Source organism: Brevundimonas sp. UBA4553 (genome assembly GCF_002387245.1).
GTDB lineage: Bacteria > Pseudomonadota > Alphaproteobacteria > Caulobacterales > Caulobacteraceae > Brevundimonas.
This window is the reverse complement of the sequence record NZ_DGLD01000017.1, coordinates 1-54,938: the sequence shown is the minus strand read 5'-3', so window position 1 is coordinate 54,938 and position 54,938 is coordinate 1. Positions and strand designations below refer to the sequence as shown.

Annotated in this window: 59 protein-coding genes (1 of these 59 running past the window's edge); 20 read left to right on the top strand and 39 right to left on the bottom strand. The window is 67.4% G+C overall.

Annotated elements, in window-relative coordinates; translation table 11 throughout:
* Positions 1-763, top strand: partial view of a 4-hydroxy-3-methylbut-2-enyl diphosphate reductase gene (gene ispH / locus B4A39_RS11440; RefSeq protein WP_292036634.1) — the 3' portion only. It extends 209 nt beyond the left edge of the window; 763 of the gene's 972 nt are visible here — the last part of the coding sequence; its start codon lies beyond the left edge, outside the window; the stop codon is at positions 761-763.
* A gap of 53 nt (positions 764-816) precedes the next feature.
* On the opposite strand, the gene B4A39_RS11435 is transcribed toward ispH, so the two are convergent.
* The 3 genes from B4A39_RS11435 to lspA form a co-directional block, all read right to left on the bottom strand.
* Positions 817-1,266, bottom strand: coding sequence for a PaaI family thioesterase (locus tag B4A39_RS11435; protein WP_292036633.1), 450 nt, complete (start codon positions 1,264-1,266; stop codon positions 817-819).
* Between the two features lie 86 nt (positions 1,267-1,352).
* A complete protein-coding gene (locus B4A39_RS11430; protein WP_292036632.1) occupies positions 1,353-1,919 on the bottom strand; it encodes a DUF3035 domain-containing protein in 567 nt (188 codons plus the stop codon).
* Positions 1,920-1,986: 67 nt separating this feature from the next.
* The gene (lspA, locus tag B4A39_RS11425; RefSeq protein WP_292036631.1) at positions 1,987-2,514 is read right to left on the bottom strand and encodes a signal peptidase II; all 528 of its coding nucleotides are present in this window, start codon (positions 2,512-2,514) and stop codon (positions 1,987-1,989) included.
* A gap of 105 nt (positions 2,515-2,619) precedes the next feature.
* Between lspA and B4A39_RS11420 the strand changes: the two genes are divergently transcribed.
* From B4A39_RS11420 to B4A39_RS11410, 3 genes are read left to right on the top strand one after another with little or no spacing between them, the layout of a single operon-like run.
* Complete coding sequence (locus B4A39_RS11420; RefSeq protein WP_292036629.1) at positions 2,620-3,489, top strand: TIGR01459 family HAD-type hydrolase; 870 nt, start codon at positions 2,620-2,622, stop codon at positions 3,487-3,489.
* A gap of 38 nt (positions 3,490-3,527) precedes the next feature.
* A complete protein-coding gene (locus tag B4A39_RS11415) occupies positions 3,528-3,989 on the top strand; it encodes a MaoC family dehydratase (protein ID WP_292036628.1) in 462 nt (153 codons plus the stop codon).
* Between the two features lie 9 nt (positions 3,990-3,998).
* The gene (locus B4A39_RS11410; protein ID WP_292036627.1) at positions 3,999-4,928 is read left to right on the top strand and encodes a bifunctional riboflavin kinase/FAD synthetase; all 930 of its coding nucleotides are present in this window, start codon (positions 3,999-4,001) and stop codon (positions 4,926-4,928) included.
* A 645-nt stretch (positions 4,929-5,573) separates the two neighbouring features.
* On the opposite strand, the gene B4A39_RS11405 is transcribed toward B4A39_RS11410, so the two are convergent.
* The 3 genes from B4A39_RS11405 to B4A39_RS11395 all read right to left on the bottom strand — a co-directional run bounded on the left by B4A39_RS11405 (position 5,574) and on the right by B4A39_RS11395 (position 8,650).
* Complete coding sequence (locus B4A39_RS11405; protein WP_292036626.1) at positions 5,574-6,746, bottom strand: carboxynorspermidine decarboxylase; 1,173 nt, start codon at positions 6,744-6,746, stop codon at positions 5,574-5,576.
* Positions 6,747-6,764: 18 nt separating this feature from the next.
* Entirely contained in the window at positions 6,765-7,970 is a 1,206-nt protein-coding gene (locus B4A39_RS11400; protein ID WP_292036625.1) for a saccharopine dehydrogenase family protein, read from the bottom strand.
* Between the two features lie 122 nt (positions 7,971-8,092).
* Positions 8,093-8,650: a DUF3828 domain-containing protein gene (locus B4A39_RS11395; RefSeq protein WP_292036624.1), complete on the bottom strand. Its 558-nt coding sequence runs from the start codon at positions 8,648-8,650 to the stop codon at positions 8,093-8,095.
* 242 nt (positions 8,651-8,892) lie between these two features.
* Here B4A39_RS11395 and ileS point away from each other — a divergent pair, with 242 nt between their 5' ends.
* A complete protein-coding gene (gene ileS / locus B4A39_RS11390; protein ID WP_292036623.1) occupies positions 8,893-11,820 on the top strand; it encodes an isoleucine--tRNA ligase in 2,928 nt (975 codons plus the stop codon).
* Positions 11,821-11,916: 96 nt separating this feature from the next.
* On the opposite strand, the gene B4A39_RS11385 is transcribed toward ileS, so the two are convergent.
* Positions 11,917-12,612 carry a 2OG-Fe(II) oxygenase gene (locus B4A39_RS11385; protein WP_292036622.1) on the bottom strand — a complete coding sequence of 232 codons (696 nt, stop codon included), beginning with the start codon at positions 12,610-12,612 and terminating at the stop codon, positions 11,917-11,919.
* A gap of 53 nt (positions 12,613-12,665) precedes the next feature.
* Positions 12,666-13,934, bottom strand: coding sequence for an EAL domain-containing protein (locus B4A39_RS11380; protein ID WP_292036621.1), 1,269 nt, complete (start codon positions 13,932-13,934; stop codon positions 12,666-12,668).
* A gap of 111 nt (positions 13,935-14,045) precedes the next feature.
* Between B4A39_RS11380 and B4A39_RS11375 the strand changes: the two genes are divergently transcribed.
* Both B4A39_RS11375 and B4A39_RS11370 read left to right on the top strand, forming a co-directional pair.
* Positions 14,046-14,816 carry an SDR family NAD(P)-dependent oxidoreductase gene (locus B4A39_RS11375; protein WP_292036620.1) on the top strand — a complete coding sequence of 257 codons (771 nt, stop codon included), beginning with the start codon at positions 14,046-14,048 and terminating at the stop codon, positions 14,814-14,816.
* A complete protein-coding gene (locus tag B4A39_RS11370; RefSeq protein ID WP_292036619.1) occupies positions 14,806-15,738 on the top strand; it encodes a lysophospholipid acyltransferase family protein in 933 nt (310 codons plus the stop codon). The genes B4A39_RS11375 and B4A39_RS11370 overlap by 11 nt, the downstream gene beginning before the upstream one ends.
* Here B4A39_RS11370 and B4A39_RS11365 read toward each other — a convergent pair.
* The 3 genes from B4A39_RS11365 to xseA form a co-directional block, all read right to left on the bottom strand.
* The gene (locus tag B4A39_RS11365) at positions 15,735-16,232 is read right to left on the bottom strand and encodes a response regulator (protein ID WP_292036618.1); all 498 of its coding nucleotides are present in this window, start codon (positions 16,230-16,232) and stop codon (positions 15,735-15,737) included. The genes B4A39_RS11370 and B4A39_RS11365 overlap by 4 nt on opposite strands.
* 59 nt (positions 16,233-16,291) lie before the next feature.
* The gene (locus tag B4A39_RS11360) at positions 16,292-16,501 is read right to left on the bottom strand and encodes a DUF2093 domain-containing protein (protein WP_292036617.1); all 210 of its coding nucleotides are present in this window, start codon (positions 16,499-16,501) and stop codon (positions 16,292-16,294) included.
* A gap of 98 nt (positions 16,502-16,599) precedes the next feature.
* Positions 16,600-18,081, bottom strand: coding sequence for an exodeoxyribonuclease VII large subunit (gene xseA, locus B4A39_RS11355; RefSeq protein ID WP_292036616.1), 1,482 nt, complete (start codon positions 18,079-18,081; stop codon positions 16,600-16,602).
* 65 nt (positions 18,082-18,146) lie between these two features.
* Between xseA and B4A39_RS11350 the strand changes: the two genes are divergently transcribed.
* The 3 genes from B4A39_RS11350 to purD are packed head-to-tail and all read left to right on the top strand — an operon-like array spanning position 18,147 to position 20,086.
* On the top strand, positions 18,147-18,308 hold the full coding sequence (locus tag B4A39_RS11350; RefSeq protein WP_292036615.1) for a hypothetical protein: 162 nt from the start codon (positions 18,147-18,149) through the stop codon (positions 18,306-18,308).
* Between the two features lie 13 nt (positions 18,309-18,321).
* Positions 18,322-18,759: a hypothetical protein gene (locus tag B4A39_RS11345; protein ID WP_292036614.1), complete on the top strand. Its 438-nt coding sequence runs from the start codon at positions 18,322-18,324 to the stop codon at positions 18,757-18,759.
* Between the two features lie 49 nt (positions 18,760-18,808).
* The gene (gene purD, locus B4A39_RS11340) at positions 18,809-20,086 is read left to right on the top strand and encodes a phosphoribosylamine--glycine ligase (protein ID WP_292036613.1); all 1,278 of its coding nucleotides are present in this window, start codon (positions 18,809-18,811) and stop codon (positions 20,084-20,086) included.
* Between the two features lie 15 nt (positions 20,087-20,101).
* On the opposite strand, the gene B4A39_RS11335 is transcribed toward purD, so the two are convergent.
* Complete coding sequence (locus tag B4A39_RS11335; protein WP_292036612.1) at positions 20,102-20,671, bottom strand: murein L,D-transpeptidase catalytic domain-containing protein; 570 nt, start codon at positions 20,669-20,671, stop codon at positions 20,102-20,104.
* A gap of 256 nt (positions 20,672-20,927) precedes the next feature.
* Between B4A39_RS11335 and B4A39_RS11330 the strand changes: the two genes are divergently transcribed.
* Entirely contained in the window at positions 20,928-22,244 is a 1,317-nt protein-coding gene (locus tag B4A39_RS11330; protein ID WP_292036611.1) for a metal-dependent hydrolase family protein, read from the top strand.
* Between the two features lie 109 nt (positions 22,245-22,353).
* On the opposite strand, the gene lpxK is transcribed toward B4A39_RS11330, so the two are convergent.
* From lpxK to B4A39_RS11310, 4 genes are read right to left on the bottom strand one after another with little or no spacing between them, the layout of a single operon-like run.
* Positions 22,354-23,391, bottom strand: coding sequence for a tetraacyldisaccharide 4'-kinase (lpxK, locus tag B4A39_RS11325; protein WP_292036610.1), 1,038 nt, complete (start codon positions 23,389-23,391; stop codon positions 22,354-22,356).
* On the bottom strand, positions 23,388-24,689 hold the full coding sequence (locus B4A39_RS11320) for a 3-deoxy-D-manno-octulosonic acid transferase (protein ID WP_292036609.1): 1,302 nt from the start codon (positions 24,687-24,689) through the stop codon (positions 23,388-23,390). Before B4A39_RS11320 ends, lpxK begins: the two co-directional genes overlap by 4 nt.
* Complete coding sequence (locus B4A39_RS11315; protein WP_292036608.1) at positions 24,686-25,378, bottom strand: lysophospholipid acyltransferase family protein; 693 nt, start codon at positions 25,376-25,378, stop codon at positions 24,686-24,688. Before B4A39_RS11315 ends, B4A39_RS11320 begins: the two co-directional genes overlap by 4 nt.
* Positions 25,375-27,240, bottom strand: a complete 1,866-nt coding sequence (locus tag B4A39_RS11310) for an ABC transporter ATP-binding protein (protein WP_292036607.1) — start codon at positions 27,238-27,240, stop codon at positions 25,375-25,377. Before B4A39_RS11310 ends, B4A39_RS11315 begins: the two co-directional genes overlap by 4 nt.
* Before the next feature lie 92 nt (positions 27,241-27,332).
* Between B4A39_RS11310 and B4A39_RS11305 the strand changes: the two genes are divergently transcribed.
* A complete protein-coding gene (locus B4A39_RS11305; RefSeq protein WP_292036606.1) occupies positions 27,333-27,998 on the top strand; it encodes a fused DSP-PTPase phosphatase/NAD kinase-like protein in 666 nt (221 codons plus the stop codon).
* A 3-nt stretch (positions 27,999-28,001) separates the two neighbouring features.
* On the opposite strand, the gene B4A39_RS11300 is transcribed toward B4A39_RS11305, so the two are convergent.
* From B4A39_RS11300 to B4A39_RS11255, 10 genes are all read right to left on the bottom strand, one after another.
* A complete protein-coding gene (locus B4A39_RS11300; protein WP_292036605.1) occupies positions 28,002-28,202 on the bottom strand; it encodes a hypothetical protein in 201 nt (66 codons plus the stop codon).
* Positions 28,199-28,387, bottom strand: a complete 189-nt coding sequence (locus tag B4A39_RS11295; protein WP_292036604.1) for a hypothetical protein — start codon at positions 28,385-28,387, stop codon at positions 28,199-28,201. The genes B4A39_RS11300 and B4A39_RS11295 overlap by 4 nt, the downstream gene beginning before the upstream one ends.
* A gap of 99 nt (positions 28,388-28,486) precedes the next feature.
* Complete coding sequence (locus B4A39_RS11290) at positions 28,487-28,738, bottom strand: DUF4170 domain-containing protein (RefSeq protein WP_292036602.1); 252 nt, start codon at positions 28,736-28,738, stop codon at positions 28,487-28,489.
* Positions 28,739-28,754: 16 nt separating this feature from the next.
* Complete coding sequence (locus B4A39_RS11285; protein WP_292036601.1) at positions 28,755-29,549, bottom strand: 3'(2'),5'-bisphosphate nucleotidase CysQ; 795 nt, start codon at positions 29,547-29,549, stop codon at positions 28,755-28,757.
* Positions 29,546-30,892, bottom strand: coding sequence for a TldD/PmbA family protein (locus tag B4A39_RS11280; RefSeq protein WP_292036600.1), 1,347 nt, complete (start codon positions 30,890-30,892; stop codon positions 29,546-29,548). The genes B4A39_RS11285 and B4A39_RS11280 overlap by 4 nt, the downstream gene beginning before the upstream one ends.
* Before the next feature lie 45 nt (positions 30,893-30,937).
* A complete protein-coding gene (locus B4A39_RS11275) occupies positions 30,938-31,333 on the bottom strand; it encodes an MAPEG family protein (protein WP_292036599.1) in 396 nt (131 codons plus the stop codon).
* 2 nt (positions 31,334-31,335) lie between these two features.
* Positions 31,336-33,171 (bottom strand): M14 family metallopeptidase, encoded by a 1,836-nt coding sequence (locus B4A39_RS11270; RefSeq protein ID WP_409449546.1) that lies wholly within the window; start codon positions 33,169-33,171, stop codon positions 31,336-31,338.
* Positions 33,172-33,211: 40 nt separating this feature from the next.
* On the bottom strand, positions 33,212-33,553 hold the full coding sequence (locus tag B4A39_RS11265) for a hypothetical protein (RefSeq protein WP_292036598.1): 342 nt from the start codon (positions 33,551-33,553) through the stop codon (positions 33,212-33,214).
* 101 nt (positions 33,554-33,654) lie between these two features.
* Positions 33,655-34,284 (bottom strand): hypothetical protein, encoded by a 630-nt coding sequence (locus tag B4A39_RS11260; protein ID WP_292036597.1) that lies wholly within the window; start codon positions 34,282-34,284, stop codon positions 33,655-33,657.
* 113 nt (positions 34,285-34,397) lie between these two features.
* Complete coding sequence (locus B4A39_RS11255; protein WP_292036596.1) at positions 34,398-34,892, bottom strand: DUF1579 domain-containing protein; 495 nt, start codon at positions 34,890-34,892, stop codon at positions 34,398-34,400.
* Positions 34,893-34,985: 93 nt separating this feature from the next.
* Between B4A39_RS11255 and B4A39_RS11250 the strand changes: the two genes are divergently transcribed.
* On the top strand, positions 34,986-35,966 hold the full coding sequence (locus B4A39_RS11250; RefSeq protein WP_292036595.1) for a helix-turn-helix transcriptional regulator: 981 nt from the start codon (positions 34,986-34,988) through the stop codon (positions 35,964-35,966).
* 1 nt (position 35,967) lies between these two features.
* Here B4A39_RS11250 and B4A39_RS11245 read toward each other — a convergent pair whose 3' ends face one another.
* The 9 genes from B4A39_RS11245 to folE form a co-directional block, all read right to left on the bottom strand.
* Positions 35,968-37,497: a UbiD family decarboxylase gene (locus B4A39_RS11245; protein WP_292036594.1), complete on the bottom strand. Its 1,530-nt coding sequence runs from the start codon at positions 37,495-37,497 to the stop codon at positions 35,968-35,970.
* A gap of 10 nt (positions 37,498-37,507) precedes the next feature.
* On the bottom strand, positions 37,508-38,146 hold the full coding sequence (locus B4A39_RS11240; protein WP_292036593.1) for a Pr6Pr family membrane protein: 639 nt from the start codon (positions 38,144-38,146) through the stop codon (positions 37,508-37,510).
* The gene (locus B4A39_RS11235; RefSeq protein WP_292036592.1) at positions 38,146-38,394 is read right to left on the bottom strand and encodes a helix-turn-helix domain-containing protein; all 249 of its coding nucleotides are present in this window, start codon (positions 38,392-38,394) and stop codon (positions 38,146-38,148) included. Before B4A39_RS11235 ends, B4A39_RS11240 begins: the two co-directional genes overlap by 1 nt.
* A gap of 40 nt (positions 38,395-38,434) precedes the next feature.
* Positions 38,435-39,289, bottom strand: a complete 855-nt coding sequence (locus tag B4A39_RS11230) for an aldo/keto reductase (protein WP_292036591.1) — start codon at positions 39,287-39,289, stop codon at positions 38,435-38,437.
* A 45-nt stretch (positions 39,290-39,334) separates the two neighbouring features.
* Positions 39,335-40,201: an alpha/beta fold hydrolase gene (locus B4A39_RS11225; protein ID WP_292036590.1), complete on the bottom strand. Its 867-nt coding sequence runs from the start codon at positions 40,199-40,201 to the stop codon at positions 39,335-39,337.
* A gap of 51 nt (positions 40,202-40,252) precedes the next feature.
* Entirely contained in the window at positions 40,253-41,047 is a 795-nt protein-coding gene (locus B4A39_RS11220; protein ID WP_292036589.1) for a hypothetical protein, read from the bottom strand.
* Positions 41,048-41,057: 10 nt separating this feature from the next.
* Positions 41,058-42,893, bottom strand: a complete 1,836-nt coding sequence (locus B4A39_RS11215; RefSeq protein WP_292036588.1) for a gamma-glutamyltransferase family protein — start codon at positions 42,891-42,893, stop codon at positions 41,058-41,060.
* Positions 42,894-43,030: 137 nt separating this feature from the next.
* A complete protein-coding gene (locus B4A39_RS11210) occupies positions 43,031-43,471 on the bottom strand; it encodes a biopolymer transporter ExbD (protein WP_292036587.1) in 441 nt (146 codons plus the stop codon).
* Positions 43,472-43,657: 186 nt separating this feature from the next.
* Positions 43,658-44,275, bottom strand: a complete 618-nt coding sequence (gene folE / locus B4A39_RS11205; RefSeq protein ID WP_292036586.1) for a GTP cyclohydrolase I FolE — start codon at positions 44,273-44,275, stop codon at positions 43,658-43,660.
* 132 nt (positions 44,276-44,407) lie between these two features.
* Here folE and cysS point away from each other — a divergent pair, with 132 nt between their 5' ends.
* Complete coding sequence (gene cysS, locus B4A39_RS11200; protein ID WP_292036585.1) at positions 44,408-45,859, top strand: cysteine--tRNA ligase; 1,452 nt, start codon at positions 44,408-44,410, stop codon at positions 45,857-45,859.
* A 180-nt stretch (positions 45,860-46,039) separates the two neighbouring features.
* On the opposite strand, the gene B4A39_RS11195 is transcribed toward cysS, so the two are convergent.
* The gene (locus B4A39_RS11195; RefSeq protein WP_292036584.1) at positions 46,040-47,326 is read right to left on the bottom strand and encodes a lytic murein transglycosylase; all 1,287 of its coding nucleotides are present in this window, start codon (positions 47,324-47,326) and stop codon (positions 46,040-46,042) included.
* Positions 47,327-47,694: 368 nt separating this feature from the next.
* Here B4A39_RS11195 and ykgO point away from each other — a divergent pair, with 368 nt between their 5' ends.
* From ykgO to B4A39_RS11170, 5 genes are all read left to right on the top strand, one after another.
* Positions 47,695-47,820, top strand: a complete 126-nt coding sequence (gene ykgO / locus B4A39_RS11190) for a type B 50S ribosomal protein L36 (RefSeq protein ID WP_006274063.1) — start codon at positions 47,695-47,697, stop codon at positions 47,818-47,820.
* Between the two features lie 221 nt (positions 47,821-48,041).
* Positions 48,042-48,320 (top strand): DUF2312 domain-containing protein, encoded by a 279-nt coding sequence (locus B4A39_RS11185; protein ID WP_105562911.1) that lies wholly within the window; start codon positions 48,042-48,044, stop codon positions 48,318-48,320.
* A 287-nt stretch (positions 48,321-48,607) separates the two neighbouring features.
* Positions 48,608-48,778 (top strand): hypothetical protein, encoded by a 171-nt coding sequence (locus B4A39_RS16465; protein WP_409449547.1) that lies wholly within the window; start codon positions 48,608-48,610, stop codon positions 48,776-48,778.
* A gap of 301 nt (positions 48,779-49,079) precedes the next feature.
* Entirely contained in the window at positions 49,080-50,042 is a 963-nt protein-coding gene (locus B4A39_RS11175; protein ID WP_292036581.1) for an HWE histidine kinase domain-containing protein, read from the top strand.
* A 96-nt stretch (positions 50,043-50,138) separates the two neighbouring features.
* Complete coding sequence (locus tag B4A39_RS11170; protein ID WP_292036580.1) at positions 50,139-50,354, top strand: hypothetical protein; 216 nt, start codon at positions 50,139-50,141, stop codon at positions 50,352-50,354.
* 46 nt (positions 50,355-50,400) lie between these two features.
* Here the strand turns inward: B4A39_RS11170 and B4A39_RS11165 are convergent, their stop codons facing one another.
* Entirely contained in the window at positions 50,401-50,598 is a 198-nt protein-coding gene (locus tag B4A39_RS11165) for a hypothetical protein (RefSeq protein WP_292036579.1), read from the bottom strand.
* 117 nt (positions 50,599-50,715) lie between these two features.
* On the opposite strand from B4A39_RS11165, the gene B4A39_RS11160 reads away from it, so the two are divergent.
* Positions 50,716-51,267: a DUF805 domain-containing protein gene (locus B4A39_RS11160; protein WP_292036578.1), complete on the top strand. Its 552-nt coding sequence runs from the start codon at positions 50,716-50,718 to the stop codon at positions 51,265-51,267.
* A gap of 7 nt (positions 51,268-51,274) precedes the next feature.
* Here the strand turns inward: B4A39_RS11160 and B4A39_RS11155 are convergent, their stop codons facing one another.
* A complete protein-coding gene (locus tag B4A39_RS11155; protein WP_292036576.1) occupies positions 51,275-52,732 on the bottom strand; it encodes a sigma-54-dependent transcriptional regulator in 1,458 nt (485 codons plus the stop codon).
* Positions 52,733-52,845: 113 nt separating this feature from the next.
* A complete protein-coding gene (locus tag B4A39_RS11150; RefSeq protein ID WP_292036575.1) occupies positions 52,846-54,636 on the bottom strand; it encodes a DUF4153 domain-containing protein in 1,791 nt (596 codons plus the stop codon).
* Between the last annotated feature and the right edge of the window lie 302 nt (positions 54,637-54,938).

Here is a 54,938-nt window from a genome sequence, read left to right as displayed (position 1 = left end):
CGTAAAGGATCTGGACGAATGCCCCGACGACCGCCCCGTGGTCTTTTCGGCCCACGGAGTGCCCAAGTCGGTGCCCGCCACGGCCCGCTCGCGTGAGATGCTGTTCCTCGATGCCACCTGCCCCCTGGTGTCCAAGGTCCATGTCGAGGCTGAACGCCATCATGCTGCGGGGCGACATATCATCCTGATCGGTCATGCCGGCCACCCGGAGGTCGTCGGCACCATGGGGCAACTGCCGCCGGGCGCCATCAGTCTGGTCGAGACGGTCGCCGATGCGGAGGTGTTCGAACGGCCGGGCGATCAGCCTCTCGCCTACGCCACCCAGACCACCCTGTCGGTCGACGATACGGCGGACATCCTGGCGGCCCTGAAACGGCGTTTTCCCGAACTGCCGGACCCGCACAAGGAAGACATCTGTTACGCCACGACCAATCGGCAGGAGGCGGTGAAGCGCCTGGGAGAGGGCTGCCAACTGGTGCTGGTGGTCGGTTCCAAGAACTCGTCCAACTCGGCGCGGCTGGTTGATGTGGCCCTGAAGGCCGGTGCGGGCGACGCCCGGCTGGTCGATGACGCCGGCGACGTGGACTGGTCGTGGTTCGACGGCGTGACGACGGTCGGCGTCACCGCCGGCGCCTCGGCGCCCGAACCGCTGATCGAGGCCCTGATCGACGCCATACGCGACCGATTCGACGCGACCGTGACCGAGGACGACGGCGCCCGAGAGACGGTCTCGTTCAAGCTGCCGCGCGTTCTGACGGCCTAGACGCTGGAGCGAATATCTGAGCTTGAATGCGAGGCATTCGAACCGATTTCGCTCTAGGCCCGCTCCATCACCAGGCAGGTCGAGGTGGCGGTGGCGTAGAGCGTGCCGTCCAGACCCCGCAAATCGGCCTCGGAAAAGGCGGCGCGGCGACCCGCCTGAACGACCCTGCCCTCGGCGCGGACCGGCGTTCCGGCCTTCAACGCCTTGTGGAAGACGGTCTTCAGCTCCAGCGTCGTATAGGCCTGTCCCGGCTTCAGCGCCGAGTGGACGGCGCAGCCGCAGGCCGAATCGAGCAGGGTCGCCATCCAGCCTCCGTGCACCGAACCGATCGGATTATAGACGGCCAGCGTCGGCTCGCCCTCGAAGGCCACGCGACCTTCGGCCAGTTCCGTCAGGCGAAATCCCACTGTCTCGGCGATGGGCGCGGCGGGCAGGCGACCGTCCAGCATCAGGCGAAGTTGATCCAGGCCTGACAGGGCGGCGAAATCGAGGGGGTCGGCCATCAGAGTTTCCGAGGGGCAAAAGAAAAGGACGCGCCCGGTGCGACCGGACGCGTCCTGAAATCGCAGGCGGCGAGGCCTGTGAGCGCTTACAGGCCCGGCAGCTTGAAGCCGCGGTCCTGACGCGGGGCGATGGTGATGCCCTGCTGGTTGCCGGTCAGGGCTTGCAGGCGGGCGTTTTCGCTCGCGGCGTCGATGGTGCGCGACCCTTCGGCCGTCTGGGTGACAGTGGGGGCCTGGCTGGCGGCGTCGTCCTTGCGCCAGAACAGGACGCGGTTGGCCCAGCTTTCTTCCTTGTGAGCCAGATCGCCGAACTCGTCGTCGACGACATAGCGGGCCAGGGGATCGGCGCGGTCGGCGCCGGCTTGGTTGACCAGGGCCTGTTCGCCGCCGGTGCGGGTCACGGCCTGACGCTGACCCAGCAGGATCTGACGGGCGGCGCTCTCCGGCGCCAGTTCCTGCGGGCGCGGCTGGCCGGGCGACGGCGGGGTCAGGCCGTACTCCGGCGGCACCACCAGGGGCGCGCTGGCGACGGTGACGAACTCGTCGGGCACGACCTTGGTCAGACCCACGCTCTGCTTCAGGCCTGAACAGGCGGTCAGGCTGAGGGCGGTGGTGGCGAAAAGGGCCAGGGTAAGGGCGCTACGAATACGCATAAGTTCAGCTCGGCTCCGGGAGACGCGCTCTGGGCGCTGGCTCGGGACGATAACGAAGAGGGGGTGATTACGACTTTTCGTTGGCCGCGCCAACCGTGGACCGTCGTTCCGACAGGAAGCTGTCGAGGATCAGCAGCGCCACCCCGACGGTGATGCCGGCGTCGGCGATGTTGAAAATCCAGGGAAACAGGCCCGTTCCCGAAAAGTCGAGGAAGTCCACGACCCCGCCGAAGCGGATGCGGTCGAAGACATTGCCCAGGGCGCCGCCCATGATCAGGCCGATGGCGCCGATCATCAGCTTGCGGTCCGAGCGGGTCGCCCACCAGGCCAGACCCGCCGCGACGAGGATGGAGAAGGCGCTGAGAATCCAGCGTCCGGCGCCGCCGCCGAACAGGCCGAAGCTGACGCCCGTGTTCAGCACATAGGTCAGGTTGAAGACCGGCGGCGCGACTTCGGCGATGCGATAGCCGTCGGGGATCTGCGAGATATGCGCCGCGTCGATGGCGCCCAGGACCATGGCCTTGGTCAGCTGGTCCAGCACGATGACGACGAGGGCGAGGCCGTAGGCGGCGTAGGCGAGGCGAGAAATTTTCATGTCCCAAGCCGGTTAGCAGGAAGACGGGCGAGGGCGAAGAGGGAAAGCGCGGCGGCCCGGCGCCTGCGGCCTTTCCCCCCGCGCGACGAAGGCTATAACCGATGCATGACCCTGCCTCACGCCTTGCCCCATCTGTCCGCTGTCGCCGACGACTACGACATCCTGCTGTGCGATGTGTGGGGCGTCATCCATAACGGGCGTGAGAGCTGGCCCGTGGCCTGCGAGGCGCTGACGAAGTTCAATGAAAAGGGCGGCCATGTCGTCCTGATCTCCAACTCGCCGCGGCCCTCGTCGGACGTGGTGGCGCAACTGGACGCCCTGGGCGTGCCGCGCAGCGCCTGGAAGGCCTTCGTCACCTCGGGCGACGCCACGCGTGCGGAACTGGCGCGCCGCGCGCCGGGGCCCGCCTGGATCATTGGCCCCGACCGCGACTTCGTCCTTTACGAGGGCCTGAACCTGACCAGCGCCCATAATGCGTCGGACGCCGCCTTCCTGTCGGTCACCGGTCTGTTCGATGACGCGACCGAGACGCCGGAGGACTATCGCCAGCGTCTGATTCCCGCTGTCGAGCGCGATCTGGAGCTGATCTGCGCCAACCCCGACCGCATCGTGCAGAAGGGCGACAGCATCATCTACTGCGGCGGCGCCATCGCTGACCTCTATGAGGAAATGGGCGGCCGGGTCGTCATGGCCGGCAAGCCCTTCGGACCCATCTACGAACTGGCCCTGCGCGAGTCGCAAGCGCTGATCGGGCGCCCGGTCGATCGTTCGCGGGTCCTGTGCATCGGCGACGGCGTGATCACGGACGTCCTGGGCGCCGCCGAGCAGGCGCTGGACTGCCTGTTCATCGCCCAGGGCATCCACGGCGATGCGGCCAAGGCGGCGGACGGGACGCTGGATCCGGCCCGCGCGGCGGATTTGCTCCGGGCCGAGACGACCTTCGCCCGCTACGCCGCGCTCGAACTGGCGTGGTGAGGCTCGCCATTTCGTCGCACCTGCCGTAAAGGCCGCACATGGTCGAATACGTCACACAGCATCCGTCGGGCGGTTACATCCTCGACGAACTCCACGTCGGCATGGCCGCAGAGAAGACGGTCCACGTCACCGAGGACCGGATCCGCCTGTTCGCCGAGGCTTCGGACGACTTCAATCCGGTGCATCTGGACGAGGAGTTTGCGTCCAAGACCGCCTATCGCGGCCGCATCGCCCACGGCCTGCTCAGCGCCGCCTTCGGCTCGGCCGTGGTCGGCACTATCCTGCCGGGCGCCGGGTCGATCTATATCTCGCAGACCCTGGCCTTCCACTTCCCGGTCCGCATCGGGGATTCGGTTCGCATCGTCATCACGGTGATCGAGATGGAAACCGACAGCGCCCGCGTCGAGCTGCGTTGCGAAGGCTTCGTCGGCGACAAGCTGGTCATGGACGGCGTGGCCGTCGTGCGCGTGCCGCGTCGCCGCAAACCTTCGGCTCGCTGAGTTTCCGAGGTGGTTGAGGTCATCCGCGGCTGGCGCGACCTGCCGGCCTCGCAGCGCGGGGCGGCGGTGGCCGTCGGCGCCTTTGACGGGGTGCATCGCGGCCATCAGGCGGTCATCGCCTCGGCTCGCGAGGCGGCCCAGCGTCTGGGCGCGCCCCTGGCCGTGGTCAGCTTCGACCCCCATCCGCGCCGCCTGTTCCAGCCCGAGGCCGCGCCCTTCCGCCTGATGACGGCGGACCAGATGGCCCGCGCCCTGGCGCCGCTGGGCGTCGACCGCCTGTATCTGATCCCCTTCGACCGCGAGATGGCGGGGATGACGGATGAAGAGTTCGCCCGTCGCGTCCTGTCCGAAGGTCTTGGCGTCGCCCACGCCGCCGTCGGCTTCGACTTCACCTTCGGCAAGGGCCGCTCCGGCTCGCCCGCCCTGCTGCGAACCTATGGCGAGAGCCTGGGCTTCACCGTTTCGGTCACCGACCGCATCGACGACGCCTCTGGCCTGAAGCTGTCATCCAGCGCCGTCCGCGAGGCCTTGAAGGCCGGCGACATGGACCGCGCCGCCGCCATCCTGGGCCGCCCCTTCGCCATCCAGGGCGAGGTGATCCACGGCGACAAGCGCGGCCGCACCATCGGCGTGCCGACCGCCAACGTGGCCATGGGCGACTACATGCGCCCGGCCTACGGGGTTTACGCCACGCGCACCCGCCTGCCGGACGGGCGGGTGATCAAGGGCGTCGCCAACCTGGGCGTCCGTCCCATGTTCGAGATCGAACAACCCCTGCTGGAAGTCTGGCTTCTGGACTTCAACGAGAGCCTCTACGGCCAGACCCTGGAAACCGAACTGGTCGCCTTCCTGCGCGGCGAGATGAAGTTCGACGGGCTGGAGGCGCTGAAGGTGCAGATCGAGGCGGACGCCGCCGCCGCCCGCGCCCTTCTGGCCTGAGGTCCCACCCCTTTTCCCGTCATTCCGGGGCGCGCAGCGAACCCGGAACCCAGGCGGTTGATACGCCTTCGCCCGCGCCACTTAGTCTGGCGTCTGGGCCCCGGATCGCCCCTTCGGGGCCGTCCGGGGTGACGGAGGACGGGAGGGGCGGCTAACGCCCCATTGTGGGCGTCAAGTTTGCTAAGCATAATCCAAGCAATGGATGGTCCGTCGAAAGCAGCGCGCATGCAAATTCGGCGCGAGTTTGGGAACCGGGTCGTCCCCGCACCTTCCGTGCTGCCGCGACATCGAAGGGCGGATTGCCTCTGGCCTCATGCCTGTTTCGCATGTCGAAAGTCGTGGAAACTAGCCGACGGTTCCACCGCCAAATGTCCTGAGTGCGGTGAAGCTCTGAGGTGGATGGGGCGAGCTTTCAAGGTTCCAAGGAAGTCTGACAGCGAACAGTGGGGAAAGGTCCATGCCCTCTGGTCGGCGGGCTTTCGCTTTTTCAACTCACCGACGCTGAAAGGCGCTGCTGAGCCGTTTCCTGAGCGCCTGCGAGACGTCGCCGATTTTGTACAACGAAATCCCGAACACCCATTTCGTGTGAAGAACTAAAGTCCGCTGCAAGACTTTGGGCGGTGTCTCGCAACGCCACCCATCCCCTCACGACAGCCGGTCGCGGAACTCCGTCCAGTCGAACTCGCGCACCATCCGCAGCTCGTCCGTGGCGCTGTTCCACAGGGCGATGGACGGCAGGGGGACGCCGTTGAAGGTGTTGGTCTTCACCATCGAATAGTGGGCCTGATCGAGGAAGGCGAGGCGCGTTCCGGGCACGGGGCGTTCGGCGAAGACGTAGTCGCCGATGATGTCGCCAGCCAGGCAGGACGGGCCGCCGAGGCGCACGGTGACGCCGTCCTCGGGCTCATGCAGCATGGCGGGGCGGTAGGGGGCCTCGATCACATCCGGCATGTGGCAGGTGGCCGACAGGTCGGTGATGGCGATGGGCATGCCGTTGTCGAAGACGTCGAGGATCTCGCCGATCAGGACGCCGGCGTCCAGGGCCACGGCCTCGCCCGGCTCCAGATAGGCGGTGACGCCGTAGCGCGCCTGAATGTCGTTCAGGAAGGCGACCAGGTCTTCGATCTGATAGTCGGCGCGGGTGACGTGGTGGCCGCCGCCCAGATTGATCCACTTCACGTCGCCCAATAGCGGCGCCAGCTTGGGCTCAACCGCCGCCCAGATGCGCGACAGGGGCTTGAAATCCTGCTCGCACAGGGCGTGGATGTGGATGCCGTCGATGCCGACCATCTTTTCCGGCGTCAGCTGCGACACGGGATAGCCCAGACGCGAGCAGGGTTGGGCCGGGTCGTATTTGGCGACCTCGCCCTCGGAATGCTCGGGGTTCAGCCGCAGGCCGATTTCGAAGGTGTGGCCCTCAGCCCGCGCCTTGGCGATCAGGTCGGCGAAGCGCGTCACCTGATCGGGCGAGTTGAAGATGACGTGGTCGGACAGGCGCAGGATCTCAGGCAGATCCTCGGCCTTGTAGGCGGGCGAATAGGTGGTCAGCTCGCCCTTGTAGAACTCACGCGCCAGCCGCGCTTCCCACAGACCGGAGGCGCAGACGCCGTCGAGGTATTCCCCGACGACGTCCGCAAGCGACCACATGGAAAAGGCCTTGAGGGCCAGCAGGACCCGGGCGTTGCCCCGGTCGCGCACGTCCTTCAGCACAGCCAGATTGCGCCGCACCGCCGCCTCGTCCACCACGAAGGCGGGCGAGGCGACACGGTTCAGGTCGAAGTGCGCAAAGGCGCCCGGATCACCGGCCTGGGTCTCCATGTGTCCTGATCCCTGGTCTTAGAAGGCCAGCGGAGCGTCCAGCTCCTCGACCGTCCAGGGCAGGCCATGCTTGTTCAGCATGTCCATGAAGGGATCGGGGTCCAGCTGCTCCATGTTGAAGACGCCGTCGCCCGACCACTTGCCGGTCAGCATCATGGCCGCGCCGATCATGGCCGGAACGCCCGTGGTGTAGCTGACGGCCTGGTTGCCGGTTTCGGCATAGGCTTCTTCGTGGTCGCAGATGTTCTTGACGTAGAAGGTCTTCTGAACGCCGTCCTTTTCGCCGGTGGCGATGGTGCCGATGTTCGTCTTGCCCTTGGTGATCGGACCCAGCGAGGCGGGTTCCGGCAGCAGAGCCTTCAGGAACTCGATCGGGATGATCTCGCGGCCCTGGAACATCATCGGCTCGATCGAGGTCATGCCGATGTTTTCCAGCACTTCCAGGTGCTTCAGGTAGCTGTCGCCGAAGGTCATCCAGAAGCGGATGCGTTTGATTTCCGGATAGAACTTGGCCAGCGACTCCAGTTCCTCATGGTACATGAGGTACATGTTCTTCTGACCCACGCCCTCGAAGTCGAAGGCCTGCTTGTGCGACAGGGCCGGACCCTCGACCCACTGGCCGTTTTCCCAGTGACGCGAGTTGGCGGTCACTTCGCGCAGGTTGATTTCCGGGTTGAAGTTGGTGGCGAAGGGCAGGCCCGTGTCGCCGCCGTTGCAGTCCAGGATGTCGAGCGTGTCGATCCGGTCCAGCAGGTGCTTCTTGGTGTAGGTGGCGAAGACCGAGGTCACGCCGGGGTCGAAGCCCGAGCCGAGCAGCGCCATCAGGCCGGCTTCCTTGAAGCGCTCCTGATAGGCCCACTGCCACTTGTATTCGAACTTGGCTTCGTCGCGCGGCTCATAGTTGGCCGTGTCGAGGTAGTTGACGCCGGCGGCCAGGCAGGCGTCCATGATCGACAGGTCCTGATAGGGCAGGGCCAGGTTGACCACCAGGGCCGGCTTGACCGACTGGATCAGGGCCGTCGTTGCGGCGACGTCGTCGGCGTCGATGGCCGCCGTGTCGATGCTCACGCCAAAGCGCGACTTCACGGATTCGGCGATGGCGTCGCACTTGGACTTCGTGCGGCTCGCCAGGGTGATATGCGAGAAGATGTCCGCATTCATCGCCATCTTGTGGACCGCGACGGAGCTGACGCCGCCTGCACCGATAACCAGCACCCTGCTCATGTGTGGCTTCTCCTGAAGTCTGAAACTGCTGTGGCGACACCGCCGCCGCTATAAAGGGCGGGGCTCTTAACACGATGATGACAGGATCGCTAACGGTCGCGTGCCGCAGGGGGTTGCCGGGGTCAGCCGCCGGCCTTCTCGGCGATCGCCATCAGGGTGTCGTGCAGGGACTTGCCCTTGGCGTCGATGATGTCGGCGATGCGCCACATGGGGCCTTCCTTGGCCAGTTTCAGGGTCTGCTGGTGCGTCTGGCCGTGGTTGGTGAAGGTCACCTCGGCCGTGGCCGCCTTGTCGCCGTCGGGCGTCATCTTCAGCGCAGTCAGGGCGAAGCCGTCGGCGTCCTGGCAGGCGCAGACGGGGTCGTAGTTCAGATAGGGAACCTCGTCGCGCGATTGGGCTTCGCGGAAATCGACGCCGATCAGGGCGTTCATGGTGCGCGAATACAGCGGATCGCGGCCGGGGCTGACCGTCGCCGCCGCGGGATCATCCGGTGTCGCCGAGAGCGGGGCGGCGTAGAGGGCGCGGGCGAAGGCCTCGGCGTCCGTCTCGCCTGCCGCATAGACGGCCGCGCGTCCGCTCAGCGGCGCCTCGGCCGGGGCAGGCGCCTTCTCCTCGGCGGGCGAACAGGCCGCCGCCGTCAGAGTCAGAATCGCCGCCGTCATGATCGCCTGAACGCGCATCTGATCGCCTCCTGTCTGTTCGCATCGACTATGGCGCAGGCGCCGCCCGGTCTGCTAGACCGTTTCAACCATGACCGTTCGCGTGATCCGTCCGATTTCGATTAGCCGCCCGGCGTAGCGCCAGGGCCGTAGAGCCCCGCGCACGTCGGGATCGAATATCGCCGATGCCGTTCAACGGCCTTCACGCTAGACTGCGTCCGCGCCGCCTCTTCGGCGCCCGCGCTAAAGACAAAGATTACCCCATGGCCGACGCCACCAACGACACCTCCGCCGATGCATCGGGCCGCGACTATCGCGACACCGTCTTCCTGCCCGAGACGCCCTTCCCCATGCGGGGCGGGCTGCCGAAGAAGGAGCCGGAGATCCTGGCCCAGTGGGGCGACCTCTATGGCCATCTGCGCGCCACGCGTCAGGCCCAGAAGGCGCCGCTCTACGTCCTGCATGACGGCCCGCCCTACGCCAACGGCGACATCCACATCGGCCACGCCCTTAACAAGACGCTGAAGGACTTCGTGGTCCGCTCGCGTTTCCTGCTGGGCTACGACGTCGACTACGTCCCCGGCTGGGACTGCCACGGGCTGCCGATCGAGTGGAAGATCGAAGAGCAGTTCCGCGCCAAGGGCCGTCGCAAGGACGAGGTGTCGAAGGAAGAGTTCCGCACCGCCTGCCGCGAATACGCCGGCAAGTACATCGACCTGCAACGCGACCAGTTCCTGCGTCTGGGCATCACCGGCGACTTCGCCAACCGCTACGCCACCATGGACTTCACGTCCGAGGCGGCCATCGTCGCCGAATTCCACAAGTTCAAGAACTCGGGCCAGCTCTATCGCGGCTCCAAGCCGGTGATGTGGTCGCCGGTCGAGCGCACGGCTTTGGCGGATGCAGAAGTCGAGTATCACGACCACGTCTCGCCCACGATCTGGGTCAAGTTCCCGGTGGTCGGCGCGACCGACAGCCATCCGGACGACCTGCTGTCCTTCCGCGCGGCCACGCCGTCCGTGGTGATCTGGACGACCACGCCCTGGACCATCCCGGCCAACCGCGCCATCAGCTACGGCCCCGAAATCGCCTATGGCCTGTATGAGGTCACCGCCCTGGAAGAGGGCCTGGACTACGAGCCCTGGGCCAAGCCGGGCGACCGCTTCATCATCGCCGACAAGCTGGCTGAGGACGTTTTCAAGGCGGCCAAGATCAGCGGCTTCACCCGCATCGACGCCATCAACCCGTCGGGCCTGGAATGCGCCCACCCGCTGGCGGCGCTGGACAGCGGCTATGGCTTCTCCGTGCCCCTGCTGGCCGGCGATCACGTCACGGACGACGCAGGGACCGGCTTCGTCCACACCGCGCCCGGCCACGGCGCGGACGACTACAATGTCTGGCTGGCCCACGGCCACCGCGAGGTGCCGGACACGGTCGATCCCGACGGTGCCTATTACGAGCACGTCCCCCTGTTCGCCGGCCTCAAGGTGCTGGAGACCGAGGGCAAGAAGACCGGCAAGTTCGGTCCCGCCAACGGCGCGGTGATGGACAAGCTGATCGAGGCCGGCAACCTGCTGGCGCGCGGCCGGATGGAGCACTCCTATCCGCACTCCTGGCGCTCCAAGGCGCCCATCATCTTCCGCAACACGCCCCAGTGGTTCATCCGCATGGATGAGACGCTGGAGGACGACAACACCCTGCGCGATCGCGCCCTGACCGCTATCGACGCCACCGCCTTCCATCCGGCGGCGGGCAAGAACCGCATCCGTTCGATGGTCGAGGGCCGTCCCGACTGGCTGATCAGCCGTCAGCGCGCCTGGGGCACGCCCCTGGCCATGTTCGTGGACAAGCAGACCGGCCAGCCCCTGCACGACCCCGAGGTCGACGCTCGCATCGTCAAGGCCGTGGCCGAGGGCGGCGCCGACGTCTGGTTCTCGGCTCCTGACGCCGACTTCCTGGGCGCGCACGATCCTGAGCGCTTCGAGAAGGTCACCGACATCCTCGACGTCTGGTTCGACTCCGGCTCGACCCACGCCTTCACGCTCGATCCGCGCACGGCCGAGCATGGCTATGCTGGCGACCGCCCGTCGCATTGGCCCGCCGACCTCTATCTGGAAGGCTCGGACCAGCACCGCGGCTGGTTCCAGTCGTCGCTGCTGGAGGGCTGCGGCACGCGTGGTCGCGCCCCGTTCAAGGCCGTCCTGACCCACGGCTTCACCCTGGACGAGAACGGGGAGAAGATGTCGAAGTCGCGGGGCAATACGACCGACCCCCTGACCATCATCAAGGAGTCGGGCGCCGACATCCTGCGTCTGTGGGTCGCTCTGGTCGACTATTCGGACGACCAGCGCATCGGCAAGCAGATCCTGCAAACTACCGTCGACGCCTATCGCAAGCTGCGCAACACGGTCCGCTATCTGCTGGGCGCGCTGAACGGCTTCGACGAGGCCGAACGCCTGCCCTATGACCAGATGCCGCCGTTGGAGCAGTTCATACTGCACCGTCTGCACGAACTGGATGGTCAGGTGCGCCAGGCCTACGAAGAATACCGCTTCCAGGACGTGGTGCGGCCGGTGCTGGAGTTCTGCTCGGGCGACCTGTCGGCCCTCTATTTCGACGTGCGCAAGGACAGCCTCTATTGCGACCGTACCGACAGCGTCCGCCGTCGCGCCGTGCGCACGGTGATGGACGAGGTCTTCAGCCGCCTGACCGCCTGGCTGGCCCCACTGACCCCCTTCACCATGGAGGAGGCCTGGACCACGCGCTTCCCGGAAACGGGCACCAACTGCGCCCGCATCATCCCGGAAACGCCCGACCAGTGGCGCAACCCCGCCGAGGCCGAGCGTTGGGCCGGGGTCAACACGGTGCTGGAAGTGGTCAACGAGGCGCTGGAAGCGGCGCGTCGCGACAAGCTGATCGGCGGCGCCCTGGACGCCTGGCCGGTGGTTAAGGCCCCGGCTGAGCTGCTGGCCCCGTTCGAGGGTCTGGACGCCGCCGAGGTCTTCCGCACCTCGGGCGCTGAGCTTGTGGCCGGGGGCGAGGCCGTCACCGTCGAGGTCAAGCTGGCCGACTATCCCAAGTGCGCCCGCTCGTGGCGCCGGGTGCCGGACGTCGGCTCCGACGCCGACTTCCCCGACCTGTCGGCCCGCGACGCCGACGCCGTCCGCTGGCTGGACGCGCAGAAGGCTTAAAGGTTAGGCCCCTTCGCTCCGGCGGAGGGGCCTTTTCTTGAGCGATACCTCTAACACTCGTTCATCCCCGTCTCCGCGGGGATGAGCGGATTTATCCTAGCTCGCATCATGAAAAATCAGCCCCAGCGTCATGCGCTGGCCCGCACGCACCGCGCTGACCCCGTGGCGCATCTGCACACGATAGTCGCCGCGCGTCCCGGCGACAGGGCGTTCGCGCACGGCGAAGATCACGGCCTCGCCCTGTTTCAGCGGCACGACATGGGCCTGTGACTGCGACCGGGGCTTCTGCTCGACCAGGACGAACTCGCCGCCCTCGAACTTGCCCGGATCGCTGAGCAGGATCGCCGCCTGCAGCGGGAACACCAGATCGCCGTAGAGGTCCTGATGCAGCCGGTTGTAGTCGCCGGGGCCGTAACTCAGCATCAGCGAGGTCGGCCGCGTCTGGCCCGCCGCTCGGCATTGGGCGGTCAACTCGTCCAGACTGTCGGGAAAGCCCGGCCGCTCCAGCCGCGCCGCCCAGCCGTTGGCGATGGGGGCCAGACCTTCATAGAGGCGCGCCCGCAGCCGGGGCAGGGGATCGGGCAGAGGGTTGGCGAAATACTGATACTCGCCCTGACCAAAGCCATGGCGTTGCATGACGATGCGGCTGCGGAACCGCTCGGGCTCGTCGTAGAGGGCTTGAAGGGTTTCGCAGGTCGCGGGCGTCAGCAGGGGACCGACCACGGCCCAGCCCTGGGCGTTCAGGTCATCAGAGATGCGGGTCCAGTCCAAGGGAGAAGCGGCGTCGGTCATGTCCGCTATAGACGCCGGTCGCGACGATCCGTCTGGCGGCTTTCGGCTGCGGCCTAGAACCGGCGGCGCTGCTCGGCGGACTTCAGCGTCGAGCGGACGAACTCGACCGGGGGGTCGGTCTCGGCCAGGACGGCTTCCTTGATGGCGCGCGGCTCGCCGAACAGGTGGCCCTGGCCCATGCCGACGTCCAGTTCCAGGATGTCGACGACCTGTTTCTCGCTCTCGACCTTCTCGGCGATCAGTTCGAGGCCGTAGCGGCGGGTCAGGGGGGCGAAGTCGGCGGCCTGGATGTCGGGCTGGGTCGGCAGGGGCGTGGCGCCGTCCAGATCCAGCAGTTGCTCGATCAGCAGGTCGGCGGCCACCTTGATGAAGCGGACGTCCGAGCGTTGCAGGTCGGCGAAGTCCAGGTCCAGCGTCTGCACCTTGTCGATGGAGAAGCGGAAGCCCAGGTCGGCCAGCTTGGCCATGTTGCGCGCTTCGGACGCACCGCGCGCCTCGAACGTCGCCTGACCCAGTTCGAAAATCAGGGCGTCCTTCAGGTCGCGGTTCTGGCTGAGGAAGTCGAGGAACTGCGGGAAGAAGGTCTCGTCGCCCAGCGAGGCCAGGGAGATGTTGCAGAAGACCCCGACCTTGCGGTCCTGACGCGCCAGACGGCGCACGATCTGGGCGCAGCGGAACAGCAGCAGGTTGTCGATGGCGGGCAGCAGGCCCTCGCCCTCGGCCACCGACAGGTACTCCGCCGGCATCATGACCCGGTTCGACGGGTCGCGCAGGCGGGTGAAGCTCTCGTAGAAGACGGTCCGGCGCTGCGGCAGGGTCACAACCGGCTGCAGATAGAGGTCGATGCGGTTTTCCGTCAGGGCGTCGTGGACGGTCTTGAGCAGGGTGTTCGACTGCACCTGACGACGACCTTCATAGGTGTCGGCGGTGATCGGCGAGGTCGCCAGTCGCTCGTCGATCGAATCGCTCATCTGCTGGACCAGGCCCTCCAGCATCCGCACCTCGCCGGTCAGGGCCTCGGTCTTGGACAGGGCGCCGCTCTCGATGGCCTCGGCCAGTTCGGTCAGGGCGCCTTGCGTCGACTCCATCGCATCGGCCAGCAGGCGGTGCGCCTCGCGGACCTTGGCGATCTCCTTGCGCAGGGCGCGTCGATCCAGAACCCCCGCGACGACGGCGTGCAGGGCGACTAGGACGCCCAAGGCGCCCAGCACGCCGGTCGCGCCGGCGCCTGCGCCCATACCGGCGCGCCAGATCGCCGCCCCGATGGTCAGGGACAGGAACAGGTAGCCGAAGAACAGAAATCCGCCCGTAATCTTGCGCATGGGACCGGTGTTGAGCCGCCTTTCCCGTATGGAATCGGCCAAGTATCAGGGTAACTAGAGGTAACGGCTAGGGTTCGGACACAGAAATCCGACCAAATGGGAGGTTTAGGCGTGGAATTGTTCGATCTGAGCGGCAAGGTCGCGGTCATCACCGGCTCATCCAAGGGCATCGGCAAGGCCATCGCGGAGCGTCTGGCCGAACACGGCGCCCGCGTCGTCATCTCCTCGCGCAAGGCCGGACCCTGCGAGGAGGTCGCCGCCGCCATCAATGAGAAGCACGGCGCGGGTCGCGCCATCGCCATCCCCGCCAACATCGCCTCCAAGGAAGACCTGCAGCGTCTGACGGACGAGACCAACGCCGCCTTCGGCCAGATCGACATCCTGGTCTGCAACGCCGCGACCAATCCCTATGCCGGGCCGATGGCGGGCATCGCCGACGACCAGTTCGAGAAGATCCTTCAGAACAACGTCATCTCCAACCACTGGCTGATCCAGATGGTCGCGCCGCAGATGCTGGAGCGCAAGGACGGGGCGATCCTGATCATCTCCTCGATCGGGGGCCTGCGCGGCAACGCCCTGATCGGCGCCTACAACATCTCCAAGGCCGCCGACATGCAGCTGGCGCGCAACCTGGCGGTGGAATACGGCCCATCGAACGTGCGCGTGAACTGCATCGCGCCGGGCCTGGTCCAGACCGACTTCGCCAAATACCTGTGGGAGAACCCGGAGTTGCTGAAGACGGTGACGGAGCCGGCTCCGCTGAAAAGGATCGGCCAGCCTGATGAAATCGCGGGCACGGCGGTCTATCTGTGCAGCCCTGCCTCGGCCTATGTGACCGGTCAGACTCTTGTGGTGGACGGCGGACTGACGATTGCCTGGTGAAGACGAAAACAAGGTCGGACTCTGGCAGGACCTGAACTGGCGACTGCAGGCGGCCGCCTTCTCTGGTCTGTTCGCCGTTCTGCGGGCGCTGGGCGTCGAGCGGGCGTCCGGTTTCGGCGGCACGTTGCTGCGGACGCTGGGCCCCCTGACCGGCACGCACAAGACGGTCACGCGCAACCTGCGCATCGCCTTCCCCGACATGGACCCTGCCGAGCGCGACCGTCTGGCGATCGACCAGTGGGAGCAGACCGGCCGCACCTTCGCCGAACTGGCCGTGATGGATCGCCTGACGCCCGAGAGCGGACGCATCGACGTCGTCGGCCTGGAGCGACTGCACGCCATCCGCGACAGCGGCAGGCCCGTGGTTCTGGTCTCGGGCCATCTGGCCAATTTCGAGGTCATGGCGGCGGTCATCATGGCGGCCGGCGTGCCGTGCCAGGTGACCTATCGCGCGGCCAACAACCCCTATGTCGACGCCCTGATCCGTCAGAGCCGCGAGCGTTACGGCATCAAGCTGTTCGCGCCCAAGGGCGACGGCACGCGCGAGCTGATGGCGGGCATGAAGCGCGGCGAGTCCATCGCCCTGCTGGTCGACCAGAAATACAGCCAGGGGCCGGAGGTCGAGTTCTTCGGCCAGCCGGTCAACGCCTCGCCGGGTGCTGCAAGGCTGGCGCTGAAGTTCGGCACGGTGATGCAGCCGCTGTCGGTGACGCGCCTGCCGGGCGTGCGCTTCCGGGTGACGGCGCATGAGCCGATCGCCGTGCCTGACACGGGCGACAAGGCCGCCGACGTCCTGGCCGGGATCCAGGCCGTCAACCGCTTCGTCGAGGAGCGGGTGAAGGAGCATCCGGTGGACTGGTTCTGGGTCCACAAGCGCTGGCCGCCCAAGGTCTATGATGCGCTGAGGGCCGGCGAGGTCTAGTCGATCACCGCATCACCGGCGCGTCGGAACGGTCCGGCGTAGTCGTCCGGCGAGGAGCGACGACGATCAGGGCCGAAATAGCCGCCGCTTCGGATAAAGACGCGCGGCCGCATGATCACGGATTCGATGCGCGAAAGCAGCGCATGGGCGTTCACCGGCTTGGTCACGAATTCGGTGACGCCGGCGTCGCGGGCTTCGGTGACCCGGCGACGCTCCGAATGGCCCGTCATCATGATGATCGGCAGATAGGGATTGGGACTGTCCTCCGCCGTGCGGATCAACTGGGTGAAGGTCACGCCGTCCACCGGCAGCATCCGGAAATCCACGATGGCCATGTCGGCCGGAGACGCCCTCAGCGCTTCAAGCGCGGCGGCCCCGTCATCCACTTCGCGGACCCGTCCCACGCCTACGGACTTGAGCATGGCGGATACGATGGCCCTCATATTCGGGTTGTCGTCGGCCAGAAGGATGTCGAGCGATTGCAGGGCGGGCATGGCGAACAGGACGCGATAACAGGCGCGACGGCGCGCCGAGGCGGAACGGGATACCGACGTCAGGCGTCGCGGGCGGCGGCCATGAATTCGAGCGAACTGGCGTAGGCTTCCTGGCGTTCGACCGACCAGTAGCGCAGAGCCGCCAAGGGAATCGGCACGCCGCTGACGGCGCAGGTCACATAGGCGCCGGGCCGCAGAACGGCGAACTCGCCGTCGCCGTAGTGCAGCGTGGCGGGGGTCGGGGATACGGGGGCCGCAGACGTCGTCATGACGCGATGAATGACATGGCTCGCGCCGAGAGACGAGGGGCGAATCGCTGTCATCTCAAAGAAGACGAAGTCGTGACGGAGAAGGCGCGCTCCTGTTCCTAGAACAGGTCGCCCTGTCCAGCTGTCGGGGGCTTCGGACGGGGTGCGGGTTTGGGCGCGGGCGAGGCCATGGGCCGGGGCGCGGCGCCGTCTCCGTCGATGGTCGCGCCCCTGGCTCCGTCGCCGAAGACGATTCGCACCGTCTGGCCCGGTGACAGGGCCGCAGCCGAGGCGATCATCGCCCCGCCCTCGTCCTCGATGCGGGCGAAACCAGGCTTGGGCCGTTTGGGGTCCAGCGTGCCCAGCGCCCGCGACAGGGCGGCCAGCCGGGTCTCGTCGCGGTCCAGTCGCCGCTTCATCGCCGGGCCGAAGCGGTCGGCATAGGCGGCCAGGCGGTCGCCACGCCGTTCGATGGCGCGATCCAGCAAGCCCTTGGAGAGGCGCCCGCCGACAACGGCCAACTGGCGCTCATGCACGGCGACGTTGCGGTGCAGGCCGGAACCCAGGCGGCTGGCGGCATGGTCGAGGCGTTGCTGCGGCAGGGCCAGCAGGTCCTCGGGCCGGGCGGGCAGGCCGCGGGCGGCGGCGCGTAGACGGTTGCGGCGATCTTCCAGCAGACGCGAGCCCGACCGGGCCAGACGCGCCTCCAGATCGCTCAGGGCCCAGCGCAGGTCGGCCAGAACCGGGGTGGCGATCTCGGCGGCGCCGGTCGGGGTCGGAGCGCGCCGGTCGGAAACGAAGTCGATCAGGGTGGTGTCGGTCTCGTGCCCCACGGCCGAGATGATGGGAATGCGAGCCTCGGCCACGGTGCGGGCCAGGCCTTCGTCATTGAAGCACCACAGGTCCTCCACCGAGCCGCCGCCGCGCGCGACGATCAGCAGATCGGGACGCGGGATCGGTCCGTCAGGCGTCATCCGGTCGAAGCCGCGGATGGCGTTCGACACCTGACCGCAGGCGGCGTCGCCCTGAACCACCACCGGCCAGACGATGACCCGGCAGGGCCAGCGCTCGGCGATGCGGTGCAGGATGTCGCGGATCACGGCTCCGGTCGGGCTGGTGATCACGCCGATGGTCGCCGGGAAGGTCGGCAGGGGCTTCTTGCGCGATGCCTCGAACAAACCCTCGTCGCGCAGGCGCGCCTTCAGGCGTTCCAGTTGAGCCAACAGCGCGCCCGCGCCCGCCGGCTCCATGCTCTCGATGACGATCTGATAGGACGACCGGGCCGGATAGGACGTGATCTTGCCGGTGACGATGACTTCAAGGCCGCTTTCCGGCTGGGCGCCAAGGCCCTTGACCACGCCCTTCCAGATGACGCCGTCGATGGCCGCCTTGTCGTCCTTCAGCGTCAGATAGACGTGACCCGAGGCATGGCGGTTCACCTTGGAGATCTCGCCGCGCAGCCGCACATGGCCGAAGCGATCCTCCAGCGTCCGCTTCAGGGCGAAGCTGAGTTCCGAGATCGACAGGGGCGGATTGTTGTCGCGCGCGGCGGCCGGCGCCTCGGCGGGGCCTTCGAAAGCATAGTCGTCGTCGGAGATCATGCTGCGACCTTAGCCTGTGTTGTCGCAGGCGGGAACGGGGCGCGCGCGGCCTCGTTAGCTCCGCCATGGACCCCGCCGATCCCCCCGGAACCGATCCCGCCGATCGCGCGCCGCGAGAGCAGGAGCTGTCGCGGCGAAGCAATGCGCCGTCGGTCAGCCCCTGGCTGGTGATCGGCGTCATCCTGTTGCTGGGGGCGGTGATCTATGTCGCGTCCGCCCTGTTCTGAAGAAGGAAACATCATGAAGCTCTACGCCCTGACCGCCGCCTCCGCCGCTGTTCTGATGCTCGCCGCCTGCGGGGACAACCGCACCGATGACGTGGTTCAGGCCCCGGCCCCGGGCGCCCAGCCCGCGCAGGTGACCGAGACCCGCGCCGACGCCGCCACGGCGGATGCGGCCCTGGCCTTCGGCATGTCTCGCAAGCAACTGGAAGACGCCGATCTGCTGTCCGCCAGCAATACTGATCTGGGCGATGTCGAATCCCTGGTGCTCGACGCCTCCGGAACGCTGACCCATGTAGTGATCGAACTCGAAGGCCCCGGCGACGTGAAGGTGCAGGTGCCGGTCGATCAGGTTCGCGGCCTGGCGCGCAACAACGGCGCCGACAAGGACCTCACCACGGACCTGACGGCCGAGCAGTTGGCGGCCCTGCCGCGCTGGACGCCGCCCGCGCAGTAACCTTCTCTGCCGCTTGACCGCGGCGGCTGGGCCGGTCATTTCGCCAGGCATGAACATTCTGCTCGTCGGATCCGGAGGGCGTGAACACGCCCTGGCCTGGAAGATCGCCCAGTCGCCGCTGGTCACGCGGCTCGTCGTCGCGCCCGGCAACCCCGGCATGGCGAAACACGCCGAACTGCGGCCCGAGTTCAAGGCCACGGACGCCGAGGGGCTGGCCGCGCTGGCGCGCGAGATGAAGGCCGATCTGGTCGTGGTCGGGCCGGAGTCAGCGCTGGCCGAGGGCCTGGCCGACCGACTGAATGCAGCGGGTGTCCCCTGCTTCGGTCCGACGGCCAAGGCGGCGCAGCTGGAAACGTCAAAAGCCTTCTCCAAGGCCTTCCTGCAACGTCACGGCATCCCGACGGCGGGCTACGGCGTCTATGAGGACGTGGCCGAGGCCAAGGCGGCCCTGAACAACTATGCCGCCCCTTATGTCATCAAGGCCGACGGTCTGGCGGCCGGCAAGGGCGTGGCCATCAGCCCGGACAAGGCCGACGCCGAGGCCGAGATCGAGCGGATGCTGGGCGGGCGGTTTGGCTCGGCGGGGTCACGCGTCGTCATCGAGGAGTTCATGGACGGCGAGGAGGGCTCCCTCTTCGCCCTGTGCGACGGTCAGCGCGCCGTCCTGTTCGGCGGGGCGCAGGACCACAAGCGCGCCTTCGACGGCGACATGGGGCCGAACACCGGCGGCATGGGCGCCTATTCGCCGGCGCCGGTCTTCACCCCGGAACTGGTGCAGCAGGCCGATGAGCGCGTGGTCCAGCCGACCATCCGCATGATGGCCGCCGAGGGCGCGCCCTATCGCGGCGTTCTCTACGCCGGTCTGATGGCGACGAGCGAAGGCCCCAAGGTGGTCGAGTTCAACGCCCGCTTCGGCGACCCCGAATGCCAGGTGCTGATGATGCGCTTCGACGGCGACATCGTGCCCCTGTTGCTGGCCTGCGCGCGCGGCGATCTGACCAAGGCTCCGACGCCCCGCTTCAAGGACGGCGTGGTCATCACCGTGGTTCTGGCGGCCAAGGGCTATCCCGACAGCCCGCTGGAGGGCTCGGTCATTCGCGGGGCCGATCAGGACTTCGGTCCCCACGTCCAGGTCTTCCACGCGGGGACGAAAAAGCGCGACGACGGGACCCTGGTCGCGGCCGGCGGGCGCGTGCTGAACGTCTGCGCCCATGGCGCCGACATCGCCGAGGCGCGTGCGCGGGCCTATGAGGCGATTGCGAAGATCGACTGGCCGGGCGGCTTCCATCGCACCGACATCGGCTGGCGGGCGCTGGAGCCGCGTTAGGCTCCAGTCGGCCGATCAGGTCATGGCGAACAGCAGCCGGCCGTCGCCCATGCGCTCGCGCAGGGGGACCAGATCAGCGTGGGACACCGAGAAGCAGCCGTAGGACCGGCCCAGCTTGCCTTCGCGGGCCAGGAAGGCCGGGTCGGCGTAGTCGGCCCCGTGGATGATGATGGCGCGCTCTCGCGCCCGGTCGTTGGAATACTCCAGTCCGTCCAGCAGGACGTTCGGACCTTGCTGCGAGCCCCAGCTGGCGCCGGCGGTGGCGTAGGCCCCGATGGACGACATATGGCTATCCATCTGGTTCGAGAAGCGCTGGGCGAAGCCCGAATGCGCCGGGTCCGAGCCGCGACCGTGGCTGGTACGGTAGGCCGTGACCCAGCCGCCTTCCAGATCGACTTCGTAGAGGCGGTCCTCGCCCGAGAACTTCTGGAAATCGACCAGATACATCCGGTCGCGCTTCGAGATCTTGTGACCGTGGGTGTCGAGCGCGGCGCGGGCGCGCTCCATCAGGTCCTTGCGGACGACGCCGTGCGGATCGATGACCGGGCCGGTCGCCTGGGCCACGGAAACGGGCTGCGGCGTCACGGTCGGGACCGGAGCGATCGGAAGGCTGGCAGGCGCAGCGCCGGCGAGCTGAACGGTGGAAGCGGCGGAGGAACATCCCGCCAACAGGGCCGAACCGCCCAAGATCAAGCCACGTCTGGAAAGCCGCATGCGACGCCCCTCGCACGATTAAACAACTGAACCGGCTTGTTTCATAAAGCCCCGTAACGACGCAACCTGAGCCTTGGCGAAAGGCGACGAGCGTCTAAGGTGATCGCTGATGTTCTGGGAGGGACCGATGAAGAAACTGGCTCTGATTGTGACCGTAGCCGTTCTGGCCGCCACTTCGGCGCAGGCGCAGCAAGCCCCCGCGGTCGCTGCGATTTCGGCGGAACAGCCGACCACGTTCGTCCAAGTGGGGCGACTTCTGGCCGATCCGGCCAGCGGCCAGGTGCTTCGAGATAAAACTCTCGTGATCAGAGGGAACCAAGTCGTGGAAATCCGCGACGGCTTCGTCGGTGAGGGGCGGGTGGTCGATCTTCGCGGCGCCTTTGTCCTGCCCGGCCTGATCGACAGCCATGTTCATCTTACGGGGCAACAGAACCCCAACGGGCGGCTGGAGAGCGTCACGGAGTCGAACGCAACCCAGGCCATGGTCGGCGCCCGATACGCCCGCCGCACCCTCAACGCCGGCTTCACCACCGTCGCCGATCTGGGCGCCAGCAACGAGGCCATCTTCGCCCTGCGTGACGCGGTGCGGCGCGGCGACGTGCCGGGACCGCGGATCATCGCGGCCGGCTCGGCCGTGTCGGTGCACGGCGGCCACGGCGACATCAACGGTTATCGCGAGGACGTCATGCACGTCCTCTCGCCGGAAAGCGTCTGCTCGGGGGCCGAGGACTGCATGCGCGCCGTTCGGCTGCAGGTCCGCAGCGGGGCCGACATCATCAAGATCACCGCCACCGGCGGCGTCCTGTCGAATACGGCGGCGGGTCTCGCCCAGCAGTTCAGCGAAGACGAACTGGCCGCGATCGTCGCCTCGGCTCACCGCATGGGGCGCCAGGTCACGGCCCACGCCCACGGCGTCGACGGCATCAACGCCTTCCTGAAGGCGGGCGGCGATTCCATCGAGCACGGCACCTATCTGGACGACGAGTCCATGCGGCTGTTCAAGGCGCACAACGCCTGGCTGGTCCCCACCCTGATGGCCGGGGACTATGTGGCGCGGGTGGCCGCCAGCCCCGAAAACTTCTTCACGCCCGCCCAGACGGCCAAGGCGCTGGAGGCTGGTCCCAAGATGCTGGACATGGTGCGCCGCGCCCACCTTGGCGGGGTCCGCATCGCCTTTGGCACCGACTCCGGCGTTTCGGCCCATGGCGACAACGCCGGCGAGTTCGCCCTGCTGGTGCGCGCGGGGCTTACCCCGCTGGAGGCCATCCAGTCCGCCACCGTGGGCGCCGCCGAGCATCTGAAGATCGCCAACGAGGCCGGACGCTTGGCGCCGGGCATGCCCGCCGACCTGATCGCGGTCTCGGGCGACCCCCTGAGCGACGTGACGGAGTTGCAGCGCGTCCGCTTCGTGATGAAGGGCGGCCAGGTCTTCCGCGCCGACTAAATCCTTCTCCCCTTGCGGGAGAAGGTGGCCCGCGTAGCGGGTCGGACGAGGGGTTTCCGGCGATTGAATGAAGGGTGGCGTCCGCAAGTGTGGCGCGACCCCTCATCCGTCAGCCTTCGGCTGCCACCTTCTCCCGCAAGGGGAGAAGGGCCGAGGTCACAAAATCGGCGAAACTTGTCTCATCTGCGAACCGCGCCGCCACCGGCCAGGCGACGATCCGGGCCCGCCATTCCGGGGGCAGGCGAACCCAGTCCTTTTCGGTCGTGACCAGCCCGGCGTCGAACAGGGCCGCGCGTTCCTTCAGGAAGGCGAAGTCGCGCTCCGACAGTTCAGCGTGGTCGGGGAAGGGCACGAAGTCCTTCAGGTCGCAGCCGGCGGCGATCAGCGAGCGCTCGACCTTCCACGGCTTGGCGATGCCGGCGAAGCCGACCTGCGGGCCGGGAGGCGGGGCGGCGGCTGGCTCAAGGCGGGCGATGAAGACGGGCAGGGCGCCGAAGGCTTCGACCAGTTCGGGATCGGCCTCGACCAGATCGGCGGGCAGCAGGATGACGACCGCGTCGGCCCGCGCCAGCCCGGCGGCCAAGGGCTCGCGCATCGGGCCGGAGGGGAAGACCGAGCCGTCGCCAAAGGGCCATTCGTCGCCGCGCGTCTCGCCGTCCACGACGATCAGGCTGAGGGTTTTCTTCAGGGTCGGATTCTGGTGGGCGTCGTCCAACACCAAAGCTTCCGCCCCGCCGGCGACGGCGGCCTTGGCTCCGGCGACGCGGTCGCGGGCGATCCAGGCGGGGGCGTCGGCGGCCAGCATCAGGGGCTCGTCGCCCACATCAGCGGCGGTGTGGAGGGGTAAGTCAACCTGAACCGGCCCCTCCAGCGTCCCGCCATAGCCGCGCGACAGGGCGGCGGCGTTGACGCCCTGGGCGTGCAGCAGGCGCAGCACTTCGCGCGCGATCGGCGTCTTGCCCGACCCTCCGACCGTCAGATTGCCGATGGAGATGACCGGCGCGCCGGGGTCGACAGGCGCGGCCTTGGCGATGCGACGAGCGGTGACCCCGGTCCAGATCCATGAGGCGGGTTTCAGCAGCAGCCGCGCGACCGGGGCGTGGCGGCGGTCGCGGCTGTACCACCAGCGGGGCGTGTTCAGCTTCATCGACGGACTCGCGAGGGGGCGGCGGGCAGATGCGCCTGCAAGGCCAGCCACAGGCGATCCAGCCCGGCGGCGGCCTCGACCGCGGCGCGACGGGCGCGCTCGCCCATCTCGCGGGCGGCGTCGGGATCGGCCAGCAGGGGGGCGACCACGCCGGGCAGTTCGGTGGGCGACAGGACCGAGACCAGTCCGCCCGCCTGCTTCAGCATCCGCGTCACGGCGTTCCAGTTGCTGGCGTCGGGGCCGGTGACGATCGGCTTGGCCAGGCGCGCGGGCTCCAGCGGGTTGTGTCCGCCCACGGCGCCGCCGCCCAGGGCGGGCGCGAACGACCCGCCCATGACCACCACGTCGGCAAGGCGCAGGAACAGGCCTAGTTCGCCCAGGGTGTCGGCCAGATAGATGTCGGTGTCGTCGGTGATCGACTGTCGCTGGCTGCGCCGCGCGAAGCTGTAGCCGTCCTGTGTCAGCGACCGGGCGATCTCGTCGGCGCGGTCAGGGTGGCGCGGCACGACGATCAGGAAAAGGCGGTCGGCCAGATGGTCCAGCGCGCCGACGATGGCCATTTCCTCGTGCTCGTGGGTGCTGGCGGCGACAATGACGGGGCGGTCGTCGATCAGGGCCGACAGGCGGCCGAACTCGCCCTTGTCATAGGGCAGTGGCTCGCCCGACAGCTTCAGATTGACCTGACCGTCGACGCGGGCGCCGAGCGCCGTCAGCCGGTCGGCGCTGGCCTGATCCTGCGGCCAGACGTGGGCGAAGGTCGCCATGAGCGCCCGCGCCATGCCGGGCGCCTTCTTCCAGCCCTCGGCGGTCTTGTCGGTGATGCGGGCGCTGATCAGGGCCAGGGCCACCCCCCGCTTCTTCGCCGCCGTCAGCAGATTGGGCCACAGTTCGCTCTCGACGAAGACGCCGATGGTGGGGCGCCAGTGGTCGAGGAAGGCGGCGACGGCGCTCGGGCTGTCGACAGGCGCGAACTGGTGGATGACGCCCGCAGGCAATCGGCTGGCCAAAATCTGCGCCGAGGTCAGCGTCCCGGTGGTGACCAGAACCGTCACGTCGGGACGATCCTTCCGGATGCGCTCGGCCAGCGGCAGGATGGACAGGGCCTCGCCGACGCTGACGCCGTGAATCCAGATCAAGGGCCCGTCGGGACGCGCCACCCCGGCCAGACCCAGCCGTTCGTCGACGCGCTGCGGATCCTCCTTGCCCTGCTTGACCCGGGCGTCGAGCAGGCGCGGCGCCAGCGGCTCCATCAGACGCGTCGCCAGGCCATAGGCGATCAGGGCAGGGCTGAAGATCACGATCTAGACGCGCCCAGTCCGGTGAGGGCGTCGGCGCGCGCCTCGACCGCCGTCAGACGCGCGGTCCAGTCGGCGGCGACGTCGGCCATGTCTGCGCCCTCGGGATACCAGGCCTTGTCCCAGACCACAGCGCCCTTGCCGAACGGCAGGGGCAGGACGGCCCTGTCCCAACTCTTCAACCGGATCGCCGGTTGGCAGGAAATGCCGATGAACAGGACCGGCGCGCCTGAAATCTTGGCCATCAGTGGCAGGCCTTCCGCCATCTGGCGCGCGGGACCACGCGGGCCGTCGGGGGTCAGGGCCAGCCCGCCGACCTTCAACTGCTTCAGGCCGTCGCGCAGGGCCTGCGTGCCGCCCTTTGCCTGTTTGGCCTTGTCCTTGTTGCTGGAGGAGCCGCGCACGGCGGGGATGCCAAGACGGCTCACGGCCTTGGTGAAGAACTCGCCGTCGGGGCTCAGCGAGACCAGCCCCTTGATCGGCTGCGCCCGCTTCATCGGCCAGCAGGCCGGCGCCAGCGCCAGCCGCGAATGCCAGAAGGCGCACAGGACGCCGCCGCCCTCGGCCCAGACCGCCTCCGCGACCTGTTCGTTCTCATATTCCCAGCGGATGGTGGCGTAACAGAACCGCATCCATTCCGAGAGCAGCCAGGCCATGGAGCTCTGGATGATCGGGTTGCGCAGGGGCCTCATGCGCCGGTCTCATCGGGCAGGGGCGAGGCGGCGACGGGCGTCGGGCCGTCCAGCGACTGCTGCCGCGCCAGACGGGCGTAGAGTCCGCCCTTTTTGACGAGGGCGGCGTGCGTGCCCTGCTCGACCACGCGGCCGGCCTCGATGACATAGATGCGGTCGGCGCTTCGGACGGTCGACAGGCGATGGGCGATCATCAGGGTGGCGCGGCCGTGCATCAGCCGCTCCAGCGCCGCCTGCACCAGGGCCTCGCTCTCGGTGTCGAGCGCGCTCGTCGCCTCGTCCAGCAGCAGGATGGGGGCGTCCTTCAAGAAGGCGCGGGCGATGGCGATGCGCTGGCGCTGACCGCCGGACAGTCGCATCCCGGCCTCGCCGACGCGGGTGGCGTAGCCTTCGGGCAAGGCGGTGATGAAGTCGTGGGCGGCGGCGGAACGCGCGGCCTCGATGATGTCCTCGGCCGTCGCGCCCTTGCGGCCATAGGCGATGTTGGCGGCGATGGTGTCGTCGAACAGGAAGGGCTCCTGCGTCACCAGGGCGATGTGGTCGCGCAGGGACTGCAGCTTCAGTTCGCGGATGTCGCGGCCGTTGATGGTCACGGCGCCGGCGGTGACGTCGTAGAAGCGCGGCAGCAGCGACAGGATGGTGGACTTGCCGCCCCCCGACGGGCCGACCAGGGCGATGGTCTCGCCCGGCGCGACGTGCAGGCTCACGTCCGACAGGGTCGGGGCCACCCCTTCCTCGCTGGACGAATAGGCGAAGGAGACGTGGTCGAGGGCGACGGTGACCGGACCGGTCTGCAGTTCGACGGCCTCGGCCGCCTCGCGGATTTCCGGCTCGATATCCAGGGCGGTGAACAGGCGACGGGCGGCGGTCAGGCCTTCGCTGAGAACCGTGGTCAGATTGGTCACCTGGCGCAGGGCTTGTCCGGCCAGCAGGAGCATCCCGATGAAGGAGGCGAAGGCGCCGACCGTCATCTGGCCCTGGCTGGCGCTCCATCCGGCATAGGCCATGACGGCGGCGACGATGCTGTAGGCGACGATGTCGCTGGCGGGGCCGGCGAAGGCGCGGCTGTCGGAGCCCTTGATGATGTGGCGTTGGCGACGGGCGATGACCTCGCCGACGCGGGCTTCCTCCGACGCCTCGCGGTTCTCGATCTTGATGACGCGGACGCCGTCCAGATTTTCCATCAGGGCGCTGGACAGGGCCTCGGTCTCGACCATGGCCCCGCGCGCCGCCTTGCGCGACTTCTTGCCGAAGCGGCGGATGATCCAGCTGACCACGGGCACGCCCAGCAGGACGATCAGCGTCAGCGGCAGGTCGATGAAGCCCATGGCGACGATGACGCCCAGCAGCATCAGGGCGTTCTGGGTGTAGTTGACCACGCCCGAGGTGAAGGCTTCGCGCACCAGGTTGGCGTCGAACAGGACGGACGAGACGAAGGTCCCCGAATGCTGGCTGCGCAGGCGCGACAGGTCGGCCCGGATCATGCCCGAGAACAGCTGCCTCTGGATGTCGCCGACGATGCCGTGACCCAGCCGGTTCACCAGAGCGGCCTGCGCGGCCATGGCCAGCGACCGGACGATCGCCACCATGATGATGAACAGGGGAATGAGGATCAGCACCTTGTCCGACGGGATGGTGACCAGGCCCCAGACCCGAACCGGCCCTTCGTGTTTCGTGAACAGCAGGTCGATCGCCGGCTCGAGGAACTTCAGCAGCAGGGCCGTCAGCCCGCCGGAAACGGCGGCGCACAGCATCGAGGCGAAGAAGGCCGGCTTGTGCCGGGACAGGTAGTCGCGCCAGATCCGGCCCAGAAGCGGCCGCAGCGGTTCGCGGGTGTCGGAAGCGGGCGCAGGAACGGTCATTGGCTCTCGGTCGAACGGGACGGGCGTCAAGTCAAGTCGCCGCCGTCAAGCTGGCAGGTGACGCCGGCCGGTTTCGTCGCTATCTGCGGCCTATGGCGCGCTATGATCTGACAACGTCGTTTGGCCGGTTCAAGGCGCACTGGTCCTATTTCTGGGCCGACCACGCCTTCCTGCGTACGGCCTTCACCAACGCCCACTGGCTGGGGCCGGATCTGGTGCGCACCAACCAGCCGTCGCCGGGACAACTGGCCTATTGGCGGCGGCGCGGGATCAGGACCGTCATCAACCTGCGCGGTCAGCGCGACGAGGCCTACTACTGGTTGGAAAAGGACGCCTGCGAGCGTCTGGGCCTGACCCTGATCGACGCTCCGCTGGATTCTCGCGATCCCCCCGGCCGCGATCGGATCGACCGGGCCCGCGCCCTGTTCCGCAGCATCGAGTATCCGGCCCTGATCCATTGCAAGTCGGGCGCGGATCGGGCGGGGATGATGGCGGTCCTCTACCGCCACTTTCATCTGGGCGAACCGATCTCGGCGGCCATGTCCGAACTGGGCAAGCGCACCCTGCACAGCCGCGAGGGCCTGACCGGCGTGCTCGACTATACGCTTGAGAAGTATGTCGCCGAGGTCGAGCCGACCGGGGTCAGCTTCGAGGACTGGGTCGCCAGCGACGCCTATGATCCCAAGGCGATCCGCGCCGAGTTCAAGGCTGGCTGGTGGGGCAAGCTGGTCGTCGACCGCCTGCTGAAGCGCGAGTAGGCCTCAGCCCCAGGGACCGCGCTTGGGCTCATGCTGGGCGACCTCGGCGTCGCGGCGGGCCTTGCGGTCGGCCTCCCATTGGCGGAACCAGCGAGCGTAGTTGCGCTCGCGGCCCAGCACGACCAGCCAAAGGGCGAGGACGCTGACCAGGGATACGATCCCGAACAACTGTTGTCCGTCGAGGGTCTGGCCGAACAGGGTCACGGGCGGGGCTCCGGCTTTTGCGGTGAGCGATGATGACCGGATTCGGCCGGGGTGATGGGATCGTTCCACGCGGTGTCCTGATCCTCGCCGGGGCGGGGCGTGTGCGCGGGACCCTTCTTCACGACCCAGACGACGGCCGCCACGGCCAGGATCACGAGCAGCAGGACGATCAGGGTGGGCGTCATGGCGATCACCTCTTCAGAAACGCCAAAGGCGGCTGACGGGAAAGCGCGCCAGCCGCCTGTGTGGTTCCGAGTTCCTCGCGGTGAGGCGAGGGCGGCCGATCAGCCTTCCGAGCGCGGGTCGATCAGCTTGTGCGCGTGCAGAATGAAGTAGCGCATGTGAGCGTTGTCGACGGTGGCCTGGGCGCGGGCCTTCCAGGCCTGCTTGGCTTCGTCGTAGCTGCCGAAGGCCCCGACGAACTCGACCTGGGTCAGGTCGCGGAAGACGGGCTCGGCCGGATGGCGCATCTCGCCGCCGATGACGAGGTGAAGCAGTTGCGGATCGTGGGCGTCAGCCATGGAGAGGGGGTCCATTGCGAGTGAGGGGAGATCAGATCGCCAGCGGGATAGGCGCTGTGCGTCTCACGATCAACGGGTGAAGGGCCGGTGCGGCGCAGATCAGGCTGGTTTGACGCGGATCGGGGCGATTAAAGCGCCATGGACGGCCCATGTGGTCGCTGACCTTGGCCCCGGCCTCTTCGGCGATCAGGGCGCCGGCGCAGACGTCCCAGTCCCATTTGGGGCTGATGGCGATGGCGGCGTCAAAGGCCCCGGCGGCGACCAGGGCCATGCGATAGGCCAGGGCGTTGCGCTTGGTGAAGCGCATCTCCGGCCAGGGCTCGGCCCATTCGCGCGCCTCCATCAACCGCGCGTCGGCCAGAACCTCGGCGTCTTCCAGGGTGTCGGTGTCCGAGGCGCTGATGGGGCGGCCCTGCAATCGGGCGCCGCCGCCCAGGGTGGCCTCGAACATCTCGCCCAGCATGGGGGCGTGGATGACGGCGGCGACGGGACGGCCGTCCTCGACCACGGCGATGGGCACGCACCACCAGGGCTTGTTCTTCATATAGGCCACGGTGCCGTCGATCGGATCGACGACGAAGATGCGCTTCTTCGTCAGGCGCTCGGGGCTGTCGACGGTCTCTTCCGACAACCATCCGTAGTCCGGCCGGGCCGTCAGCAGGGTGTCGCGCAGCAGTTGGTCCACCGCCAGATCGGCGCTGGTGACGGGCGAGCCGCCCTCCTTGGACCAGACCTTCAGCCCCGCCTCGCGATGATCCAGCGCCAGCTTGCCCGCCGCCAGGGCCGCGTCGCGGATCAGTTCGAGATCGGACAGGAAGTCGGTCATTTTCCGGCGATGGCCACCGCGTCGAACATCAGGGAGGGGCTGTTGAAGGAACCCCGGAACTCCAGATCCGATCCGCGCACCAGTCGGGCGTAGAGCTCGATCAGATTGCCCGCCACGGTCACTTCGCTGACCGGATAGGCCAGTTGGCCGTCCTCGAACCAGAAACCGGAGACGCCCGCCGACCAGTCGCCGTTGTTGGCGTTCAGCGACGGGCCGAACATGGAGGTGATCAGCAGGCCCGACCCGGCCTCGGCCATCAGGCCCGCCTTGTCGTCCTCGCCGGGCGCCAGATGCAGGTTGTGGGTCGAGACGCCCGACGGTCCCGCCAGACCGCGCGAGGCGTGGCCGGTCGAGGCCATGCCCAGCTGGGCGGCGGCCGCCGTGTTCAGCAGCCAGGTGGTGATGACGCCGTCCTCGACGATGTTGCGCCGCTCGACCGCCACGCCCTCGTCGTCGAACGGGGTCGAGCCCAGGCCGCGCAAACGGAAGGGGTCGTCGATCAGATCCACGCCCGCCGGCAGGACCAACTGGCCCAGCCTGTCCTTCAGGAAGGAACTGCCGCGTGCGATGGCCGGGCCGGAAATGGCGCCCAGCAATGGCGACAGGACCTGGGTGGCGATGCGGTTCTCGAAGATGACCGGGGCGGTGGTCGAGGCGATCTTGCGCGGGCCGACGCGGGCCACGGCGCGCTCGCCCGCCTTCAGGCCGATCTCCGCGGCGCCCGGAAGGTCGGACAGGTGGCGGGTGGCGCGGCTTTCGCCGCCGCGCTCCATGGCGCCGTCCTTTTCGGCGATGACGCCGACGCCCAGCGAGAAGGCGCTGCCCCGATGGCGGCCGTCGAAACCGTGCGAGGTGACCAGCCGCCATTCGCTGGCCGACCAGGAGGCGTGTCCGCCCTCGGACTTGGACACGCCCGCGACGCTTAGAGCGCTGGCCTCGGCCTCGGCGGCGGCGGCTTCCAGCGCCTCAGCGGTGCGCTCGGACGGGTCGAACAGGTCGAGATCGGCGTGGGGCCCCTGCGCCAGCCGATCCTGCGGCGCCAGAGAGGCGTAGGGGTCTTCGGGCGCCAGCCTGGCCATGGCCACCGCGCGTTCGACCAGACGGGCTCGGGTGGCGTCGGACAGGTCCGAGGCGGACACCGTCGCCTGACGCCGACCGATGAAGACGCGCAGGCCCAGGTCGCGGGCTTCCTCGCGCTCGACCTCCTCCAGTTCGGCGTTGCGCACGCCGACGGACAGGGAGGCGCGGTGAGCCGAAACGGCCTCGGCGGCGTCGGCGCCGGCCTTCAGCGCGGCGGCGACCAGATCATGCAGGATGTCGGGGGAGGGCGTCTGTTCGGACATGCCCCGATATGGCGGACCCGCCCCCGCATCGCAACAAGAAGGCGCCTAGATCACCGACCAGGCGATCAGGCTGACCGCAGCCACCAGCAACGCCAGCCAGGTCAGGACCATGCCGATGGAGCGCCCCAACGACGGTCCGCGCTGGAACAGAAGGCCCAGGGCATGGATCACCCGGCCCGCGAACAGGATGCCGCCGACGCTGTGGATCAGCAGCGGCGGCGCGCCGACGAAGGCCAGCAGGATCAGCCCGCACATCCCGGCCGGCACATATTCCGCGGCGTTGGCGAAGGCGCGGGTGGCGCAGATCATCTCGCGCTGCTCGCCGTCGCCGAACTCGATCATGTGTCGGCGGCGACGGCTGACCACGACGCCGGACAGAACCAGCATCAGCAGGATCAGCATCCCGCCCCAAAGGGTGGCGGCCTGGATCGAGGGAACCATGCTCAATTCTCCCGCCCGACCGGATAGAGGCGGAAGCGCTGATCATAGAAGGGCGTCCGCTCATAGAACCAGGCCAGACGCGCGTCGCCGTCGGCCGCAAAGGCGGGCTCGGCCGCCAGCTTGGCCTCGAACTCGGCCTTCAGGGCAGGATCGGCGGCCAGCATCTTCTCGGCCAGCGGCGCGATGGCGTAGGCCTCGATGTATTCGACGCGGTTCAGCACCTCGGGGAACATCCCCCATGCGAAGAAGCTCTCGCTCGATTGCGGCTCCAGCAGCAGGATGGCGATATCGCCCATCGGCTGATCGGTCGGCACGCGCACCGAGCCGACGGGGAAGGTCCAGTCTTTGGCTTCCGTGCGGACCTCGCCGACGGTGATCGGCACATGGCCTTCATTGGTGCGCGCCGAGACCTTGGGATCGACCAGGCGCAGCATGTCGACGGCGACCGTGCGCGGCGCGCTCAGGGTTTCCATCTGCACGCCGTGGATCTTCAGCCGCTCGATGATGTCGGCGCGATAGGAGGGCACCCAGTAGGCGGTCGGCCGCTTCAGCGTCAGGGTCGGGCGCGACCCGAAGTAGGGCACCTGCCACAGTTCCGGGTCCGGTTGGCCCAGCCAGCGCAGTTCGGGACGGCCCGAGGCGGCGCTTTGATAGGTGTCATAGAGGATGCCCTTGAACGGGCGGATGCGGGTCGGCTGCTCGTCGCCGACGAAGTTGGCGGGCAGTTCGGCGGGACGCAGGGCGCGGTCGGCGCTGATGGCGGCGCGCAGGGTCTGCGACTTGTCGGCCAGAACCTTCAGCGCTTCTTCCAGGAAGACATAGGTGCCCAGCACCCGCTGCTCGTGCGGCTTCAGGCTGTGGTTTTCGATCAGGATGGTCGGGATGTGGGCCGCCGAGCCCCAGCCGTTGGAATAGCGCTCGCCCAGACCGCCGTCGTTCATGCCCTTCTTCGGGTCGCGGTCGTCGATGGCGAAGACCAACTCGCCGGGGATGTGGCCCTGGGCCTCCAGCGCGGCGTTCATGTCGGGCTTGAAGGCGTCGTCCAGCCATTGAGCGATGGCCGGGCTGCGGCTCCAGACGCCGTCCTCGCCGTTGTAGCCGTAGGTGACGTCGTACTGGTAATCGATGCCGTCGGTGACGTGGATGTCGACGTAGAGGTCGGGATTGTATTTGTGGATCAGGCCCATGACCGCCTGCATCTCGGCCTGATCCAGCTTCATGAAGTCGCGGTTCAGGTTCTGGTTGGTCGCCGTGTGACGCCAGCCCTGATTGCGCGGTCCGCGCTGGTTGGGACGGGAATAGGGGCTGGTCCGCTCGTGTCCGTCCACGCTCAGGATCGGGATCAGGATCAGGTTGGCGCGGTCCAGAAGCCCGTCCTTGCCGTAGAAGGCCATGTCGCGCAGCAGCATCATGCCCGCGTCCTTGCCGTCGATCTCGCCCGGATGAATGCCCGCCTGGGCTAGCAGCACAGGCTTGGACGGATCCAGGGTTGCGCCGTCCTTCGACGCGATCACCGCATAGATCGGGCGGCCTTCCGGCGAGACGCCGAACTGTTCGACGCGGATCAGGTCGGACGCCGCATCCAGCCGGTCGAACCAGGCGCGGGTGTCGGCGTAGGAGGGGCTGAAGTCATGCGCCGCATCGGCCTCGAACGCCGTGACCCAGGGATCCGAGGCGTCGCGCAACAGGGCTTTCGACGCGCCGTTCCACGCTGGCGCGGGCGGCAGGAAGGCCTGGTCCCAAGGCGCGGCGTTGGCGACGGAGGCGGGCGGATTCTGGGACATGGCGGGACTCGACGCGAGAGCCGCGACGGCGGCGAGGATCAGGCTGGTGCGCATGACCTCTCTTCCGCCGTCACCGCGCCGCTGGCAACCCCGCTTAGCCGCGCCGCTTCTTGGCTTCCAGCTGATCGACGGTGGCCTGCGCCTCCTGGCGGCGCGCGTTGTGGGCTTCCCACTCCTGACGCTGGGTCTCGGTCAATGCGCCTGCTTCGCTGGCTTCGCGAAGCGTGGCGATCTTCTCGTCCAGTTCCGCCACCTCGTCCTGCGCGGCGTAGAGGCGATCCTGCTCGGCCTCGCTGAGACGGGGCCGGGGGCGTGGCGGCGTGCGACGTTGGGCGCCCGCACCCACCCGCACCTGGGCGTCGGCGGGTGAGGCGACGACGGCCGCCGCAGGCAGGGCGATCAGAATGGAAAGAGCGATGGGGAGAACGCGGTTCATAGGGCCTCCGGCTTCTGGAAACCGAAACCGTATGACGAGATTACAATCTCGTCATCTTAAAATCGCATTTCAAACACAATTGGGAAATCCGCCTTTCCCGCTCATCCCGCGCCCGTCAAGGGCCCCCAGCCGCCGGCCGCAGCCAAGGCCGCCGCTGACTTGGCCATGCCCCAGAGGCTGTAGAGCAGAACGACCACCAGGGCGCTTGCCGCCACTCGGCGCCATGGCGCGAAGGCCGCCGTCGCCGTGCCGACGACGAAGATGGCCACGCCGGTCCACAGAGTGACGGAGCTGGCGATCTTGGCGAAGCCCGGATTCAGTTGGGCCAGAATAACGACCATGACCGCGACGATCAGATTGGCGGCCAGGATACAGCCGAAGACCAGCTTGCGATGGGCCCAGAAGTGCGCGTCCATGTCGATGCGGTCATGCGCGCCCTCGGCCGAGACGCGGGGGAAGGTCACGCTGGCCGCCACATAGAAGGTCGCCGCGATGGCCAGGCTGACCACCAGCAGGAAGGTGTTGAACGGCGCCCCGCGAAAGATGACCCAAGCCTGGTTCCAGAAGGTCGCGATGTCGATGGCCACGAACAGGGCCAGGGCGGGCGTCAGCCAGCCGAAGCGGATGCGCTCGCGCTCATGCAACACCCGCGCGAAGCCGCCGACCAACTCGGCCACCGATAGGCCGAGCAACAGGCCGTAAAAGCTGAAAAAGAACTCGAATGCGCTCAACACCGCCCCCGACCATGCCGTGTGGGCAAGCTAGACGGTTCCCCGCCGCGGCGCCAGCGGCGGCGGGGGAAGGTCTAACCTGGGACGATGCGCAGATAGCCACTCATGCGGACTCACGCCCGGGTGAAATCCATGATCCAGTTGGTTTCCCACGTCGCGCCGTCGTCATAGGAGAAGGATTGGCTCCACCGGGCGTTGTCGGGACGGATGTCAGACCAGATGTAGCGGGCGATGATCGGGCGGCCGTTGTCGGTGTCGGGGCCTTCCAGAGTGCAGCCGTCCACGGTGAAACGGCCGCGCACGGGCGGCTGCAAGACGCCGTCGAGACTGTTGACCCAATAGATCGACCATTCGCCCGAAGCGACGTTCAGGGTCCTGACCGCCATCCCGCTCCAGCCGCGCGCGGGGCAGTGCATTTCCTCGATGTTGGCCATACCGCCCAGGCGCGGTTCACAGGATGCGACGGCGTCGAATTCGTCCCAGGACGCGGTGTCGTCCTGGAGGCCGGCGCCGCGTGTCTTCAGCCGACGATGAGCCACAGCCCAGCGTCCGTGGATGAAGTCGAAATCGTGAATTCCCGGAATTTTCCGGGCAGGGGCGGCTGACATGGCGGGTCCTTTCAACGACCGGGTTTGGGATCGTCAGGGATAGGCGGTATAAACTGTCATCCTATGTCAGGATTTATCGGCTAGGATCGAAAAATGCGCGACAGCCGACTGCTTTCCATCCTGCTGCTGCTCCAGACCCGGGGACGGATGACCGCCGACAAGCTGGCGGCAGAGTTCGAAGTGTCGGTGCGCACCATCTATCGCGACATCGACCAACTGAGCGCTGCCGGCGCGCCGGTCTATGCCGACCGGGGCCGTTCCGGCGGCTTCCAACTGCTGGACGGCTATCGAACCCGTCTGACCGGATTGACCGACGCAGAGGCCGAGGCGCTGTTCCTGGGCGGACTGTCGGGACCCGCCGCGCAGATGGGATTTTCAGCCGCTGTCACCACCATGCAGTTGAAGCTGCTGGCCGCCCTGCCGCCCGAGCGTCAGGCGGCCGCCGAGCGGCTGGCGGGGCGGTTCCATCTTGATCCCGTCGGCTGGTATCAAAATGCCGACGATGCTGCGCGACTGCCTCTCATCGCGCAGGCGGTGTGGAACAATCGCAGAATTCAAGTCCGCTACGAAAGCTGGAAAGGCGTCGTCGATCGCCATCTCGAGCCTCTGGGCCTCATTCTGAAGGCAGGCCTCTGGTATCTGGCGGCCCGCCCGGCGGAGGGCGCCGCTGGTGATACCGATCGGAGCCCGCGCACCTATCGGGTGGCCAACATCCTCGACCTCTCCGTCGGCGACCAGACCTTTGAACGCCCGGCGGCGTTCGATCTGGCGGCCTGGTGGGACGCGACCTCGCGGCGCTTCGAGGCCGAAATCTTCACCGATCGGGCCACGCTGCGCCTCTCGACGGAGGGGCTGAAGCGGCTGGCGCGATTGGGCGCCGAACAGGCCCGCATCGCCGCAGAAGCCAAGGTGGGCGACGGCGGGGCCGTGGTGATTATCCCGATCGAATCGATCGAACACGCCGCGACCGAGCTGCTGCGGCTGGGGAGCGAGGCGGAGGTGCTGGCTCCTCCAGCGCTGAGAGCCGCGATGCGCGCGACGGCGACGCAGCTGACGACGCTCTACGCGACTTGAATCACTTCCAGATCGGTTTGCTGTCGCCTGGCAGACCCAGTCGATCCCAGATCTCCGACACCCGCTCGACCACGGCCTCGTCCATGCGGATTTCCTCGCCCCATTCGCGCTTGGTCTCGGGCTCCCACTTGTCGGTGGCGTCCAGACCGATCTTGGATCCCAGCCCGCTCTCGGGCGAGGCGAAGTCCAGATAGTCGATGGGGGTGTTCTCGATGACGGTGATGTCGCGCGCCGGGTCCATCTTGGTCGAGACGGCCCACATGACGTCCTTCCAGTCGCGGGCGTTGATGTCGTCGTCCACGACGATGATCCACTTGGTGTACATGAACTGCCGCAGATAGCTCCAGCAGCCCATCATCACCCGCTTGGCGTGACCCGGATAGGCCTTCTTCATCGACACCACGGCGATGCGGTAGCTGCACCCCTCGGGCGGCAGCCAGAAGTCGGTGATCTCGGGGAACTGTTGACGGATCAGCGGGATGAAGACCTCGTTCAGGGCCTCGCCCAGCAAGCTCGGCTCATCCGGCGGGCGGCCGGTGAAGGTGGTCAGATAAATCGGGTCCTTGCGCATGGTGATGGCCGTCACCTGGAAGACCGGGAACTTCTCGACCGAGTTATAGTAGCCGGTGTGGTCGCCGTAGGGGCCTTCGTCCTCGAACTCGTCCAGCAGGACGTGGCCTTCCAGCACGATCTCGGCGTTGGCCGGCACCATCAGCGGCACGGTCTTGCACGGGACCAGTTCGGCCTTGGAGCCGCGCATCAGACCGGCGAACTGATACTCCGACAGGGTTTCCGGCACCGGGGTCACGGCGGCCAGGATGGTGCCGGGATCGGCGCCGAGCACGACAGCGCAGGGCAGGGGCTCGCGCTTGCCCGCCTTCTTGTGCCGGGCATAGTGCTGGGCCCCGCCGCGATGGGCCAGCCAGCGCATGATGGCCTTGTCCTTGCCCAGGACCTGCATCCGATAGATGCCCAGGTTGAAGTCGTCCTCGCGATCGTCCGACGGCCCCTTGGTCACGACCAGACCCCAGGTGATCAGCGGCGCGGGCTCGCCAGGCCAGCAGCCCTGGATGGGCAGGCTGGTCAGGTCGATCTGATCGCCCTTCAGCACCACCTCCTGCACCGGGGCCTTCTTCACCGTCTTGGGCCGCATCGACATGACGGTCTGGGCCAGGGGCAGCATCTCCATGGCGTCGGACAAGCCGCGCGGCGGTGTCGGATTGCGCAGGAAGGCCAGCAGCTCGCCGACTTCGCGCAGTTCGCCCGCCGTGGTGCGTTGCTTGCCCTCCAGCGTCACGCCCATGGCCACCCGCTTCACCGTGCCGAACAGATTGGCCAGGCAGGGAATGGGGCTGATCGTGCCGTCCGGCATGACCGGCTTTTCGAACAGGACCGCCGGGCCGCCGTTCCTCAGCAGCCGGGTCTGGATCTCGGTCATCTCCAGATGGGTGGAGACGGGCTCCGACACGCGAACCAGTTCGCCGTCGGCTTCGAGGGTCGCAATGAAATCGCGCAAGGACTTGTAGGCCATGCGGTGAGGCTTAGGCGGACGCGAGCCGTCTGTCACGCCGTCCGACGGCGCGATCAATCGCCACGACGATCAGGCCGACGATCAGGAAGAAGACCAGCAGGCCTGCGAAATAGATCATGGCCTTGCCCAGCCCCAGTTGATCCACGTCCACGAACCAGTAGGGCCACCAGCCGCTCAGCTTGCCGTGGAGCAGGGTCCAGCCGCCATAGACCAGCACCACCGCCAGCCACTTGGCCGGATCGGCCCAGCGCAGACGGCCCTTCGGCGTAAAGGCCAGCCAGTCGACCATGAAGGCGATCGGCATGACATAGTGCAGCAGGTTGTTGGCCAGCAGCGACCAGCCTTGCGGCTCCCATATGCCTGCCAGCAGGAAGTGATAGGTCACGCCGACCACGACGATATACATGGCCACCGCCGCGCGAACCCCCTCGCTCTGCGCCCAGCGCCCCGGCCGACTGTTCGGCGCTACGGCTGGCGCGGTCAGGGCCAGGGCGACCATGAGGTTCGACAGGATGGTGAAGTAGCTGAAGAAGTTCAGCGTCAGCTCGCCCGCGACGATCTGCGGATTGCCCTTCAGCATCAGCCCGTACTGCAGGCCCAGGGCGAACCAGCCGAGAGCGGCGAAGGCGGCGCGATAAAGCCGGGCCATCAGTAGCCGGGCGTGTCCGACACCAGCGCCCACACCGGCAGGTGCAGGGCGCGGGTGGCGGCGTCGATGCCGGCGGAATCCAGATGCTCGCGACCGGCCTCGATGCGGCGCAGGGCTTCGGGCGTCAGGTCCAAGGCGGCGGCCAGAGCATCCGGCGTCACCCCCCTCTGGTCGCGCCAGCGCCGGATACGGGCGCCGACGACGGCGTCCATGGGATCAATCCCCGGAAAGCCCAGAACCGAACCCATGGCGTCCTCCCTGACGCGAGCGTTCTATGACGCTGTTAGGTCAGGCATCCTGATCCCATTGGAAGGCCTCGTCCAGCCAGTCGCCCAGACGCCCGTCTGGGCGAGCCAGGGCGTGGATACGGGCCATCTCGTCCGCCGACAGCTCGAAGTCGAAGATGTCGAAGCTTTCACGGGCCCGTTCGACCTTGGTGGTGCGGGGGATGGCGATCACGCCCTGCTGGATGAACCAGCGCAGCGTCACCTGGCCGTTGGTCTTGCCGTGGTCCTTGGCGATGTCGCCGATCACGGCGTCGTCGGCGATCTTGCCCTGGGCCAGGGGCGACCAGGCTGTGATGGACGAGCCCAGCTCGCGCGCCGTCGCGATCAGGGTCTTCTGCGAGAGATAGGGATGGTACTCGACCTGATTGGTCACCAGCGGCGCCTTCGACAGGCTCGCCGCCTCTCGGAACGGGGCCGAGGGGAAGTTCGACAGGCCGATGTGTTTGGTGAAGCCCTGCGCCTGCGCCTCGTTCAGGGCGCCAATGGTCTCCGCCAGCGCCGGCGTCGGCTTGGGCCAGTGCAGCAGCAGCAGGTCCGGCGTCAGGCCCAGGCTGATCGCGGACTCTTCGGCCTGACGCAGCAGGGCGTCGCGATGAAAGTGCTCGACCCAGATCTTGGTGGTGACGAAGATGTCGTCGCGCGCCACGATCCCTTCGGCCACGGCGTCGGCGATGCCGTCGCCCACCGCCTTCTCGTTCTTGTAGATCCAGGCCGTGTCGATGTGGCGATAGCCGATACGCAAGGCCTCGCGCACCATGCGTCGCGCGTCGTCGCCCTCCAACTGCCAGGTGCCGAAGCCCAGCAGCGGAATCTCCACGCCAGAGGCCGTCAGGGTCGGTTGGTCAGAATAGGGCATGGGGAGGCTCCGCAGGGTCAGGGAGCGCTCGATATAGGCGCCCGATCAGGCGTCGCCATTGTCCAGCCAGCGGAAAATCCGCGCCCACAGCGGCTCCATGCCTTTGCGGAAGGCGCCCTCGTGACCGATGCGCCGCGCGCCGAAATCGGATGGGGCGTGGACGCTGATCTCGGACGGCGCGCGGGGATAGACGCTCAGCAGGTCGCGCGCGGTGTGTGGCGTGGCGATGGGATCGTCGGTGAAGATCCAGGACCGGATCGGCGCGGTCACGGCCTCGTAGTGATGCGGCCGCAGCGTCGTTTCCAGCTCGCGCGAGAAATATTCCCGCTTCAGGCACCAGCGCCGCCAGGTGGTGAAGACCCCTCGCGGCAGGTCGGTCCCGCCCCACAGCCCGCCGCCCTTGATATAGCCGTGCCGCATCAGGCTGAACGGGCCGAAGCTCAGCCAGAAGAAGAGCTCCATCGGGTTGTAGGATCGGTGGTGTCCGCCCCACCAGCCAGTGCCGACCGAGACGAAGGCGTGGCGGTCGATCCGGTCGTGATTGGCCATGAAGCCAAGGAAATGCCCGCCGACGCTGTGACCGACATGGACGACGCGCAGGCCGGGCGCAGCTTCGATCAGGGCGTCCAGGGCGGCGGGCATATCCAGCCGGCCCCAGTCGGGATAGTCCATCGCCATGGCCTTCAGATCGTCGGGCCGCGACCCGGCGATGCCGCGAAAATCATAGGTCAGCACGGCCGCGCCCTGGCTCGCCAGATACCGCGCGAACCGCTCGTAGAAGCCCTTGGGAAAGCCGGTCCCCGACGAGACCAGCACGGCGATGCGCGGCTCTGCCGCCGAGACCAGCCGCATCGACAGCGGATAGCCGTCAGCGGCCGGAGCCATGAAGTCGCGGGTCACGAGTTCGGTCATCGAGTCCGTCCTGTTTGGAAACGAACTCTAGCCGATTGACCCGGCGTCAGGTCAAGGCTTCACCGGCGGCGACGCCGTGACCTGGCCGAGCGCCAGCAGCCCGTCGAACTTGCCGTTCTGCTGGGGCGCCAGGACGACGCCGCGCACCATCGGGTCATCAGTCTCAGGGATCGGCGCCGCGCCGCATTCGTCCAGGCAGATCCAGGCCTGCCCGCCCTGATGGGCAAGGGTCAGGGACAGGGTTTCCTCGGGCCGAATATGGGCGGCGGCCGGCAGGCCAAGCGGCGAACCGACGCGCCGGATCTTCTCGGCGTGGACCCGCCCGACCAGCGCCAGGACGCGGGCCTGCGGCTGGGCCATGGCCTGACGGCTCCACAGAACAGCGCGATCCATTTCCGCATAGGATTGGCGGAAGCCATCGACGCGGGGACTGTCCGGCACGGAGGCGACCACGGTCATGTCGGCCGCTTCACGCAGCATGGCGCGCAGCCTCAGCAACAGATCCAGCATGGCCTCGCTGCCTCGCCCGTCGTGATGGACGAAGGGGCCATGGGGATAGGCGGCGAGGATCGCGCGGGCCTCGGCGTCGCTGTCCGCCTCCATGAAGGCGTCCAGCGTCGGTTGCAGCGCGACGGAATACTCCAGCGAGACGACGACCGGGCCTTCTTCCAGCGCCGCGCACACCAGATCGGCGAAGGCGGCGGGGGCCTCGGTCGTGCCGTGGGTCTCGCCGACGAAGACATAGCGGACGTCGTCGCGCCACAGGGCCTCGGCCCCCGCCACGGGCCGGCAGCCGTCGGACCAGTCCAGCGCCAACAGCCCGGCGGCGGCGAGTGCGGTGATCATGAGGATTTCCTCAATAGGCCAGGGCGTTGCCGTCCTTGCGCATCTCGGTCGCCGCGCCATAGGTCCAGCGGCCCTGCTCGTTGATCTGCTTCATCACGTTCTGATAGCCGCCGAAGCCGCCGTCGGGCTGGCCGAGGTCCCACCCCATGGCGGTCAGTTGCTGCTTGGTCGCTTCGGGGACGCCCGATTCCAGATGCAGCTTGCCGACGCCCTCGGCGGGCTGGCCGGTCGGCTCGGACGAGCCGTAGTGCTGCCAGCGCGGGCTGTCGCCGGCCTGCTGCGGGTCCAGGCCGTAGTCGACCATGTTGATGATGATCTGGGCCTGGCCCTGCGGCTGCATCCCGCCGCCCATGACGCCGTAGGCCAGCCAGGGCTCGCCGTCCTTGCAGGCGAAGCCGGGGATGATGGTGTGGAAGGGCCTCTTGCCCGGCGCATAGATGTTGGGGTGGCCGTCGGTCAGGGCGAACAGCTCGCCCCGGTCCTGGAACATGAAGCCCAGGGTGCCGCCCTCGGGACCATCCGGCGTCAGGCCGGAGCCCATGCCGCGATAGTTGGACTGGATCCAACTGACCATCATCCCGTCCTTGTCGGCCACGCTGAAGTAGGTGGTGTCGCCCTGGGTCGGGGCGTCGCCGGGGAAGACGCGGTCCATGACGCGGTTCGGGTTGATCAGCTTCGCCCGCTCGGCGGCGTATTCCTTGGAGTTCAGCCAGGCGGTCGGGGCCTTGCTGAAGCGCTCGTCGGCGAAGTAGCGGGCGCGATCCTCGAACGCCAGGCGCTTGGCCTCGGCCTGGACGTGGATCGAGGCGGCGGACTGGAAGCCCATGGCCTTCAGGTCGAACTGTTCGCAGATGTTCAGGATCTGGTTGGTCGACAGCCCTTGGGTGTTCGGCCCCAGCGAATAGACCTCGACCCCGCGATAGGTGGTCATCAGAGGCTCGACCCATTCAGTGCGGTGGGCGGCCAGGTCGGCGCGGGTCATCCAGCCGCCGATGCGCTTGAAATAGCGCTCGATGTGGTCGGCGATGGCGCCGTCGTAGAAGACGTCGCGCCCGCCTTCGGCGATCATCCGATAGGTGCGGCCCAGGTCGGGGTTGGCGAAGACCTCACCCGTCTTCGGCGTGCGGCCGTTCGGCGTATAGACCTTCTTGCGGTTGTCGTTCTCTTCGATCAGGGACGCCCCCCGGTCGAAACCGGCCATGTTGCGTTCCAGGTACCAGGCGATGACCTCGGGCACCGGCACGCCCTGTTCGCACAGTTCGGCGACGGGGATCAGAACGTCTTTCCACGGCAGCTTGCCGTAGCGCTGGTGCGCGCTCCACCAGGCGTCGACCGTGCCGGGCACGTTGACGGTCACAGCGCCGTACTTGGGCAGGTAGCCGTCCACGGCCTTGGACCGGGCGGTCGCCAGCGACAGACCGCGGGGGCTGTTTCCGGAACCGTTGAAGCCGACGACCTTCTTCTGGGCCGGATCCCACATCAGGCAGAAGGCGTCGCCGCCGATGCCGTTGGCGGTCGGCTCCAGGAAGCCAAGCGCGGCGTTGATGGCGATGGCGGCGTCGATGGCCGAGCCGCCGCGCCTCAGGGTGTCCAGGCCGATCAGGGTGGCGGCGGGGTGGGCTGTGGCGGCGGCTCCATTGGCGCCCCAGACCGTCGAACGGCCGACGAACTTCGGCCCGGTCACGCGGTCGCCGATGCCGACGCCGGCATAGGGATCGGCTGGGCGCGGGGCGGGGGCCGCGGGCTGCACCTGTTCTCGCCGGGGGGGCTGCCCCGTCTGGGCGGCGGCCGAACCGGCCAGCAGAGCGCCGGCGGGCAGGGTGGACAGGAAGGTGCGGCGACGCATGGTGAAACTCCCCCGTGAACTGACGGCCGTATCAATGACCGCCCCGGCGCGGGGAGCAAGCACGCGATGGCGTTGGGACAAAGAAAAAGGGCCGCTCCCGGAGGAACGGCCCTGATTCAGGTGAGCGGACGGAAGTCCTACTCGATGTCTTCGTTCAGCAGGCCGACCTTGTAGAAGCCGTTTTCCTGCAGCTTGTTCATGACTTCCATGAACTGGTTGTACTTCACTTCCGGCTGGGCGCGGACGAAGACGCGCTCTTCGCGGCAATCCGTGGCCACGGCCTGAGCGGCGCAGACGTCGGCCGGCAGGGTGGCGACCGAGGTTTCCTGCTCGGCGATGTAGATGCTGCCCGATTCCTGGATCGTGATGTACACGGGTTCCTTGGGCTTGTCGGTCGGCGCCGGCGGGGTTGCAGGCGGCAGGTCCAGCTTGATCGACACGGTGGCCAGCGGCGCGGCGACCATGAAGATGATCAGCAGCACCAGCATGATGTCGACGAACGGCGTGACGTTGATGTCCGCGTTCTGTTCGATCGTTTTGCCGCCCTGGCCCGCGGGACCGGAAAGTTTAGAGCCCATACGCCGTCGTCTCCATCATGGCCCGCATTCTTCGGCGAGCAGCACTCAAAGGTATGGATCGTGTCTTGGCGTCCCGCGCCGGGCTTGTAAAGCCGTCTTGCATGACGAATTCGCGTCAGGCGGCAATAAGATTGCATAATCGGCCGTCTCGCACCTGCGAAACGACCGGATCAAACCCCTTGAGTCTCAGCCTTTGGCCAGCTTCAGGAAGCGGTCGGCCAGGGCTTGATCGGTCTTGAAGGCGCCGGTGAAGCGGGTGGTGATGGTGGTGACATGGCGGTGGTGCACCCCGCGCGTGGTCATGCACTGGTGCGCCGCATCGACCAGGACAGCCACGCCGCGCGGCTGCAGGTGCGATTCGATGGCCTCGATGATGTCGTTGGTCAGCGTCTCCTGGTTCTGCAGGCGACGGGCGAAGATCTCGACCACGCGCGCCAGCTTGGAGATGCCCACCACCTTCTCGCCCGGCAGATAGGCGACATAGGCCTTGCCCAGGAAGGGGGCCATGTGGTGCTCGCAGTGGCTCTCGATCTCTATGTCGCGCAGGATGACCATGTCGTCATAGCCGGTCACGTCCTCGAAGGTGCGCGACAGCTCCTTGCCCGCGTCGGCGTCATAGCCGTCGAACCATTCCGAATAGGCGTCGACCACCCGCTTGGGCGTGTCGATCAGGCCCGGCCGCGCGGGATCGTCGCCAGCCCAGGCGATCAGGGTGCGCACGGCGTCCAGCGCCTGCTCGCGGCTGGGGCGCTGGGGAGCTTCCTCGTTGGCGACGAGAACGGGCTTGGCGGGCGTGGTGCTCATGAATCTGTCCAACGGCGGCGGGGGAGGGTCCGCTGCGGCTTACCTTTTACCAATGGGCGCAGGATGTGTAATCAGGCCGCTATATGGGACACGTCGTCCGTCCCGCAAGAAAACTCGCAAAGACCGACCCTCATGCCGTTGCATATCCACGACACCCTTCGCCGTGAAAAGCGCGCCTTCACGCCGCGCGATCCGAACCGGGTGACGCTCTATGTCTGCGGCCCGACCGTCTATGACTACGCCCATATCGGCAATGCGCGCCCGCCGGTGGTGTTCGACGTCCTGGTGCGCCTGCTCCGCCGGACCTATGGGCCGGACAAGGTCGTCTACGCCCGCAACGTCACCGACGTGGACGACAAGATCAACGCCAGGGCCGCCAAGGAGGGCGTGGCCATCGGCGAGATCACGGCCCGCTACGAGGCCGCCTATCTGGCCGACATGGGGCTGCTGAACGTCAGCCCGCCGGACATCGCCCCCCATGTCACCGACTACATCGACGCCATCACGGCCCAGATCCAGGCCATCATCGACGCCGGCAACGCCTACGCCGCCGAGGGCCACGTCCTGTTCGATGTCTCCAGCTATCCGTCTTACGGCGCGCTGTCGGGCCGCAATCTGGACGACATGATCGCCGGCGCCCGCGTCGAGGTCGCCCCCTACAAGAAGAACGCTCACGACTTCGTCCTGTGGAAGCCGTCCAAGGCGGACGAGCCGTCCTGGCCGTCCCCCTGGGGCGAAGGGCGCCCCGGCTGGCATATCGAGTGCTCGGCCATGATCGAGAAGACGCTCGGCCTGCCCATCGACATCCACGGGGGCGGCATCGACCTGGTCTTCCCGCACCACGAGAACGAGATCGCCCAGGGCGTCTGCGCCCACGGTCACGCCCATGGCGATCAGGCCCACGACGAATACGCCCGCTACTGGATGCACAACGGCTTCCTGACCGTGGACGCCGAGAAGATGTCCAAGTCGATCGGCAACGTCCTGCTGCTGCATGATCTGGTGAAGGCCATGCCGGGCGAGGTGGTGCGCTGGGCCCTGCTGAGCGCCCACTATCGTCAGCCGCTGGACTGGAACCAGGCCCTGCTGGATCAGAGCCGCAAGAACCTTGACCGCCTCTATGGAGTCCTGCGCGACGCCGACGCCGCCCTGGTCGACTTCGACGAGGCGATGCTGGAAGAGGCCGAGATGGAGCTGGCCGAGAACGCGCTGGACCCGGTGCTGGACGCGCTAGAGGACGACCTCAACACGCCGGGAGCCATCGCCCAGTTGTTCGGGCTGGGCAACGCCCTGCGCGACCTGCTGAACGACGCCGAGGCCGATATCAACGACGTGGCCATGGCGCGCTGGAGCCTGGTCGAGGCGGCGGGCCTGATGGGCGTGCTGACCCTGACGCCTGACGCCTGGTTCGAAGGCGGCGATCCCGCCCTCAAGGCCGAGGTCGAGGCCCTGCTGGAGCAACGCGCCGCCGCCCGCGCCGACAAGAACTGGGGCGAGGCCGACCGCATCCGTGACCGCCTGAACGCGCTGAACGTCGTCGTCATGGACGGCCCGCAAGGCGCCACCTGGCGGGTGAAGGGCTGATCCAGGATCCTTCTCCCCTTGAGGGAGAAGGTGGCCCGTCAGGGCCGGATGAGGGGTGTCGGCGCGACGTTTAAATGTCGTGGATCAGACGTGGCGGTCTTGATCGGATGGGAGGTGTTCGCACCCCTCATCCGTCAGGCTCCGCCTGCCACCTTCTCCGGCAAGGGGAGAAGGGACGTCCTACCGCGCCCGTCTGATCAGCTCATCCGCCAGCACGTCGGTCAGATAGCCGTCGGCCGTCCGTCCGTTGGCCTGCTGCCAGCGACGCAAGGCCGCGCGGGTGTTGGAGCCGATCACCCCGTCGACGCCCTGGGTGTCGAAGCCCATGCGGGTCAGGGCTGTCTGGGCGCCGACGCGCTGTTCGCGGGTCAGGGGGCCGTCGTTCGGCCAGGCGGCGGTCAAGGCGGGCTTGCCCGCGACGCCGTCGGCGATCAGGCCGATGGCCAGGGCGTAGCTGACCGAGTTGTTGTAGCGGCGGATCACATAGTGGTTGGGCAGGGCCAGGAAGGCCGGCCCCTTGGCGCCCTGCGGCAGCAGGATGGTCGCGCCCTCGGCGGCTTCCGCGCTGTTCGGCGCCGAGCCATTGGCCAGACGCACGCCGCGCGCGGCCCAGAAGGCCCAGTTGTGCTTGGGACCCTCGGCTTCGCTGTAGTCGAAGTTGGCCGGCAGGATGACTTCATAGGCCCAGCCCTGACCGCGTTTCCAGCCGGCCTGGGCCAGCAGGTTGGCGGCCGAGGCCAGGGCGTCGGCGTCTGATCCCCAGATGTCGACCTGGCCGTCGCCGTTCTGGTCCACGCCCAGCTTCAGATAGCTGTCGGGCATGAACTGGGTCTGGCCCATGGCGCCGGCCCAACTGCCTTTCAGGCCGCTGCGGGCGCGCTTGCCGTCCACCACGATGTCGAGGGCGTTCTTCAGTTGGTCCTCGGCCCAGGCGCGGCGGCGGCCGTCATAGGCCAGCGTCGCCAGGGAGCGGATGACGTCGAAATCGCCCTGCACCTGGCCAAAGGCGCTTTCCTGGGCCCAGACACCCAGCAGAATCTCGGTCGGCACGCCGAACTTCTGGGTCACCTCCCACGGCACGCGGTCAACACGCTGGCGCGCCATGGCGATTCGGGCGGGGGCGGTCGCGCTCTGGATGTAGGCGCCGGCCGGGCGCGAGAACTCAGGCTGGTTGCGGTCCAGGCGGATGACGCTGGCGTTCGGCGTGACGCCGTTCAACTCGCGCGAATATTCCCACTTCCGCGCGCCGCCGAGGCGATCGAGGAAGCTCTGCTTCCAGGCGTCGAAGCTCGCCTGATCATAGGCGTCCGACAGATCGGTCGAGGCGGGCGGCGCCGTCGGGGCCGGAGTGGCCGGCGCGGGCTCGACCACCGACGGCGGGACCGGCTGGGGCTGTGGCGGCATCGGAACCATGGGCGCGCAGGCCGCGACGGAGCCGAGAAGAAGCAGACGATAAGCGAAACGCATGACCACAGGCTAACGCCCCCGAATTCAACGACCAATCACAAGCGCGCGAAGCCAGTGTCGGTTTCCGTGATAAGGGTGAAGGCGGCGTTAACCTTTCGCCGAAAGGCGCGGTTAAGAGCGGGGTTGTACAAAACACGCTCCCTTGGACACGGCCTGGTGGCGGAGGGGCGACGCGCCGGACGTGCATGTCCGGAGACCCTCCGTTCAACTCGGAGGCCAGGCCTCCAGCGGAATCCCCTCGCGGAATGTTGACGAAAGGCGAGGGCCTCTCTATACGCACCGCTCCGCCGCAAGGTCCTGTCCGCAGGCTCTCCGCGCATTTGTTTTTGACCGCCCTCACGGGCCTCCAATCTTCGGGACGTCCGACCATGAAGGTCCGCAGCTCGCTTAAGTCGCTCAAGGGTCGCCACCGCGACTGCAAGATCGTTCGCCGCAAGGGCGTGGTCTATGTGATCAACAAGACCGATCCGCGCTTCAAGGCCAAGCAAGGCTAAGAACCGCGTCGGCGCCTGCGACGGCGCCGCGGTTACGATATTCAAAAGGCTGCGGGCTCTGTCCGCGGCCTTTTTCGTGTCCGACGTCGCGCTCGGCATCAGACGCGATTCGCCTCTGAGACCCGTTCCGACGATTCCCTTCTTGCCCTGTCGGCCCCCGGTCTGCTTGAGAGTGGGGTCACGGTCGCCCGCCGGCCAATTCAAGTTTCGGAGCTTTCCTCATGGCCGATGACGCCCCCGCCTTTGACGCCGCCTCGGACGTCCTGACCGCCACGGCCCAGGGCCGTCTGCGCTCGATCATTGAACGCCTGGAGCGCCTCGAAGAGGACAAGCAGGCCGTCATGGTCGACATGAAGGAGGTCTTCGCCGAGGCCAAGGGCGAGGGCTATGACGTCAAGGTCCTGCGCAAGGTCCTGCGCCTGCGCAAGCAGGACAAGGCCAAGCGTCAGGAAGAAGAAGCGATCCTGGACCTCTACCTGTCGGCCCTCGGCGAGATCTGAGGGAGGCGGGCCTGAAGCGCACGCCCTTCAAGCCCCCCAGCGACCGCCCTTCACGCTCCAGCAGCCTGAAGGGCGGCGACGCATCCAAGCTTCGCAGCAGCGGGCTCTCGCGCTCAAGCAGCCCGAAGGGTGGTAGCGCCCTAAAATCCAAACCTTCCCTGTCTCCTTGGAAGCAGCAGAAAGAGGCCGCTAAACGCGCGGCCCTGAACGCCCTGAAACGCGCCCGCCGCTCGGCAGAGAAGGCGGGCGTTTCGCTGTCCGAATGGGAGGGCGAGTTCCTCGATTCGGTGGGCGAGCGAATCGAGACCCACGGCCGCGCCTTCGCCGATCCCGAAAAGGGCGCGCCGGGTCAGGCCTTCTCGACCATGCAGACCCGCAAGCTCAAGGAAATCACCGCCAAGGCCAACGGCGAAGAAACCCGCCCCTGGATGAAGAAGCCGAAGAAGGCGCAGGAATAGGGCGCGCTTCCGCTGTCCCCCGCCGTCATTCCGGGGCGCGCAGCGAACCCGGAACCCAGACGGCTCTTGCTTCTCCGTCCCTGCCAATGGATTAGCGCCTAGGCCCCGGATCACCCCTCCGGGCCGTCCGGGGTGACGGCTAATGGGGTGTTTGGCGATGACCGCTTTCGACCCGTTGCGGACATTAGGACGCGCTTGAAAATCCGGGCGGGAGTTGGTTACGGTGGCGGTTATGGAGCGGGCGATCAATGATCGCCAGAACCAACCTGCAGCCTTAGCCCGCTCTCAGCTCAGCTCCGTGATGACCGATAGCAACGAAACAGACGTCCTTATCCGCGACTGCCTCAAGACGATCAGTCTCGATGGCAAGCTGGTCCAAATGGATTTCGACGGGCTGTGCTTGATGGAGATCGACGACTTCGAAACATTCGCTGGTCAATCGTGGTCGTCGTTGTGGCCTGCCGAGAGTCGCGATCTGGTCGAAAGGTCAATCACGCTCGCGAAGGGCGGGAAGGTCGCACGGTTCAGCGCTGACTGTCCGACCGCCAAAGGCCAAATGAAATCGTGGGAAGTGTGCGTCACGCCGATCCGGAATGATGCGGGAGAGATCGTGGCGTTGCAGTCAATTTCGCACGACGTGAGTCAGCGCGAACACGATCGCCGCGAGTCCGCTCTGGTGTCGCGCGAACTGTCCCACCGGATGAAGAACCTATTCGCGGTCATCGACAGTCTGATCAGCCTGTCGGCCCGCTCCCAGCCAGAAGCCCAACCCTTCGTGGTGACTTTGCGCGAACGCCTGAATGGATTGGGCCGCGCCATCACGTTCATCAACCCTATGGGCAGCGTGGATTTGGATGAGGCGCCAAGAACGGTGAGGGGTCTGATCGAGGCTTTGTTCGCCCCTTATCGTGACAGCGGCTCAGATATAGTCGTCAGCGGCGATGACGTTGATCTGGGGACCGACGCGATCACTTCCTTGTCCTTGGTTCTAAACGAGTTGACGACCAACGCCGTGAAGTATGGCGCAATCAAAACCGAGGCAGGGCGCCTGCGGATCATCCTTCGGCGAGACACCGACGACTTGACGATTGACTGGCTCGAAACGGGAGGCGGGACTGCACCCGATGCTGAGCCTGCCCAAGGGTTCGGGACCATGCTCATGAACCGAACAGTCCGCGGTCAGTTGAATGGCTCAATCGAGCGGGAATGGCTGGCTGACGGGCTTCAAGCTCGCCTCGTCGTCCCACTAGCGCGACTAGGCTAAGGTCCTCTTCCCACCCTTAACCGAACTTCGATCTTCGACCCGGTTCAGACATTTATTCAGCTGGAATTTGTTGCTGTTGACTGAGATCATGTTGCCATGACCGAGCGCACAGTCGTCGAACTGATCGTGGCCGCCCTAGCGTTGGTGGCGTTGGTAGTCGCCGCTTGGAAAGCCTCAACATGGCTGACTCGCCGGGGACACATCATGCGACCGCTGACGACGATGGATTGGCACATGACCCGGATCGAAAAGCAGGCTGCCAAGAACCGACTTGAGCGGGCTTCCGATTCTGGCGGTGGGGAGAAGCCCTAGGTCCGCTTCCCACCCATTGCGGACATTCAGTCCTTCCGCTTTCCGCTCAGCCCTTGCTGCTCCACGGCCGCACGGCGCCGCTTTTGACGCGGGCGGCCTGTTCTCGCTGGAAGCGGCCGCCGCGCGGGGGTTTGGGGCGGGCGGCGATGGCTTCCTGCTTCTCACGCAGGGCGCGCTGGATCGGGGTTTCCATCGGCGCGGCTTCAGCCGGCGCGGGGGAGGGGTCGTCGGTGTGATCGCTCATGACCGCAGACTAGCACATCTTCGCGGATGACCCGGGACGACGTCCGACGTAACCCTGTGTCGCGAATGTGATTCTGCGGGGGCGGGAATGTCGGCGGTATGGGGCGGTTTCAGGCGTTTGGCGGATTTCCGCGGACGGGATCGGCGAGGGCGCTTCTGGCCCTACGCCCTGGTCGTGGCGGTCTTGCTCTATGTCGGCATGGCGGCGGCCATGATCCCGACGATGTCCGGCGTCTTCGAGGAGGCCGCGCGCTACGCCGCCGAGAACCCTGAGCAGGTGACCGTGACCGCCGGGCCGGGTCATTATTCGGTTCAGATCCATGACCCTGAGGCTCAATTGATGCCGGACATGAGCGGGCTGTTCTGGGCGGTGCGGACGGTGTTCGTCGTCGCTGGGGTCCTGCTGGCGGCGGCGGTGACCCGGCGGCTGCATGACACGGGGCGCGCCGGCTGGTGGGGTCTGCCGCCGCTGCTGTTCGCGGCGATCGCCTCGATCCTGTTTCCGACGGTCATGGAGCAGATGACGCAGTCCGAGGAAGTCGCCGTTGCGCCCTTCCTGCTGCTGCTCGCCAACAACATGCTCTATCTCGCCAGCCTGATCGGGCTGATCGTGTTGCTGTGCCTGAAGGGCGCGTCCGGCCCCAACCGCTATGGGCCGGAGCCGGGCTGAGGCTTCCTCAGCCCGCTTCCTTCAACTGCTCTTCCAGCCCCTGTTCGCGGACCTTGCGGTACAGGGTCGAGCGGCCGATGCCGAGACGGCGGGCGATCTCGCTCATGTGGCCGGAATAGACCTCGATGGCGTGCTGGATCAGGTCCCGTTCGATCTCTTCCAGTGTGCGCAGGTGGCCACGGGCATCGATGATGCGGACCGGACTGTCAGGCAGGGCCTCGACCCCCGCGTCATTGACCGGCGTCTCGGCGCGATCGTGCGAGATGGCGACGCCCGAGGTCAGCGGCATGGCTATGCCCGAGATGGCCGGGAAGTCGTGCGGCTGCAACAGCGGCGAGTCCGCCAGAACCAGGGCGCGATAGATCGAGTTTTCCAGCTGGCGCACGTTGCCGGGCCAGTCGAAACCCTGCAACAGGGCCATGGTCTCGACGGCGCAACCGGCGACGCGCTTGCCTTCTTCCACGTTGAAGCGGGCGATGAAGTGCTCGACCAGGGCCGGGATGTCCTCGCGCCGTTCGCGCAGGGCCGGGGCCTCGATCGGGAAGACGTTCAGGCGATAGAACAGGTCCTCGCGGAAGGCGCCTTCCTTGACCTGCTGGGCCGGGTCGCGATTGGTGGCCGAGACGATGCGGACGTCGACCTTGACCGCGCGCTTCGATCCGACCGGGTCGATCTCGCCCTCCTGCAGGGCGCGCAGCAGCTTGACCTGCATGTCCAGCGGCAACTCGCCGATCTCGTCCAGGAACAGGGTGCCGCCGTTGGCCTCCATGAACTTGCCGGCGTGCTTGTCGGTCGCGCCGGTGAAGCTGCCCTTCTCGTGACCGAACAGGATGGACTCGACCAGATTGGCGGGCAGGGCGCCGCAGTTGACCGCTACGAAGGGCTTGCCGGACCGGTCCGAGGCGCCGTGCAGGGCGCGGGCGATAACCTCTTTACCCACGCCGCTTTCGCCGGTGATCAGCACCGGGATGCCGGACTTGGCGGCGCGCACGCCCAGGGCCTTGACCATGCGCATCGGCGGGCTGTCGCCGACGATGTCGTCGAACGAGGTGCGGCCCGAGACGTGCTTCTTCAGGCGGCCGATCTCCGCCGACAACTGGGTCAGCTGCAGGGCGTTGCGCACGCCGATCAGCAGCCGTTCCGGGCCCACTGGCTTGACGAAGAAGTCCTGGGCCCCGGCCTGCATGGCCTTGACCACGGTCTCGATGCCGCCGTTGGCCGTCAGGACGATGACCGGCACCGGCACGCCCGCCGTGCGGATCTCCGCCAGCGTCTCCAGACCCGACAGGCCCGGCATGACCAGGTCCAGCAGCACCACGTCGGCGCCCCCGGCCTTGGTCAGGCGGTCGATCGCCTCGCCCCCGCTCTCGGCGTGAACGACGGCATAGCCTTCGCGGTCGAGCACCGCCTGGATCAGGCGGCGCTGCGTGGGATCATCGTCGACGACCAGGACGGTCTTGGCCATTGGATACACACCCTAAAACATCACCGTAACGGCCGTCCTCGTTGCTCGGGATCGGCTCATTTCCAGCTGATCCTAGACCAAAGGGGGTGAAGATGGGGTTTCGGAGAACTGAGTCAGGGGTTAACGGCGACCGGCGGGCGGCAGTCGATACGGATCTGGCGGGACGCCGTGGTCTCGCCCAGCCTCAGGTCCGGCCAGGGCGCGGCGACCGGCGCCATATCCGGCGATTTGATGAGTTCGCGATGGTCGGCGTTTTTGGGCCCGGCGCACACATTGGCCCGGTAATCCGCCTCAGGCCGCCAGCCCTCGGCGCTGAGCGCGAACAGGGTGATCTGGAACCGCGTGGCCAGCAGGATTTCGTCGCGCCCGTCGCCGTTCATGTCGCGCAGCACCGCCACGCACTCCTCGGTCCCGCTGCAGGCGAAGCGCGGGTCGCCGCTGGACACAGGGGCGTCGAAACCTTCAGGCAGGACGGCGCCCTTGGGCCAGACGGTGATCCGGGGTTGGCTCGGCGGGGTGACCTGATCGTCGTCGTAGCGTGACGCGGACGCCTGAGCCCGCTTGGCGCGGGCGGCGATATCGGCGTTGCTGGACCGAGCCAGCTCCGCGAGCGCGCGCTGGCCGGTTCGGCCCGCATCCCATTTCAGGAAGCCGTAATCGAACTCGGCAGCGGTCACCGCGCCGCGCTTCAGTCGCGCGATCTGATCGCCGACCGACAGGCGGGCGGGGTCCAGCAGGGGGCTGAACAGAGCCAGGATGACCCCGACGGTCAGGACGGCGGCGGCGACATTGGTCCGCTCCAGCGGTTTCATCCAGGCGGTCTTGCGCCAGAAGGGCGACAGCGCCGCCCAGCCATAGCCCGCCGCATAGACGACCCCGACCAGGGCGCAGGCCGAGGCGATGATCCGATCCGGCGTCAGGCCGTGCTGGCCGATGCGCAAGGACAGGCCCCAGACAGCGATCAGGATCAGCGGCGTCAGCAGGACCGCGGCGACCCGTACGGCGACCCGCAGCACCACCGGCGGCAGGTTGTCCTCGCGCCCGTCCTGATAGGCGGTGTTGATCAGGATGATCAGGGCGGCGGCCGCCGACAGAACCAGGGCCGTGGCGCTGCCCGTCTTCCACAGCCCGTCCAGCCCGGTGAAGGGCAGGGCGATCAGGAAGCCCGCCACCAGCACCGTGATGACCAGCAGCAGCCAGGACAGCAGCATCAGGGCCACGGTCCGCACGCCCCGGATCAGGCCAGCCCGCACGTCGGTCAGTTGCACCGCCGTGGCGAAGACCAGACAGGTGACGGGTATGGAGAACCATTCCTGCCCGATCAGGTCAGACAGGAACTCAAGGCCGATGACCTGGAACAGGGCCGAGCCAAGGAAGAGCAGCAGCCAGAAGGCCCCGGTGAAGCCCAGCGACAGGACCAGTTGCACGCCCGCCTTCCACGCCGTGTCGAAATAGTCGTCGAAGTCGGCGATCCAGCGACGCGCCGCCACCGCCGGAACGATCAGGTGATGGGCGATGAACAGGGCGGTCGCCGCGAAGGCGAAAACGGGAAAACGCAGATAGGGCGGGTAGAAGTAGTCGCGGACCTGTTGCGCGGCGTCATGCCAGCCCAGCATGGCCAGCACGACGGCGGCGACCGCGCCCCAGATCGCCAGCGCCTTGACCGACAGACGTCCGACGCCCGCCAGCAGCATGACGGGGGTGAAGGCGACGGCAAGAACCAGGGCGCCGAACAGCGGCGGGTGCGTCGCGGGCCAGGTCAGGGCGTCATGCAACGCGCCGCTGCGATACAGGGCGTAGAGCAGCAGGCCCTGCACCAACCCGATGCCGAGGCGAACAGCGGCCAACCCTCGCGCGCCGCCGAGCGAGGCGCGGCCGGTCTGGTCGTGGAACGGGTCGGTCATGGCATGGCCCCCTTGAGCTTCGCTGTCAGGGTGGACCGGGACGGCGGGAAGGGAAAGCCCTCCGCGTCCCTGATCCTCATGTGAGGTTCTCGCCTCCCACCCCCGCTCATCCCGGCGAAGGCCGGGATCCAGACTGTAAGGCGCGCGGCCAGCGGCAGAGGGCGCAACCCCGCCCTCCATGGCCTTCGCCGGGATGTGCGGTGAAAGGGCTGCGCTTTCACACCCAACCCCGCCAATCCCTGAAAATCAGCGAGACTGGCCGCCGCCATCCCCCATCTCCTCGCCGCACCCTCAACCCGTGT

Bases quoted from the DNA above. Each gene is read 5' to 3' on its own strand.
- B4A39_RS11270 (WP_409449546.1), bottom strand. From the start codon at position 33,171: ATGCGCACCAGCCTGATCCTCGCCGCCGTCGCGGCTCTCGCGTCGAGT.
- cysS (WP_292036585.1), top strand. From the start codon at position 44,408: ATGCCGTTGCATATCCACGACACCCTTCGCCGTGAAAAGCGCGCCTTC.
- B4A39_RS11240 (WP_292036593.1), bottom strand. From the start codon at position 38,146: ATGGCCCGGCTTTATCGCGCCGCCTTCGCCGCTCTCGGCTGGTTCGCC.
- B4A39_RS11435 (WP_292036633.1), bottom strand. From the start codon at position 1,266: ATGGCCGACCCCCTCGATTTCGCCGCCCTGTCAGGCCTGGATCAACTT.
- B4A39_RS11330 (WP_292036611.1), top strand. From the start codon at position 20,928: ATGAAGAAACTGGCTCTGATTGTGACCGTAGCCGTTCTGGCCGCCACT.
- lpxK (WP_292036610.1), bottom strand. From the start codon at position 23,391: ATGAAGCTGAACACGCCCCGCTGGTGGTACAGCCGCGACCGCCGCCAC.
- B4A39_RS11170 (WP_292036580.1), top strand. From the start codon at position 50,139: ATGACCGAGCGCACAGTCGTCGAACTGATCGTGGCCGCCCTAGCGTTG.
- B4A39_RS11230 (WP_292036591.1), bottom strand. From the start codon at position 39,289: ATGCCCTATTCTGACCAACCGACCCTGACGGCCTCTGGCGTGGAGATT.
- B4A39_RS11255 (WP_292036596.1), bottom strand. From the start codon at position 34,892: ATGTCAGCCGCCCCTGCCCGGAAAATTCCGGGAATTCACGATTTCGAC.
- lspA (WP_292036631.1), bottom strand. From the start codon at position 2,514: ATGAAAATTTCTCGCCTCGCCTACGCCGCCTACGGCCTCGCCCTCGTC.
- B4A39_RS11310 (WP_292036607.1), bottom strand. From the start codon at position 27,240: ATGACCGTTCCTGCGCCCGCTTCCGACACCCGCGAACCGCTGCGGCCG.
- B4A39_RS11265 (WP_292036598.1), bottom strand. From the start codon at position 33,553: ATGAACCGCGTTCTCCCCATCGCTCTTTCCATTCTGATCGCCCTGCCT.
- B4A39_RS11345 (WP_292036614.1), top strand. From the start codon at position 18,322: ATGAAGCTCTACGCCCTGACCGCCGCCTCCGCCGCTGTTCTGATGCTC.
- B4A39_RS11155 (WP_292036576.1), bottom strand. From the start codon at position 52,732: ATGGCCAAGACCGTCCTGGTCGTCGACGATGATCCCACGCAGCGCCGC.
- B4A39_RS11195 (WP_292036584.1), bottom strand. From the start codon at position 47,326: ATGCGTTTCGCTTATCGTCTGCTTCTTCTCGGCTCCGTCGCGGCCTGC.
- B4A39_RS11430 (WP_292036632.1), bottom strand. From the start codon at position 1,919: ATGCGTATTCGTAGCGCCCTTACCCTGGCCCTTTTCGCCACCACCGCC.
- B4A39_RS11385 (WP_292036622.1), bottom strand. From the start codon at position 12,612: ATGACCGACGCCGCTTCTCCCTTGGACTGGACCCGCATCTCTGATGAC.
- B4A39_RS11415 (WP_292036628.1), top strand. From the start codon at position 3,528: ATGGTCGAATACGTCACACAGCATCCGTCGGGCGGTTACATCCTCGAC.
- B4A39_RS11315 (WP_292036608.1), bottom strand. From the start codon at position 25,378: ATGAGGCCCCTGCGCAACCCGATCATCCAGAGCTCCATGGCCTGGCTG.
- B4A39_RS11350 (WP_292036615.1), top strand. From the start codon at position 18,147: ATGGACCCCGCCGATCCCCCCGGAACCGATCCCGCCGATCGCGCGCCG.
- B4A39_RS11215 (WP_292036588.1), bottom strand. From the start codon at position 42,893: ATGCGTCGCCGCACCTTCCTGTCCACCCTGCCCGCCGGCGCTCTGCTG.
- B4A39_RS11185 (WP_105562911.1), top strand. From the start codon at position 48,042: ATGGCCGATGACGCCCCCGCCTTTGACGCCGCCTCGGACGTCCTGACC.
- B4A39_RS11395 (WP_292036624.1), bottom strand. From the start codon at position 8,650: ATGCGCGTTCAGGCGATCATGACGGCGGCGATTCTGACTCTGACGGCG.
- B4A39_RS11420 (WP_292036629.1), top strand. From the start codon at position 2,620: ATGACCCTGCCTCACGCCTTGCCCCATCTGTCCGCTGTCGCCGACGAC.
- B4A39_RS11305 (WP_292036606.1), top strand. From the start codon at position 27,333: ATGGCGCGCTATGATCTGACAACGTCGTTTGGCCGGTTCAAGGCGCAC.
- B4A39_RS11290 (WP_292036602.1), bottom strand. From the start codon at position 28,738: ATGGACCCCCTCTCCATGGCTGACGCCCACGATCCGCAACTGCTTCAC.
- ileS (WP_292036623.1), top strand. From the start codon at position 8,893: ATGGCCGACGCCACCAACGACACCTCCGCCGATGCATCGGGCCGCGAC.
- purD (WP_292036613.1), top strand. From the start codon at position 18,809: ATGAACATTCTGCTCGTCGGATCCGGAGGGCGTGAACACGCCCTGGCC.
- xseA (WP_292036616.1), bottom strand. From the start codon at position 18,081: ATGATCTCCGACGACGACTATGCTTTCGAAGGCCCCGCCGAGGCGCCG.
- B4A39_RS11400 (WP_292036625.1), bottom strand. From the start codon at position 7,970: ATGAGCAGGGTGCTGGTTATCGGTGCAGGCGGCGTCAGCTCCGTCGCG.
- B4A39_RS11280 (WP_292036600.1), bottom strand. From the start codon at position 30,892: ATGTCCGAACAGACGCCCTCCCCCGACATCCTGCATGATCTGGTCGCC.
- B4A39_RS11365 (WP_292036618.1), bottom strand. From the start codon at position 16,232: ATGCCCGCCCTGCAATCGCTCGACATCCTTCTGGCCGACGACAACCCG.
- B4A39_RS11380 (WP_292036621.1), bottom strand. From the start codon at position 13,934: ATGCGCAAGATTACGGGCGGATTTCTGTTCTTCGGCTACCTGTTCCTG.
- B4A39_RS11275 (WP_292036599.1), bottom strand. From the start codon at position 31,333: ATGGTTCCCTCGATCCAGGCCGCCACCCTTTGGGGCGGGATGCTGATC.
- B4A39_RS11210 (WP_292036587.1), bottom strand. From the start codon at position 43,471: ATGGGCTCTAAACTTTCCGGTCCCGCGGGCCAGGGCGGCAAAACGATC.
- B4A39_RS11150 (WP_292036575.1), bottom strand. From the start codon at position 54,636: ATGACCGACCCGTTCCACGACCAGACCGGCCGCGCCTCGCTCGGCGGC.
- folE (WP_292036586.1), bottom strand. From the start codon at position 44,275: ATGAGCACCACGCCCGCCAAGCCCGTTCTCGTCGCCAACGAGGAAGCT.
- B4A39_RS11405 (WP_292036626.1), bottom strand. From the start codon at position 6,746: ATGGAGACCCAGGCCGGTGATCCGGGCGCCTTTGCGCACTTCGACCTG.
- B4A39_RS11360 (WP_292036617.1), bottom strand. From the start codon at position 16,501: ATGACGACGTCTGCGGCCCCCGTATCCCCGACCCCCGCCACGCTGCAC.
- B4A39_RS11235 (WP_292036592.1), bottom strand. From the start codon at position 38,394: ATGGGTTCGGTTCTGGGCTTTCCGGGGATTGATCCCATGGACGCCGTC.
- B4A39_RS11165 (WP_292036579.1), bottom strand. From the start codon at position 50,598: ATGAGCGATCACACCGACGACCCCTCCCCCGCGCCGGCTGAAGCCGCG.
- B4A39_RS11250 (WP_292036595.1), top strand. From the start codon at position 34,986: ATGCGCGACAGCCGACTGCTTTCCATCCTGCTGCTGCTCCAGACCCGG.
- B4A39_RS11220 (WP_292036589.1), bottom strand. From the start codon at position 41,047: ATGATCACCGCACTCGCCGCCGCCGGGCTGTTGGCGCTGGACTGGTCC.
- B4A39_RS11245 (WP_292036594.1), bottom strand. From the start codon at position 37,497: ATGGCCTACAAGTCCTTGCGCGATTTCATTGCGACCCTCGAAGCCGAC.
- B4A39_RS11285 (WP_292036601.1), bottom strand. From the start codon at position 29,549: ATGACCGACTTCCTGTCCGATCTCGAACTGATCCGCGACGCGGCCCTG.
- B4A39_RS11295 (WP_292036604.1), bottom strand. From the start codon at position 28,387: ATGACGCCCACCCTGATCGTCCTGCTGCTCGTGATCCTGGCCGTGGCG.
- ykgO (WP_006274063.1), top strand. From the start codon at position 47,695: ATGAAGGTCCGCAGCTCGCTTAAGTCGCTCAAGGGTCGCCACCGCGAC.
- B4A39_RS11225 (WP_292036590.1), bottom strand. From the start codon at position 40,201: ATGACCGAACTCGTGACCCGCGACTTCATGGCTCCGGCCGCTGACGGC.
- B4A39_RS11175 (WP_292036581.1), top strand. From the start codon at position 49,080: ATGACCGATAGCAACGAAACAGACGTCCTTATCCGCGACTGCCTCAAG.